General features: G+C 63.1%; 43 protein-coding genes and 2 pseudogenes (1 of these 45 running past the window's edge). 26 read left to right on the top strand and 19 right to left on the bottom strand.

All coding sequences use genetic code 11. The annotated features are described in order from the left end of the window. The 9 genes and pseudogenes from I5S59_RS21580 to I5S59_RS21540 form a co-directional block, all read right to left on the bottom strand. Positions 1-81, bottom strand: the beginning of a protein-coding gene (locus tag I5S59_RS21580; RefSeq protein ID WP_197878395.1) for a crotonase/enoyl-CoA hydratase family protein. The gene continues 708 nt to the left of window position 1, outside the view; the window shows 81 of its 789 coding nt (coding positions 1-81); it begins with the start codon at positions 79-81; the stop codon falls past the left edge of the window. 10 nt (positions 82-91) lie between these two features. Continuing rightward, positions 92-1,093 carry an acyl-CoA dehydrogenase family protein gene (locus tag I5S59_RS21575; RefSeq protein WP_197878394.1) on the bottom strand — a complete coding sequence of 334 codons (1,002 nt, stop codon included), beginning with the start codon at positions 1,091-1,093 and terminating at the stop codon, positions 92-94. Between the two features lie 21 nt (positions 1,094-1,114). Next, a complete protein-coding gene (locus tag I5S59_RS21570) occupies positions 1,115-2,272 on the bottom strand; it encodes an acyl-CoA dehydrogenase family protein (RefSeq protein WP_197878393.1) in 1,158 nt (385 codons plus the stop codon). Beyond that, positions 2,269-3,480 (bottom strand): lipid-transfer protein, encoded by a 1,212-nt coding sequence (locus I5S59_RS21565; RefSeq protein ID WP_197878392.1) that lies wholly within the window; start codon positions 3,478-3,480, stop codon positions 2,269-2,271. Before I5S59_RS21565 ends, I5S59_RS21570 begins: the two co-directional genes overlap by 4 nt. Positions 3,481-3,508: 28 nt before the next feature. Further along, positions 3,509-4,648 (bottom strand): acyl-CoA dehydrogenase family protein, encoded by a 1,140-nt coding sequence (locus I5S59_RS21560; RefSeq protein ID WP_128326581.1) that lies wholly within the window; start codon positions 4,646-4,648, stop codon positions 3,509-3,511. Between the two features lie 119 nt (positions 4,649-4,767). Beyond that, complete coding sequence (locus I5S59_RS21555) at positions 4,768-6,300, bottom strand: acyl-CoA synthetase (RefSeq protein WP_197878391.1); 1,533 nt, start codon at positions 6,298-6,300, stop codon at positions 4,768-4,770. A gap of 4 nt (positions 6,301-6,304) precedes the next feature. Then, entirely contained in the window at positions 6,305-7,861 is a 1,557-nt protein-coding gene (locus tag I5S59_RS21550) for an acyl-CoA synthetase (RefSeq protein ID WP_197878390.1), read from the bottom strand. A gap of 60 nt (positions 7,862-7,921) precedes the next feature. Continuing rightward, a complete protein-coding gene (locus I5S59_RS21545) occupies positions 7,922-8,725 on the bottom strand; it encodes an enoyl-CoA hydratase/isomerase family protein (protein WP_197878389.1) in 804 nt (267 codons plus the stop codon). 51 nt (positions 8,726-8,776) lie between these two features. Next, positions 8,777-9,931: pseudogene (locus tag I5S59_RS21540) on the bottom strand (CaiB/BaiF CoA transferase family protein). A 198-nt stretch (positions 9,932-10,129) separates the two neighbouring features. Here I5S59_RS21540 and I5S59_RS21535 point away from each other — a divergent pair. From I5S59_RS21535 to I5S59_RS21505, 7 genes are all read left to right on the top strand, one after another. Further along, positions 10,130-12,940, top strand: a complete 2,811-nt coding sequence (locus tag I5S59_RS21535) for a LuxR C-terminal-related transcriptional regulator (RefSeq protein WP_197878388.1) — start codon at positions 10,130-10,132, stop codon at positions 12,938-12,940. A gap of 238 nt (positions 12,941-13,178) precedes the next feature. Continuing rightward, positions 13,179-14,279: an acyl-CoA dehydrogenase family protein gene (locus I5S59_RS21530; protein ID WP_232239904.1), complete on the top strand. Its 1,101-nt coding sequence runs from the start codon at positions 13,179-13,181 to the stop codon at positions 14,277-14,279. A 27-nt stretch (positions 14,280-14,306) separates the two neighbouring features. Further along, the gene (locus I5S59_RS21525) at positions 14,307-15,491 is read left to right on the top strand and encodes a lipid-transfer protein (RefSeq protein WP_197878386.1); all 1,185 of its coding nucleotides are present in this window, start codon (positions 14,307-14,309) and stop codon (positions 15,489-15,491) included. A gap of 29 nt (positions 15,492-15,520) precedes the next feature. After that, positions 15,521-15,961 carry a MaoC family dehydratase N-terminal domain-containing protein gene (locus I5S59_RS21520; RefSeq protein ID WP_197878385.1) on the top strand — a complete coding sequence of 147 codons (441 nt, stop codon included), beginning with the start codon at positions 15,521-15,523 and terminating at the stop codon, positions 15,959-15,961. A gap of 14 nt (positions 15,962-15,975) precedes the next feature. After that, positions 15,976-16,392 (top strand): MaoC family dehydratase, encoded by a 417-nt coding sequence (locus I5S59_RS21515; RefSeq protein ID WP_197878384.1) that lies wholly within the window; start codon positions 15,976-15,978, stop codon positions 16,390-16,392. A gap of 30 nt (positions 16,393-16,422) precedes the next feature. Beyond that, positions 16,423-17,247 carry an SDR family NAD(P)-dependent oxidoreductase gene (locus I5S59_RS21510; protein WP_197878383.1) on the top strand — a complete coding sequence of 275 codons (825 nt, stop codon included), beginning with the start codon at positions 16,423-16,425 and terminating at the stop codon, positions 17,245-17,247. Between the two features lie 112 nt (positions 17,248-17,359). Next, positions 17,360-18,946 (top strand): arylsulfatase, encoded by a 1,587-nt coding sequence (locus tag I5S59_RS21505; protein ID WP_197878382.1) that lies wholly within the window; start codon positions 17,360-17,362, stop codon positions 18,944-18,946. 21 nt (positions 18,947-18,967) lie between these two features. On the opposite strand, the gene I5S59_RS21500 is transcribed toward I5S59_RS21505, so the two are convergent. Next, the gene (locus I5S59_RS21500) at positions 18,968-20,956 is read right to left on the bottom strand and encodes a cytochrome D1 (protein ID WP_232239899.1); all 1,989 of its coding nucleotides are present in this window, start codon (positions 20,954-20,956) and stop codon (positions 18,968-18,970) included. Between the two features lie 29 nt (positions 20,957-20,985). After that, on the bottom strand, positions 20,986-26,802 hold the full coding sequence (gene mnxG, locus I5S59_RS21495) for a manganese-oxidizing multicopper oxidase MnxG (protein WP_197878381.1): 5,817 nt from the start codon (positions 26,800-26,802) through the stop codon (positions 20,986-20,988). 268 nt (positions 26,803-27,070) lie between these two features. Here mnxG and I5S59_RS21490 point away from each other — a divergent pair, with 268 nt between their 5' ends. Beyond that, the gene (locus tag I5S59_RS21490; protein ID WP_197878380.1) at positions 27,071-27,646 is read left to right on the top strand and encodes a GNAT family N-acetyltransferase; all 576 of its coding nucleotides are present in this window, start codon (positions 27,071-27,073) and stop codon (positions 27,644-27,646) included. Positions 27,647-27,658: 12 nt separating this feature from the next. Here I5S59_RS21490 and betI read toward each other — a convergent pair whose 3' ends face one another. The 4 genes and pseudogenes from betI to I5S59_RS21470 all read right to left on the bottom strand — a co-directional run bounded on the left by betI (position 27,659) and on the right by I5S59_RS21470 (position 32,620). Next, positions 27,659-28,300 carry a transcriptional regulator BetI gene (betI, locus tag I5S59_RS21485; protein ID WP_197878379.1) on the bottom strand — a complete coding sequence of 214 codons (642 nt, stop codon included), beginning with the start codon at positions 28,298-28,300 and terminating at the stop codon, positions 27,659-27,661. Positions 28,301-28,417: 117 nt separating this feature from the next. Continuing rightward, positions 28,418-29,863 (bottom strand): annotated as a pseudogene (locus I5S59_RS21480) (purine-cytosine permease family protein). A 65-nt stretch (positions 29,864-29,928) separates the two neighbouring features. Continuing rightward, positions 29,929-31,113 (bottom strand): iron-containing alcohol dehydrogenase, encoded by a 1,185-nt coding sequence (locus I5S59_RS21475; RefSeq protein ID WP_197878378.1) that lies wholly within the window; start codon positions 31,111-31,113, stop codon positions 29,929-29,931. A 10-nt stretch (positions 31,114-31,123) separates the two neighbouring features. Then, the gene (locus I5S59_RS21470; protein WP_197878377.1) at positions 31,124-32,620 is read right to left on the bottom strand and encodes an aldehyde dehydrogenase family protein; all 1,497 of its coding nucleotides are present in this window, start codon (positions 32,618-32,620) and stop codon (positions 31,124-31,126) included. A gap of 227 nt (positions 32,621-32,847) precedes the next feature. Between I5S59_RS21470 and I5S59_RS21465 the strand changes: the two genes are divergently transcribed. Beyond that, on the top strand, positions 32,848-33,660 hold the full coding sequence (locus I5S59_RS21465) for a helix-turn-helix domain-containing protein (protein ID WP_197878376.1): 813 nt from the start codon (positions 32,848-32,850) through the stop codon (positions 33,658-33,660). Here I5S59_RS21465 and I5S59_RS21460 read toward each other — a convergent pair. Then, positions 33,657-34,130 (bottom strand): MarR family winged helix-turn-helix transcriptional regulator, encoded by a 474-nt coding sequence (locus I5S59_RS21460; protein ID WP_197878375.1) that lies wholly within the window; start codon positions 34,128-34,130, stop codon positions 33,657-33,659. The two genes, I5S59_RS21465 and I5S59_RS21460, sit on opposite strands and share 4 nt — an antisense overlap. Before the next feature lie 254 nt (positions 34,131-34,384). Between I5S59_RS21460 and I5S59_RS21455 the strand changes: the two genes are divergently transcribed. The 4 genes from I5S59_RS21455 (at position 34,385) to I5S59_RS21440 (ending at position 39,249) form a co-directional block, all read left to right on the top strand. Continuing rightward, entirely contained in the window at positions 34,385-35,338 is a 954-nt protein-coding gene (locus tag I5S59_RS21455; RefSeq protein ID WP_197878374.1) for a PDR/VanB family oxidoreductase, read from the top strand. A gap of 36 nt (positions 35,339-35,374) precedes the next feature. Beyond that, on the top strand, positions 35,375-36,451 hold the full coding sequence (locus I5S59_RS21450; RefSeq protein ID WP_197878373.1) for an aromatic ring-hydroxylating dioxygenase subunit alpha: 1,077 nt from the start codon (positions 35,375-35,377) through the stop codon (positions 36,449-36,451). Between the two features lie 149 nt (positions 36,452-36,600). Further along, complete coding sequence (locus tag I5S59_RS21445; protein WP_197878372.1) at positions 36,601-37,935, top strand: MFS transporter; 1,335 nt, start codon at positions 36,601-36,603, stop codon at positions 37,933-37,935. Between the two features lie 36 nt (positions 37,936-37,971). Continuing rightward, positions 37,972-39,249: an OprD family porin gene (locus I5S59_RS21440; RefSeq protein WP_197878371.1), complete on the top strand. Its 1,278-nt coding sequence runs from the start codon at positions 37,972-37,974 to the stop codon at positions 39,247-39,249. Between the two features lie 42 nt (positions 39,250-39,291). Here I5S59_RS21440 and I5S59_RS21435 read toward each other — a convergent pair whose 3' ends face one another. Further along, positions 39,292-40,449 carry an alpha/beta hydrolase family protein gene (locus I5S59_RS21435; protein ID WP_197878370.1) on the bottom strand — a complete coding sequence of 386 codons (1,158 nt, stop codon included), beginning with the start codon at positions 40,447-40,449 and terminating at the stop codon, positions 39,292-39,294. Between the two features lie 152 nt (positions 40,450-40,601). After that, positions 40,602-41,549, bottom strand: a complete 948-nt coding sequence (locus tag I5S59_RS21430) for a LysR family transcriptional regulator (protein ID WP_197878369.1) — start codon at positions 41,547-41,549, stop codon at positions 40,602-40,604. A 276-nt stretch (positions 41,550-41,825) separates the two neighbouring features. Between I5S59_RS21430 and I5S59_RS21425 the strand changes: the two genes are divergently transcribed. The 12 genes from I5S59_RS21425 to I5S59_RS21370 all read left to right on the top strand — a co-directional run bounded on the left by I5S59_RS21425 (position 41,826) and on the right by I5S59_RS21370 (position 55,250). Then, complete coding sequence (locus tag I5S59_RS21425) at positions 41,826-42,767, top strand: VOC family protein (RefSeq protein WP_197878368.1); 942 nt, start codon at positions 41,826-41,828, stop codon at positions 42,765-42,767. A 3-nt stretch (positions 42,768-42,770) separates the two neighbouring features. Then, positions 42,771-43,169, top strand: a complete 399-nt coding sequence (locus tag I5S59_RS21420; RefSeq protein ID WP_197878367.1) for a Rieske (2Fe-2S) protein — start codon at positions 42,771-42,773, stop codon at positions 43,167-43,169. A gap of 97 nt (positions 43,170-43,266) precedes the next feature. Next, positions 43,267-44,388, top strand: a complete 1,122-nt coding sequence (locus I5S59_RS21415) for an FAD-dependent oxidoreductase (RefSeq protein ID WP_197878366.1) — start codon at positions 43,267-43,269, stop codon at positions 44,386-44,388. 83 nt (positions 44,389-44,471) lie between these two features. Next, a complete protein-coding gene (locus tag I5S59_RS21410; RefSeq protein ID WP_197878365.1) occupies positions 44,472-46,154 on the top strand; it encodes a DUF1302 domain-containing protein in 1,683 nt (560 codons plus the stop codon). Between the two features lie 14 nt (positions 46,155-46,168). Beyond that, a complete protein-coding gene (locus I5S59_RS21405; RefSeq protein WP_197878364.1) occupies positions 46,169-47,536 on the top strand; it encodes a DUF1329 domain-containing protein in 1,368 nt (455 codons plus the stop codon). A 57-nt stretch (positions 47,537-47,593) separates the two neighbouring features. Then, positions 47,594-48,652 carry a WD40/YVTN/BNR-like repeat-containing protein gene (locus I5S59_RS21400; RefSeq protein ID WP_197878363.1) on the top strand — a complete coding sequence of 353 codons (1,059 nt, stop codon included), beginning with the start codon at positions 47,594-47,596 and terminating at the stop codon, positions 48,650-48,652. A gap of 3 nt (positions 48,653-48,655) precedes the next feature. Beyond that, positions 48,656-51,115 (top strand): efflux RND transporter permease subunit, encoded by a 2,460-nt coding sequence (locus I5S59_RS21395; protein ID WP_232239898.1) that lies wholly within the window; start codon positions 48,656-48,658, stop codon positions 51,113-51,115. Next, entirely contained in the window at positions 51,105-51,920 is an 816-nt protein-coding gene (locus tag I5S59_RS21390) for an SDR family NAD(P)-dependent oxidoreductase (RefSeq protein ID WP_232239897.1), read from the top strand. The genes I5S59_RS21395 and I5S59_RS21390 overlap by 11 nt, the downstream gene beginning before the upstream one ends. 10 nt (positions 51,921-51,930) lie before the next feature. After that, positions 51,931-52,503 carry a cupin domain-containing protein gene (locus tag I5S59_RS21385; RefSeq protein ID WP_197878362.1) on the top strand — a complete coding sequence of 191 codons (573 nt, stop codon included), beginning with the start codon at positions 51,931-51,933 and terminating at the stop codon, positions 52,501-52,503. After that, entirely contained in the window at positions 52,500-53,492 is a 993-nt protein-coding gene (locus I5S59_RS21380) for a fumarylacetoacetate hydrolase family protein (RefSeq protein WP_197878361.1), read from the top strand. The genes I5S59_RS21385 and I5S59_RS21380 overlap by 4 nt, the downstream gene beginning before the upstream one ends. Then, entirely contained in the window at positions 53,483-54,481 is a 999-nt protein-coding gene (locus I5S59_RS21375; protein WP_197878360.1) for an NAD-dependent epimerase/dehydratase family protein, read from the top strand. Before I5S59_RS21380 ends, I5S59_RS21375 begins: the two co-directional genes overlap by 10 nt. Beyond that, positions 54,468-55,250 (top strand): cyclase family protein, encoded by a 783-nt coding sequence (locus I5S59_RS21370; RefSeq protein WP_197878359.1) that lies wholly within the window; start codon positions 54,468-54,470, stop codon positions 55,248-55,250. Before I5S59_RS21375 ends, I5S59_RS21370 begins: the two co-directional genes overlap by 14 nt. 83 nt (positions 55,251-55,333) lie before the next feature. Here the strand turns inward: I5S59_RS21370 and I5S59_RS21365 are convergent, their stop codons facing one another. Further along, a complete protein-coding gene (locus I5S59_RS21365) occupies positions 55,334-56,260 on the bottom strand; it encodes a LysR substrate-binding domain-containing protein (protein WP_197878358.1) in 927 nt (308 codons plus the stop codon). A gap of 167 nt (positions 56,261-56,427) precedes the next feature. Here I5S59_RS21365 and I5S59_RS21360 point away from each other — a divergent pair, with 167 nt between their 5' ends. Then, on the top strand, positions 56,428-57,549 hold the full coding sequence (locus I5S59_RS21360) for an alkene reductase (protein ID WP_197878357.1): 1,122 nt from the start codon (positions 56,428-56,430) through the stop codon (positions 57,547-57,549). Positions 57,550-57,671 lie beyond the last annotated feature (122 nt).

Raw genomic sequence — 57,671 nt, 5'->3', positions numbered from 1 at the left:
CAATGGATTGCGCCGCTCCGGGTCATTCATCGTCAGGGTAACGACATGACCCGCTTGCTCGTACTTCAGAAAATTGCTCACGGATGCATCCTCAGGCGATGGTCGATTCGGTGATTTGGCGCACGAACTCACTGGCTGTCACGTTTGGTTGGGCCAGCAATGCCTGCCCTACCTGGCCGTTCCACCTGGTTTCCGACCCTTCGCTGACACGCCATTCGTGCAAGCGTCGGGTGTACAGCTGCAGGTCCAGTTCCTCGGTCACGCCGATAGCGCCAAACAGGGCATGGGCCGTGGCAGTCACCTGGGGCACGGCCATGCGGGTGCGCGCCTTGGCAATGGCTGCCGGGATCAGCGTCGGAACCGCTTGATCGCTGGCAAAGGCAAGTTCGGCCGCCATGCGTGAAGCCGCCACCTGTTCGGCCATCACGCTGAGCTGATGCTGAACGGCCTGGAACTTGCCAATGGCTTTGCCGAACTGGATCCGGTCGTTGCAATAGGCGAGCGTCATGTCCAGTACCCGCTCCATGGCACCGGCCATGCTCGCTGCGTGAATTGCCGCGGCGAACAGGCGCACCGCTTCGCCGTTGCTGCCCAGCGGCGTACCGACAGCGTCCTTGGGCCAATACAGCGTGGCGCACTGGCTGGCATGGACACCCACAGGCTCGCGCCGGGCCAGGCTGCAATCGAGCAGCAACAGGTCGCCGCCGCGGTTTACCAAGGCATGCCCGGCGAGCATGCCGTAGGCCAATCGCGGCACGCACACGCCACCCTCGGCATCGCTGTGACTGCTGCCGGCCAGGGTCAGCATGCCGGCCGGTGGCTGCTGCGCGCAGCCCTGCATCAACGCCCGTGCGGCGATGCTCTGGGCCGCAGGCACCGGCAATGCGTGGCGACCGAAGGCAAGCAACACGGGGAACAACGCAGCCAGCGATAACCCTGCACCGTCTTGCGACTCCGGCGTCAACAACTGAAGGAAACCGCCGTCCTCCAGGGCGCGCCACAGCGCCATTGCGCCGTCGCCGTTTTCCACCGCACGGACGCGTGTCGGCGTACATAGATCAGCAAGAATTTTTTCAATCGCTTCAGTGAACATGACGATCTTTCCTCTTCGATATCAGCGCAGGCCAAGGCCACGGGCGATCATGCCGCGCAAGATTTCCCGGGTGCCGCCACGCAACGAGAAGGTCGGCGCAACCTGGTTCAGGTAGGCGACGGTGCGGTACAGCTCGTCGTCAGTCGGTGCATCCGGCGTGGCGCTGATCGCCGCAGCAATCGCCGCCGGGATCGACTGCTCGAACTCGGTGCCGATGTCCTTGACCAGAGCCGCCTCCACCACCGGGCTTTCACACCGGGCCAGCAATGCCGTCAGCGCTACCGACAGGCTGCGCAAACTCGCCAGCTGGGTAAGGAAGCTGCCCAGCAAGGCGGTCTCGGCGGCACTGGCGCCGTGGCGGCGCAAGGTGTCGGCCCACAGGTCGAGCAGTACCACGCTGGAATAGAAGCGCTCCGGGCCGCTGCGCTCGAAAGCCAGTTCGGCGTTGACCTGCTTCCAGCCACTGCCCTCCTCGCCCACCAGCGCCTCGTGTGGTAGCAGTACGTCGTCAAAGGCCACTTCGGAGAAATGCGCATCGCCGGCAAGGTCAAGGATCGGCCGCACACTGATACCCGGCTGCTTGAGGTCGATGATGAACTGCGACAGCCCGTGGTGACGGTCCTCGGGGCCGCCGCTGGTGCGCACCAGGGCGATCATGTAGTCGGCATGGTGGGCATTGGTGGTCCAGATCTTGCGCCCGTTCAGGCGCCAACCGCCGTCGCAGGGCGTGGCGCGGCTACGCACGCTGGCAAGGTCGGAGCCGGCATTGGGCTCGCTCATGCCAATGCAGAAAAACGCTTGGCCGGCGCAGATGCGCGGCAAGTAGAAATCTTTCTGCGCCTCACTGCCGAACTTGAGGATCAGCGGCCCGCTCTGGCGGTCGGCGATCCAGTGTGCTGCGACCGGAGCGCCGGCAGCCAGCAGTTCTTCGACCAGCACGAAGCGGCTGAACGCATCCAGCCCCGCGCCGCCATAGGCGTCGGGCAGGGTCAAGCCCACCCAGCCGCGCTGTGCCAGTTTGCGACTGAAGGCTGCGTCGAACCCGGTCCAGCTGCGTGCCCGCACATCGGCCGGCACGGTAGGCAGGTGGCCGCGCAGAAAGTCTTTCACTTCAGCGCGAAAGGCTTCGGCATGGGCGGGTAACGCGGTCAGGCGGAAGGCATCGAGCAGGCTGCTCACAGGTCACCTCCGTTGACTTTGCCATACAGCGTTACCACACAGGCGCCACCCAGCCCGAGGTTGTGCGCCATCGCCAGGCGCGCACCGTCAACCTGGCGCCGGTCGGCGTTGCCACGCAGTTGCTGGGTAAGTTCATAGCACTGCGCAAGCCCGGTGGCGCCCAGTGGGTGGCCCTTGGAAAGCAGGCCACCGGAAGGGTTGATGACGATCTGCCCGCCGTAGGTGTTGTCGCCGTCCATCACGAACTTCTCTGCGCCACCCTCGGGGCAAAATCCCAGTGACTCGTAGCAAATCACTTCGTTCTGGGCGAAGCAGTCGTGCAGTTCGCAGACATCGATGTCCTGCGGGCCGACACCGGCCTTCTGATACACCTGTTCGACCGCCGCACGGGTCATGTGGGTGCCGACCCAGTCGAGCATCGACGGCTTTTCGAAATTGAAGGACTCAGGCGTATCGGTGGTCATTGCCTGGGCGACGATTTGCACGTCACGGCGCAGCCCATGCTTTTTCGCAAAGCGCTCCGACACCAGGATCGCGGCCGCGCCGCCACAGGTTGGCGGGCACGCCATCAAACGGGTCATCACCCCCGGCCACAGCACCGGGTCGGCCATCACCTCCTCGGTGCTCAAGACCTTGCGAAACAGGGCCAGCGGGTTGTTCGCGGCATGGCGGCTGGCCTTGGCACGCACGGCAGCGAAGGTCTCCATACGCGTACCGTACTTGTGCATGTACTCGCGCCCGGCACCGCCGAAGGTGCGCAAGGCCTGCGCCATGTCGGTGCCGACATCGGCGGTCAACCCGCGCAGGATCGGCAGGAAGCGTTCGCGGGTCGGCGGCCGGTCGTCCCAGTGGGACTTCAGCGCCCCGGCCTGCATCTGCTCGAAACCCACCGCCAGCACACAATCGGCCGAGCCGGATTCGATCGCCTTGCGCGCCAGGTACAACGCCGTGGAGCCGGTGGAACAGTTGTTGTTGACGTTGACCACCGGAATGCCGGTCATGCCGACTTCGTAGAGCACGGTCTGGCCGCAGGTGGAATCGCCATAGACGTAACCGGCGTATGCCTCCTGGACCAGGGTGTAATCGATACCCGCATCGGCCAGGGCACGCCGTACGGCTTCGGCCCCCATCTGCACGTAGGTCGGGCTGGCGCTCGGCTTGCTGAACGGGATCATGCCAACGCCGGCCACCTGTACTTTTTCGCTCATGCTGTCACCTGAAAATGAGGGGGAAGGATCACAACTGGCGCGCGATCAGCTCGCGCAGCACTTCGCTGGTACCGCCGAAAATGCGGGTCACGCGCATGTCGACAAAGGCGCGGGCAATCGGATACTCGAGCATGTAGCCGTAGCCGCCGTGCAGCTGGACCATGTCGTCGATGCACTTGCACAGGGTTTCGGTGGCCAGCAGCTTGGCGATTGCCGACTCCTGCACAGTAAGGCGCCGACGCATGTGCTCGCTGATGTAATGGTCGATGGTCAGGCGCACGGCGGTGGCCTGGGCCTTGATGTCGGCGAGCTTGAATTTGGTGTTCTGGAAGTCCCACACCGTCTGGTTGAAGGCCTTGCGGTCCTTGACGTACTCGATGGTCTGCTCCAGCAGGCGTTCAAGCTTCGCGGCGCTGTACAGCGCAATCACCAGACGCTCCTGTGGCAGTTCCTCCATCAGGTGCATAAAGCCCTTGTTTTCTTCACCGAGCAGGTTGCCTACCGGTACCCGTACGTTGTCGAAGAACAGTTCGGCGGTGTCGGCGGCCGCCTGGCCGACCTTCTCCAGCTTGTTGCCCCGGCGGAAGCCTTCGCGGTCGCACTCGACCATGATCAGGCTGCAGCCTTTGGCACCGGCGCTCGGGTCGGTCTTGCACACCACCACGACCATGTCGCAGGTCAGGCCGTTGCTGATGAAGGTCTTGCTGCCGTTGATGACCCACTCGTCACCGTCGCGCACTGCCGTGGTACGGATCGCCTTGAGGTCGGATCCGGTGCCCGGCTCGGTCATGGCCACCGCCAGCACGGTTTCACCGCTGCAGATTTTCGGCAGCCATTGCTGTTTCTGCGCTTCGGTGCCCAGGCGCACGATGTACGGCGCGACGATGTCCGAATGCACACCCAGGCTCCAGCCCGAGACACCGGCGCGGTACAGTTCTTCGATCAGCACTGCCGAGTGACCGAAGTCGCCACCACCGCCGCCGTATTCGACCGGCACGGTCAGGCACAACAGGTTATGGCGGCCGGCCTTGAGCCAGGTTTCCCGGTCGACCTGCCCGTCTTCGTCCCACTGTGCCTGTTTGGGCAGGCACTCGCGCTCGAAGAAGCGGCGCGCGGTTTCGCGCAGCATTTCATGGTCTTCACGGTAAACGGTACGGTTGATGTGCATCGGACTCTCCAGTGGCTGGCCAGGCGGCTGTCCGCCTGGTACGTGAGTCCAATGTATTGAGGGGGGGTGGGTCTTGAAGCCACCCGGATCGGGTAGCGATACCGGGTGGCGGGCAGCGGCTACAGCGTGGGTTTACGCAGCTCGCGCTTGAGTACCTTGCCGGCGGCGGAAAGCGGTAGCTGGTCGCGAAACGCTATGCTCTTGGGGCATTTGTAGCCGGCGATGTAAGCGCGGCAATGGGCCTTCAATTGCTCAGCGTCAGTTTCAGCATCCGGTTTGAGGACCACCACCGCATGCACGGCTTCGCCCCATTGCGCATGGGGGACACCGATGACAGCGCAGTGCGCCACCGCCGGGTGGTGCGCAAGGACGTTTTCCACCTCGGCGCAATACACGTTCTCGCCGCCGCTGACGATCATGTCCTTGAGGCGGTCGACAATGAACAGGTACCCCTGCTCGTCCATGTACGCCGCATCACCGGTGTACAGCCAGCCGTTGCGCAAGGCGCGGGCGGTTTCTTCGGGCCGGTTCCAGTAGCCGAGCATGATGTTCGGCCCGCGCACAATGATTTCGCCCACCGTGCCACGCGGCACCTCGTGGCCGTGAGGGTCGACGATCTTCACATTCACGCCCAGCCCGCCGCGTCCGACCGAACGCGACAAGCCGCGCTTGCGCGCTTGCGGCGTATGGTTCCAGGGCAGATTGCTCGAGACCACCGGGCAGGCTTCGGTCAGGCCGTAGGAATGCGACAGCTCGATGTCGGGAAAGCGTGCCAGCACCTGCTCGACCATCTCGCCGGCACTGGGTGAGGCACCGTAGGTCAGGCGTTTGAGGCTGCCGAGATCGTAGCGGTCAATGTCCGGATGGGCCAACAGTGCAAGGATCATGGTCGGCACCAACAGTGTCTCGGTGATGCGCTCGTGCTCGATCACCTGCAGCACCTGCCCGGCATCGAAACCCGACACCAGCACATGGCTTTCGCCCGCCAGAAACTGAATCAGCGCGCGGGCCATGCCGGCAACATGGAACAGCGGCGCCACGTGCAGCAGCCGTCCTCCGCGTATCGGCGGCATATCGACCATGCGTGGCATGCACGCCGACCACAGGTTCAAGTGCGATTGCATCACCCCTTTGGGCGAACCGGTGGTACCGCCGGTGTACATGATGCAGGCCAGGTCGTCACCACCGCGGCCGGCATCCTCAACTGCCGTCGCCTGCTCTATCAACTGCTCGAAACCGAGCATGCCCGCCGGTACCTCGTCGTCCCCCGCGTAGATGAACAGCGGCGCCTGACGGGCGCTCTGGCGGATGGCCTCGGCCATCGGCGCAAAGTGTGCGTCGACGATGAGGATGCCGGTGGCGCAATCGTCCAGCGAATAGACGATTTCCGCCACGCTCCAGCGGATGTTGACCGGGTTGAGTACCCCGCCGCCCCCCCACCCCCCCATGATGTACTCAAGGTAACGATCGGAATTGAACGCAAGCATGCCGACCCGGTCACCCGCCGCCATGCCCAGGTGCTGCAATGCACCGGCCAGGCGCGCCACGCGCTGGCCAAACTGGCGGTAGGTCTGCCGGCGCCCGGCAAACACCGTCGCGGTATGCTCCGGGTCCTGCTGCAGCATGCGCTGCAGGCATTGGGTCATGTACATGGGCTCAGCTCACCCCACGGTCCTTGCCGACCCAGTAAGGCTCGCGCAAATCTCGCTTGAGCACTTTGCCGGCACCCGACAGCGGCAAGGCCGCGCGAAACTCGACTGACTTCGGCGTCTTGTAACCGGCAATCTGCTGGCGGCAGTGTTCGATGATCTCGGCGCCCACCGCCTGCCGATCAGCCTTGAGGACAATCACCGCGTGCACCGCTTCGCCCCATTGCTGGCAGGGAATGCCGATCACCGCACAGGCAGCCACGGCTGGATGACTGGCAATGGCACTTTCGACTTCGCCGGAGTACACGTTTTCACCCCCGCTGACGATCATGTCCTTGAAGCGGTCGACGATGTACAGGTAACCGTCCTCGTCCATGTAGGCACCGTCCCCGGTGTGCATCCAGCCGCCACGCAGCACCTGGGCGGTTTCCTCGGGCTTGTTCCAGTAACCGAGCATGATGTTCGGGCCGCGCACCACCACCTCTCCGACCGTGCCCCGGGGCACTTCGTTGTCATGTTCGTCGACGATGCGCACCATCACCCCCAGCCCCGGGCGCCCGGCAGAACGCAGGCGGCCATTGGCGATGCCTTCAGGGCCATGGTTCTCCGGGCCGTTTGCGCTGATGGGCGGCGCCGCTTCGGTCATCCCGTAACCCTGGGTGAACCTCACGTTCGGCAAGGCCTTGAGGGCAAGTTCCAGCAGCGGCACGGCGATCGGCGAAGCGCCGTAGGTCAGGTCACGCAGGCAGCTGAGGTCGTAGCGGGCAAAGTCCGGGTGCATGATCAACGCCTGGATCATGGTCGGTACGATGAGAATGTCGGTAATGCGCTCGCGCTCGATGGTTTGCATCACGTCCAGCGGTTCGAACGCCGGCACAAAGACGGCGGGCAGCCCCAGCAACGAGATCAGGATCACCCGTGACAACGCCGCAAGGTGGAACATCGGCGCAATGTGCAGGGTCAAGGCATCGGCCGGCACCGGCACGTCGGCAGCCCGCGCCACAGCCGCCGACCACAGGTTCATGTGCGACTGCATCACGCCTTTGGGCCGCCCCGTGGTGCCGCCGGTGTACATGATGCTGGCAAGGTCGTCGCCACCGCGAAAGGCATCGCCGACCGGTGCCGTGTCGCGTATCAGCTGTTCGTACGAAAGCATGCCCTCAGGCGCAGGGCCGTCGCCGACATGAATCAGCAGCGGCCGCACCTTGGCACTGCCCGCAATGGCTTCAGCCATCGGCAGGAAACTGTCGTCGATCATCAGGATGCGGGTGTCGCAGTCGTCCAGCGAATAGACGATTTCTGCCACGCTCCAGCGAATGTTGACCGGGTTGACCACGCCGCCGCCCCACCAGGTGGCCAGGTAGTATTCAAGAAAACGGTCGGAGTTCAGTGCGAGCAGGCCGACCCGGTCGCCGCTGTGCATACCCAGCTGCTGCAGCGCACCTGCCAGGCGCGCCACCCGCTCGGCCAGCTGGGCGTAGGTGTGGCGTCGGCCGCGAAACACCGTTGCCAGGGAATGAGGGCGTTGCTGCAGCACATGGTGCAGGCCTTGAGTAAGGTACATGGAGTTCTCCTGAAAATTATTGTTGTCGGGCAAGGAAGAACACAACGGTGGGGCGCGCTATCAGGCACCGGTGTATTTGGGCGGGCGTTGCTCGGCAAGCGCTACGCGCCCTTCGGCAAGGTCGTTGCTGTCTCGCAGCAACCCCCAGTAAAGATGGGCCTGGGCGACGAACTCCCGGGCAGACAAGTGGGCCGTCTGCACCGCCAGGCGCTTGATCGATTGCACCGCCAACGGGCCGTTGGCGGCAATGCGCTCAGCCAGTTCCAGGGCGCTCGGCAGCAGTTGCTCACGGGTTACCAGGTCGCTGACCAGGCCAATGCGCAAGGCGTGCCCGGCGTCGATCGGCTCGCCGCTGAGGGCCATTTTCATCGCATGGGCCGCTGGCACCGCGCGCAGCAGGTATTGCACGCCACCGGCGGCCGGAATGCTTGCGTCTTGCACTTCCGGCAAGCCGAAGGTGGCGCTGGCCGTTGCGATGCGCACATCGCACTGCAGCGCCAGCTCCAGTCCGCCACCCAGGCAGGCACCATTGACCGCGGCAATCACCGGCTTCCAGATGTCCAGGTCGCTGAAGTCGAACAATCGGGCATAACCGCCCTCCTCAGCTTCGGTTTCGCGGCTTTTCATCGCGCCGGCGACGTAGCCTTGCGCCGCCAGCAGCGGTTCACGGTGAGCGGCACCGCAGCAGAACGCGCGTTCTCCGGCACCGGTGAGCACAATGATGCGTACCTGCTCGTCATCCTGGCAGGCCACCAGGGTCTTGCGCAGGTGCATCAGGTCGCTGACGGTGAGCGCGTTGTTCAACGGCTGCGCATCGAGCGTGATCAGCGCCACGTGGTTGATGATTTTGAACTGAATGGCCATGGCCTAACTCCTGCGCTGCGGGACTTCCAGAGGGTGTTCACGGCTACGCCATCAGGCTTTGAAACCCAGGCCTGACGCCTGCAGCCGCTCGATAGCAACACTGTCGAAGCCCCAGTCGCGCAATGCCGCATGACCCAGCTCGCCGCGTTGCGGGGCGGGTCGCGGCTGCGCCGAAGGGGTGCCAAGAAAACGCGGGGCCGGAACCGGCTGTACCACGCCATCGACCTCGATGAAGCTGCCGCGGGCCCGGCTCTGGGGATGATCGGCAGCTTCGGCAAGGCCGAGCACCGGCACGACGCAGGCATCGCTGCCGGCAAAGGCCTCGGCCCACTGCGCGCGGGTACGGGCAAGAAAGGCAGCGGTGAACGCCTCGCGCAAACGCGGCCAGCCGCGGCGGTCGTGCTGACTTGGCTGGTCGGCGTCCGCCAGCCCGAGTATCTCCAGCATCTGCACTTAAACCCGCGACTCTATCGGCCCGATCGACATGTACAGGCCATCCTCGGTTTCATAGGTGTCGTACCACGGTGCGCCGCCATCAAGCAGATTACTGCCGCGCTGTTCCTGCCAGTGACCGCCGGCCAGCAGGCCCCAGATCGCCGAGCCCAACTGTGCCGCGCCTTCGGTCATGGCCGCATCGACGACCTGTCCGGCGCCGCCACGCTGCACATTCAACAGCGCCGCCAGCACGCCCATGGCCAGCAGCATGCCGCCCCCGCCGTAATCGCCCACCAGATTCAGCGGCGGCACCGGACGGCCACCGGCCGGACCGATGGCCGACAGCACACCGGACAGGGCGATATAGTTCAGGTCATGGCCGGCACGCTCGGCCATCGGCCCGGTCTGGCCCCAACCGGTCATGCGTGCATACACCAGCCGCGGATTGCGCGCCAGGGCTACCTCGGGGCCAAGCCCCAGGCGTTCCAGGGTGCCCGGACGAAAGCCTTCGATGAGCACGTCGGCACGCTCGATCAGTTCCAGCGCCGCCGCGACACTTTGCGCGGACTTGAGGTCCAGCGTCAGCGAGCGGCGGTTGCGCCCGGTCACGTCGACACGCTTGCCTTCCAGCTTCGGACCCAGGTCGCTCGGTGCCTGCGGCCGGTCGATACGCACCACGTCGGCGCCCATGTCGGCCAGCAACATCGTGCCAAAAGGCGCCGGGCCGATTGCCGCGAACTCCACCACTCGAATGCCGCTCAATACACCCATTACCGCCGCTCCATTGATCTGACGGAGCGCCAGGCAGCACCCCTATTGTTGTGCCGTCCAGTTAATCAACCCCGACGCCGGCGTCGACCACCCGCATCGGGTGGCGAATGCCGAACACAGGGTTCTGTCTTGCCGACGGTGGGTTACACTCGTCTGGGTTCAGTGCACCTTCAAAATAAAAAAGATTCGGACAGCCCCATGGACAAACCCCGTAAGCCCACAGCCTCGGACACGCCCACACGCCCGGTCCTGAATCCGGCCCAGTCGCCGATCGTCAGCAGCAAACTGATCCCGCCGCGCAGTACCGGGCGCCTGATTTCCCGTGAACGCCTGCAGGAACAGATGCTCAAGGCACGCCGCCAGCGCTGTATCGTGCTCAAGGGGCCGGCAGGCTGCGGCAAAACCTCGACGCTGATTGCCTGGCGTCAGGCGCTGATGCCGCTGGGCTTTGATGTGGCCTGGCTGACGCTGTCTGCCGACGACAACGAGCTGACGCGCTTTATCGACTACCTGCTGGCCAGCCTCGGTCAGATCGACCCTGGCCTGGTCCACGAAGCCACCCAGCTTGAAGGTCGCGGCACAGACAGCGAGGCCGTCGAGCGCACCGTTATCACCCTGGTGCGCAGCATTGCCAGCCGTGGCCGGGAACTGGTGCTGGTGCTTGACGACCTCCATCACCTGACCGACGTCGGCATTCACCAGGCCTTGCAATGGCTGCTTGATTACGCGCCGGCCAACCTGCACCTGGCCCTGGTGTCTCGCAGCGCCGTGCCGCTGTCGTTGGCACGCCTGCGCAGTCAGGAACAGGTGCTGGAGCTGAACCTGCGCGACCTGCGCTTTACGCCCGCCGAGTCCGAGCAGTTTCTCAACGCCCAGCTGGGCCAGATCGACGCCCGCGACGCCAGGCAAATGCATGAGCTGACCGATGGCTGGGTGGCCGGCCTGCAACTGCTGGCTGTCAGCCGCAAGAAGAACCGCCCCGCCGCCGTCAGCCAGGCGCAGGTGCGCGACGACAAGGCGTTTGCCGACTTCTTTGAAGTCGAGGTGTTATCGCATCTGTCACCGACCGACCTCGACCTGATGCTGCTCATGGCGGTATGCAACCGCTTCTGTGCCTCGTTGTGCGCGGCCCTGAGCGGCAACCCGCAGGCCGTCCACGACGCCAATGCGCTGCTTGCCCACCTTGAACGCGACAACCTGTTCCTGATTCCGGTAGACAGCCCCGAGCGCGAGACCTGGTACCGCCTGCACCCACTGTTGCGGGAAACCCTGCTCAAGTATTTCGATTCGCGCAGCCAGGCCGAACAACAGGCCGTGCACGCTCGTGCCTGGGCCTGGTTTGGTCAGCACCAGCACCTGGATGAAGCAGTGCATCACGCGGTCATGTCCGGCGACCCCGACGCTGCCGCCGACCTTGTGGAGCAGCACACCGAATCGCTCTATGCCCATGGCGATTTGCGCATGCTCATCGAGCTGGTTCGCCTGTTGCCGGTCGAGCAAGTGCAGGCACGGGTAAAACTGCGCATCCTCAAGGCCCGGATGCAGCTCTATGCCCGGGATTTCACGGGCTGTATCCAGAGCCTCGATCAGCTGTTCAAGGACGTGCCCGAAAGCGATGTCCATGATCGTTTCATGATCGCCTTGCTGCGCGCCTCACTTGCCCTGCAGCGCGATGACACCGACGCGGCGATGACCGTGCTGCCACAGTTGCTCAACCCTCCCTCTGGCAGCAACGCCGTGGCGCTGGGTTCCTGTGCCAACATCCTCTCCTGGCTGTACATGCACCGGGGCGAATACGAACAGGCGCGTCAGGTGCAACTTGAGCGTCCGATGTTGCTGATCAATGGCGAGCCCCTGCTGGGCACCACCGCTGGTAGCCTTCAGGGCCGCTGCATGCTCGGCTTGAGCCACGCCCTGGAAGGCCAGATGAAGCTGGCGGAGCGGGTTTACCGGGATGTCATGCACGAAGCCACGCAGTGCGGCAAAGCCGGTGCCGACGCGACATACCTTTCTGCGGCGCTGCTGGGTGAAGTGCTCTACGAAACCAACGACGTCGATGGCGCGTTCAAACTGCTGTCGGGCTGGGTCGATATTCTTGAGCGGATCTCCATTCCCGACTCGGTGTTGCGCGTGATGCAGGTGTTGTGGCACGTGCAGTGGCTGGCGGGCAACCATCAAGAAGCCCTGGCCTATGTCGAACGCCTCGATGAGTACGCGATCAAGCTGGGGCTTGAGCGCCTGCAGGCCTACAGCCTGACCTGGCAGATCCGCTGGCTGATCATGCTCGGTCAGCCTGCGCAGGCACACGCCAAACTGCTGCGTCTGGAGGCCATCGACGCCCGCCACCCGGATGTCGGGCACACCGCGCTCAAGGAAATTCGCATCCTCACCGAAAATGCGCGGGCGCGCTGGCAGCTGCACGAAGGTGATCTGGATGGCGCGCTGGCGCGCATAGAACACTTGATTGAACTCTGCGAAGTGCACCGCCGCCAGCTCGGTACCGTGCGCCTGCTGGTGCTCAGCGGGGTGATCGAGGCCCAGCGGGGTAACGCCGAGGCAGCGCGAGACAAGGTGCTCGAAGCCTTGCGCCGCGGGCAACGCTTCGGTTTGCTGCGCAGCCTGCTTGATGCCCACCCCAAGGCCTTGGCGCTGATCAGCGAGATTGCCAGCCAGGAGGCACTCGACCCGGTGCTGGCGTTCTATGTCGAGCGGCTGCAGGAAGCCCAGGTGAAAACGCCAGCCGTTCCGACAACAAAAGCTGCCCCGGCAACGCCGAGCAAGCCGCTGGCCAGCGGCATGGAGCCATTGAGCGAGCGTGAAATCGAAGTGGTTCGGCTGCTTGCCCAGGCCCTGCCCAACAAGAAGATCGCCCGCGCGCTGGGGCTGTCGCCGGAAACCGTGAAATGGCATTTGAGCCATATTTACAGCAAGCTCGGCGTCAGCAGCCGCGATGAAGCCGTAGCGCGTGTGCGCGATCTGGAATCGCAAAGCGGTTCAGGGTCCGTTTAGGCGAATTTACCACCGCTTTGCGCTCGATCGCAGGCTTGCCCAGCTCCCACAAGGGCTGCGAAGACCGCTCAATTCCCTGCCCCGCCACCCACCTCGGGTGGCGTTCGTCCTGTGTACCCCAGCCTATCGTAACCCTCAGTTCAACGGCGCAACTCGCGCCTGGCCGCACAGCCGGCCCGTGATCACTGAGGAGTCTTGCGTGCATATCGCCCGAACCGTTTTCCGCGACGACCATGAGATGTTCCGCACCACTGCACGCCGCTTTTTCGAGCGCGAATGCCTGCCGCGCCAGGCCGCCTGGAACAAAGCCGGCCAGGTCGACCGCGAAACCTGGCTCAAAGCCGGGCGTGAAGGCTTGCTGGGCATCACCCTGCCGACCGAATACGGTGGTGGCGGCGGCGATTTCGGCCACTGTGCAGTGTTCAACGAGGAGTTTGCCCGGGCCGGTGTCAGTGGCGCCTACTTCGGCATGCACTCCGATGTGATTGCCCCGTACATCAACCGCTGCGGCAACGAAGCACAGAAGCAGAAGTGGTTGCCGGGCATCTGCTCCGGCGAAATCATCCTTGCCATCGCCATGACCGAACCCGGTACCGGCAGCGACCTGAAAGCCGTGCGCACCACCGCCGTGCGCGACGGCGACGAGTATGTGATCAACGGCAGCAAGACCTTCATCAGCAACGGCCTGACCGCTGACCTGGTGATCGTCGTGTGCAAGACCGATCCGGCAGCCGGTGCCAAGGGCATCAGCCTGATCGCCGTGGAAGCCAGCCGTGCCGGCTTCAAGCGCGGGCGCAAACTGGAGAAGGTCGGCCAGCACGCGGCCGATACCGCCGAGCTGTTCTTCGACAACGTCCGCGTACCGCTGGCCAACCGTCTCGGGGAAGAAGGCCAGGGCTTCACTTACCTGATGGGCGAACTGCCGCAAGAGCGATTCTCCATCGCCATCTCCGCCGCCGCCAAGCTTGAGCGTTTGCTGGAACAGACCCTCGATTACGTGAAGGAGCGCAAGGCCTTCAACCAGACCGTGTGGGACTTCCAGAACAGCAAATTCAAGCTTGCCGACATCAAGGCCCAGGCCTGCGCGCTGCGGGTGATGGTCGATTACTACCTGGGCGAACACATGCGCCGGCGCCTGACCCTTGAAGAAGCCGCAATCGCCAAGCTGCACACCACCGAAACCCTGTGGAAGTGCCTCGACGACATGGTCCAGTTGCACGGCGGCTACGGCTACATGCTCGAGTACCCGATTGCCCGCGCCTTCGTCGACATGCGCGTCAACCGTATCTACGGCGGCACCAGTGAAGTCATGCGCGAATTGATCGCGCGCAAGCTCTGAACCCTCACAACAACAAGGAAAACTACGATGAGCCAAAACGTGTTTGTGGCCGGCGTCGGCATGATCCAGTTCAAGAAACCGGGGACCAACGAGCCGTACGACGTCATGGGCGAGCAGGCGATCCGCCAGGCCCTGGCTGACTGCGGCCTGGATTTCAAAGACATCCAGCAGGCCTATGCCGGTTACGTCTACGGCGACTCCACCTGCGGCCAGAAGGCCCTGTACCGCGTGGGCATGACCGGCATACCGCTGGTCAACGTCAACAACAACTGCGCCACCGGCTCATCGGCACTGTTCCTGGCGCGCCAGGCCGTGGCCAGCGGTGCGGTGGACTGCGCCCTGGCGTTCGGTTTCGAGCAAATGAACCCTGGCGCCTTGAAGTCGGCCTGGAGCGACCGCGCCCCGGCTACCGAGCGTGCGCTGAAGCTGACCAACGAACTGGTGGGCATGCCTGACCTGCCGACCGCCATTCGCCAGTTTGCAGGTGCCGGCTATGCGCACATGCAAAAGTACGGCACCCGCCTCGACACCTTCGCCAAGATCCGCGCCAAAGCCAGCCGCCACGCGGCCAACAACCCGCTGGCGGTGTTTCGCAACGTAGTCAGCACTGAAGAAGTACTGGCCGCGCCGATGCTCTGGGAAGGCGTGCTGACCCGCCTGATGGCCTGTCCGCCTACGTGCGGTGCTGCCGCAGCCATTGTGGTCTCCGAAGCCTTCGCAAAAAAACACGGCCTGCGCACCGATGTCTTGATTGCAGGCCAGGCGCTGACCACCGACCTGCCCAGCACCTACGACGCCAAGGACATGATCCGCGTGGTCGGCTTCGACATGACGCGCATGGCCGCCGACATCGCCTATAACCAGGCCGGCATCGGCCCCAAAGACATCGATGTCATCGAATTGCACGACTGCTTCGCCCAGAACGAACTGCTGACCTACGAAGGCCTGGGCCTGTGCGCCGAAGGTGTTGGCGAACGACTGGTCTGCGACGGCGACAACACCTATGGCGGCGAATGGGTCACCAACCCGTCCGGCGGCCTGCTCTCCAAGGGCCATCCGCTGGGCGCCACCGGCCTTGCCCAGTGCTTTGAGCTGACCCACCAGTTGCGCGGCAGCGCCGAGCAACGCCAGGTGCACAACGCGCGCATCGCCGTGCAGCACAACCTCGGCCTGGGCGGCGCCTGCGTGGTGACCGTGTACCAGAAGAACTGACGCGCCAGGCCAGTAAAGGAGCCATCCAGATGATCGACAAGAAACACATCGGCAGGCAATTGCCTACCTTCCTCGCCACCGCCGAAGCCGGGCAGTTGCGCTTCTTCGCCAAGGCCACCGGGGAAACCAATCCTATTTACTTCGATGAACAAGCAGCGCGCGACGCCGGGTATCCGAGCCTGCCACTGCCACCGACTTTCCTGTTCTCGCTGGAATTCCAGATTCCGTCCAACGCCTGGCGCGATGAGCTGGGCATCGTCACCGCGCGCATTCTCCACGGCGAAGAGTCGTTCCGCTACCACCGCATGGCCTACGCCGGTGACACGCTGCGCTTCGATGTACGCATCGCCGACATCTACGACAAAAAAGGCGGCGCACTGGAATTCGTGGTCCGTGAAACCCGCGTCACCAACCAGCACGGTGAACACGTCGCGGACCTGCGCAGCGTGCTTGTGCAGCGCAACGGCTAAGACGGAGAAACCTGATGAACGCTACCTGCCTCGAAGCAATCAAGGTCGGCGAGAGCTTGCCGCCCCTCGCCCTGCCGGCGATCAACCGTACCACCCTGGCGTTGTTCGCCGGCGCCTCGGGCGATCACAACGCCATACATATCGATACCGATTACGCACGCAAGGCCGGCATGCCCGACGTGTTCGCCCACGGCATGCTGTCGATGGCCTACCTCGGCCGCCTGCTCACGCAATGGGTCGACCAGCGCCAGTTGCGCGAGTTCGGCGTGCGTTTTCTCGGCATTACCCACCTGGGCCACCAGATCACCTGCACTGGCGTCGTGGTCGAGCGCTTTGAAGCGCAAGGCGAGCAACGCATCAAGGTTGAAGTGCGCACCACCAATCAATACGGCGAGACCAAGATCGTTGGCGACGCCGTGATCGCTCTGTAAACAAAACCAATCATTGAGGAGCAACACCCCATGGCAAAACTCGACGGCAAAGTCGCACTGGTCACCGGTTCCGGTCGCGGCATCGGCCAGCAGATCGCCCTGAAACTGGCGAGCGAAGGCGCACGTATCGTGATCAACGACCTGGATGCCGACCCTGCGCACGAAACCGCAGAACTGATCCGCAAGCTCGGTGGCGAAGCCGCTGTGTGCCACGGCAACGTCAGCGCCCCGGACTTTGGCGAGCGCTACATCAAGACCGCCATGGATCATTTCGGTGCCATCGACATCATCGTCAACAACGCCGGCTACACCTGGGACGACGTGATCCAGAAAATGAGCGACGAGCAGTGGTACGCGATCCTCGACTGCCACATGACCGCACCGTTTCGCATCCTGCGCGCCGCCTACCCGATCATCAAGGCCCAGGCCCAGGCTGAAGCGGCGCAGGAGCGCGAGGTGTTCCGCAAAGTCGTGAACATTTCTTCGGTGTCCGCCCTTAACGGCAATGCCGGGCAAATGAACTACTCCTCGGCCAAGGCCGGGGTGATCGGCATGACCCGTGCGCTGGCCCGCGAATGGGGCCGTTTCAAGGTCAACGTCAACGCGGTGGCTTTCGGCTTCATTGAAACCCGCATGACCTGCGCCGACGCCCACGCCGGTGCGACAGTGAACATTGAAGGGCGTGACATCCGCGTCGGCATCAGCCCGGAAGCGGCCAAATCGTTCGCCCAACGCAACCCGTTGGGCCGTCCGGGCACCGCGCAGGAAGCGGCCGATGCGGTGTACCTGTTCTGCTCGCCCGAGTCCAACTACATCACCGCGCAAACCATTGCCGTCGCCGGCAACCTGCAATAAGCCGGGCGGCAAGCGTCGCGCCACCTGATCCGGGTGGCGCGATCCTGCTGACCACGCCTGAACATGGATGCTGATCGCTCACCGCGACGCCCAACAACAAGGAGCCCGTCAAATGGCGCGTATAACCCAGTGGCTACCGGATCTCGCGTTGATCGCGGCTTCGGTCATGGCAATTTCGGCCAGTGCTGCCGCCGCGGAAAAACCCAACATCCTGGTGATCTTCGGCGACGACATCGGCCAGACCAACATCAGTGCCTACAGCCATGGGGTGGTAGGCTACAAGACCCCCAGCATCGACCGCATCGCCAACGAAGGCATGCTGTTCACCGACTACTACGCGGAAAACAGCTGCACTGCCGGGCGTTCTTCGTTCATCACCGGCCAGTCGCCATTGCGCACCGGCCTGACCAAGGTTGGTGTACCGGGCGCGCCGATCGGCATCCAGAAACGCGACATCACCATTGCCCAGGCCCTCAAGTCCCAGGGCTATGCCACCGGCCAGTTCGGCAAGAACCACCTGGGCGACAAGGATGAATTCCTGCCGACCAACCATGGCTTCGACGAGTTCTTCGGCAACCTCTACCACCTCAATGCCGAAGAAGAACCCGAGCGCGCCTATTGGCCCAAGGATGACCCGGACTTCGTCAAGTCCAGAACGCCACGCGGCGTGATCCACAGCTATGCCGACGGCAAGATCGAAGACACCGGTGCGCTGACCGCCCGGCGCATGGAAACCATCGACGACGAGACCACCGCAGCCGCGCAAGCCTTCATCGAGAAGCAGGCCAAGGCCGACAAACCCTTCTTCGTCTGGATGAACACCACGCGCATGCACCTGTTCACCCATGTGCGCGAATCGATGAAGGGCCAGAGCGGCATGCCCGGCAACGACTACGCCGACGGCATGCTCGAGCATGACGGCGACGTCGGCAAACTGCTGAAAACCCTCGATGACCTGAAAATCGCCGACAACACCATCGTCGTCTACACCACCGACAACGGCCCGAACCAGTTCTCCTGGCCAGATGCAGCGACCACCCCGTTTCGCAACGAAAAGAACTCCAACTGGGAAGGCGCCTACCGGGTACCGGCCATCGTTCGTTGGCCGGGCAAGATCAAGGCCGGTGAAGTTTCCAACGAGATGTTCTCGGGCATGGACTGGTTCCCGACCCTGCTGGCGGCGGCCGGTGACACCAGCGTGAAGGAAAAGCTGCTCCAGGGCTGGTCACCGACGGGCGACGGCACACGCTTCAAGGTGCACCTGGACGGCTACAACCAGCTGCCCTACCTGACCGGTAAACAGGCAAAAGGCGAGCGTCGCGAGTTCTACTATTTCAACGACGACGGCATGCTGGTTTCCATGCGCTATGACAACTGGAAGGTAGTATTCGCCGAGCAACGCGAACCCGGCGGCTTTGCCGTGTGGAGCAGCCCGTTCGTGCCGTTGCGCGTGCCCAAGCTGTTCAACATGCGCATGGACCCGTACGAGCGCGCAGACGTCGTGTCTGACCAGTATTACGACTGGACCGTGAAGAACTCCTACCTGCTGGCCGCAGGGGTGGCAAAAGCAGCGAGGTTCCTGCAAACCTTCATCGCCTACCCGCCGAGCCAGAAGCCTGCCAGCTTCAGCATCGACCAGATCCGGGCAGCGGTGGATGCGAAAATCGAAGAAAACAGCAAGGCCCAGGCCAAGCCGTGAGCGATGCCGCCGCCCTCTTTTTCAGGGGGCGGCGGCTTCGGTTGAGGGCTGCGCCGGCAAGGCCCTCAAACTGGCAAAACTTTGCCCGTTCCCCCCAAGCTTGGCTGTGCTCGACTGCACTTGCAGGTAATAGGCCCCGGCGCGTTTTATCTGCAGCGGTGCTTCGTATACCCCCTCCTCGACTTCTCGCGCCAGAGCGGTGGCCTGCCAGGCAGACGGCGCCAGGTAGTAACGTACCTGCACGTCCTGCAGCCCCTGCCACGGTTTGCCCGTAGTGCCCTGGACTACACGGAACCGTGCCATCACGGGCTCATTGCCCGCGCGTACGGTTGCCTGTTCGAGCATGAACTGCACTTTGGCGGTCGCACGCAGCTTCTCCAGCCCGGGGTTTGCCTGCACCTCGACAGCGAAGCAATGGGTCATTTGCGGTTGGTTGAGCATGAACGCCATGTCGAGTTGCCCGGCCGCAGGCAGCTTTATCCGCCCGCCGTACACCCCGGGCTGCAGCTCGCGCAAACTGCGGTCGACCACCATCGCGGCACGCGCCGTATGGCCGCGGTTGAGGTAGCCGGACATCGGCGCATTCATCCCTTCCATGTAGTAATAGGCGGTGTTGTCGACCGGGTTGACCACAAATACCGCCGCGTCGTCCCGCGCCGGGGCCAGGCTGTCGGCCAACGGCAGGTTGCCGGCCAGCTTCGGCGCCGCCGGTCCCGCCTCGAAATCCTGAATGATCGGCTGCTTGCCCTGCCCCAGCGAGGCCAGGTTGATCATGCTCACTCGTGAAGAGCCCAGGCCGCGTACGTAGGCAAAAGCGCGGGTAAAGGTCAGTTGATAAGGCTCCGCCGTGACGTCCAGCGCGTGCACCTGCTGATCGTTGGCCGCATCAATCACCTGCAAGCGGTTTTCCAGGGTGTTGAGAACCAGGCCAAAGCGTCCGTCAGGGGTAAAGCGCATCGGCCCCACGCCTTGGCCAGTCTCGATCACCGCACGTGTCTTGAAGCTGCGGGCATCGATCACACTGATGGTACCGGCCTTGCCATCGGAGACATACACCGCCTGGGCCAGCGCCGAATAGGCCGCCGACAATGGCTGAGGGCCGGTGGCAACATCACTGATGTGGCGCAGGTTGGTGATGTCGAACACACTCAGGGTGCCGCTGTCGCGGTTGCTGACAAAGGCGTGACGCGAATCGTCGCTGAAGCTGATCTCATGAAAGCCCTGCCCCGACGGGTAGCTGAAGACCTTCTGCAGGGTTTGCGTATCAATGACGGTTACTCCGCTCCCGGCGCTATCCGGTGTATTGTTGCCGACCCACAGGTAGCGCCCGTCCGGCTGCAGCGCCACCCTCACCGGCTCGCTGCCGGCCGCGACATAGCTCAGTACCTGGAAGCTTTCGGTGTCGATTACGGCAATCTCGCCGGCATCGGGCATCGACACGTACAGACGCTTGTCGGCGTTGCTGACCACCCAGTCCATGGGCGCGCGCTTGAGCGGTATACGGCTTAGGGTGCTGGTGATGCCGCCGACGGAAATGGACGGGTCTATCACCGAGATGCTCGGGTCCTTGTTCATCAGCAACAGGTAATAGCTGTTGAGGTCCAGCAAGGCGCGCGCGCCCATCACGCCCTTGAGGTACAGCCCGATGCGCGCCTTGCAGCCCAGTTTGCGGCCATCGCGGCTGACCGTGGTGGATGCCGGGTCCAGCCAGGCCCCGGGCGCCACCCCGCTGAGCGGTTGGCCACTGGCAGCATCGCGAATATGGAAGCGGATGTCGGCGAGCTGGCCTTCCATCAACGGCTCGCCTGCAGTGGCCGGCAGCGCTTCGAACTCGATGGAGACACCGTCGCGGGTTACCCGCTGGCGCTCACTGGCCCCCGCCTTTGTGACAACAAGGGCGGGCGCAGTACCTTGCTGCACGTTGGCGCGGTGAAGGTACAGGCCGGCACTGACCAGCAGTGCCAGCACCCCGGTTGCCATCGCCGTTTGCATCATCCGTCTGCGTTCCATCCTGGCACCCTCCTGATCATTCCATCCCTTTATTGCGCGGTAGCCGGTAGCGGCTCCTCGCTCACCCGCAACAGCCCCCAGATACCGCCCAGGTTGCCGAAGGCGGCATAGTCCCGGTACAGGTAGTCGCCTGGAACCGCATTGGCACCGCCGGCGCTGGGGAACATGAAACTGAAATGAGCGGCCGGCAGCACGCTTTCCTGGGCACCGATGTACATGGCCAAGGGGTTGTAGCCAAAGCGTACCGAGCCGATACCGGCGTCTTTCAGCGGATAACCCCAGAGATCGACGCGCTCGGCCTGGAACGGGTTGAACGCCCAGACATGGCCATCGAGCTGGAAGGTCGCGCCGCGGCTGCCCCCGGAAGGCATCAGCACATGGGTGCGAAATGGCTGCCCCGGCTTGACCCGCAGTATCGGGGTTACCGGGTCGCCGCCGACCAGCGCGTTGCTGTAGGCCATATGGGCATTGGGCACTGCCCCCAGGCCATTGCCGCCCGCCTGGCCGAAAGGTGCATTCGGCGCGCGCGCGAAGCGGTACCACAGTGGCTCGCTCTTGTAGTTGATGGCCATGTCCGAGTTGTCTTTAGGGTCGTTGGGAATACCCGGCCCTTCGGACGACATGTTCTCGACCGGCAAGCCGTTGGCCCAGCGCATGTTCAGCGACTTTTGCCAGACCAGGGAGAAGTCGCGGTAGCGGTTGCCGTCAAGCGTCTGCACGGTTGCCGAGGCCCTTGAAGCGGCATCCTCCTGCCAGGTGGCACCGGCCGGTGCCACCGACATCGCCGCCACCAGGCCTTTTTGCGGTTGTTTGATCGGGTCTGCCGGCATCAGGTTCAGCCCGCCAAACTCGATGGGCGTGGCCTCGATGACATCGACGTTGCGCCCCAGTTGTGAAGCCGTGGGCTGGCCGGCACGCTCCAGGTGCCCGGCGTAGTACTGATAGGTGCGACTTGGCCAGGCGCCCGTGTTGCCCGCCCGCGGCGCTACGGTCTGCACCGGGTTGCTGCCGACGTTGAAGCCATCCGACTTGCTCACATCGTACGTCAGCAATTGGGCGTGCAGACCGACATGGCTGGACGGCCGCATCAGGTTGTTGTTGAAGGTGGTCGAGCCTTGCGCGCCGGCGCGGTCTCGCTTCACCGTTCCCTGCATCACCGCGAAGTTCGGCAGGTCGGGCATGACCAGTGGCAGGCGGTTCTCCAGGGTGATGTTGATGCAGTCACCGGCTGCTGCGCGCAACACCAGCGGCTCTACCGGAACCCCGGCCTTGAGCTTGCCGGTGACAGGGTCGAGGTCGGCCTTGCGCACATAGAGGATCGCAGTCGGGTCGTGCAGCGGTCCGGATTGCCCGCCGATGGTGAAGGTCTCGCCGTCTTCAGGGTCGAAGATGGTCACCTGCGGCACCGTCACCGGCCGCGGGTTGTAGACCAGCGTGCCACCTTGCGGTTTGAGCGGGCCGCCCACATGCTGGCCGACAGCGGTCGGATCAACGACGCTCAGGCCCAACGGGTTGGCAAGGATGTCGTTGGCCAGCGCCGCGACCACGTCGTAGTTGCGCTGCACGGTCGGCCGTATGCCGATGCCATTGGGGTTGGGGGCGGTGCGCGGGCACACGCCATTGAAGTTGACCGTGTTGCGTGCGGTTACCGGTTTAGGGTTGTTAGGCAGCGGGAACAGGTCGCTGCGGCTTTGCGAATAGTTGCGCATGATGCCCCACAGGCCGCTCCAATAGCCTTCCAGGGACGCGTCCATGGCATACAGGTAGTCACCCGTTTCGCTGGCCGCGCTGGACATCATCGCCACCGGCGCCATGAAGCCGAACTGCTCGGAAATCGCGACCATTTGCGAGGCCTTCCAGCCGGTGTTGGAACTGTTGCCGAAGCCGCTGCCCGAATGCAGCCATTTCACCCCGTGCATGGTCACGTTGTGCTCTTCCTCGTGCCCACCGGCATTCACCCGCAGGCGCACGTTGTCGCCGGTGTAGGTGCGCAATGTCGGCGTGAACGGGTCACCCGGCAAGTCACCGCGGTTGATGTGTCTGGGCAGCAGCGTGACACCACCGGTTGGGCCGGTTGCGGCGTTGACCGCGCTGGGCGCCAGGTTGAGTGCCGGGATTGCCCGGTCGGTACGGCTTTGCAGGGCGTAGGCAAGGTCACCGGCCAGACCGTCAGCCTGCATGCCGGGCTTGCCGTCCGGGGCAACTTTGTTCGGGTCATAGATGCGCAAGCCCAGCGGCTCATGACGGTAATTGACCACGAAAATACCCGGGTCCGACGCCGAAATGGCTTGCGGGCACGGCCGCGACGGGCAGGTCAGCAGCTGGCCACCGGCAACTTCCAGCACCGACTCCAACAGGTTCACCGCCTGCTTGCGTGCTGGTGGGTTGATGGCATAGCGGAAACTGTCCGGCGTTGCCGGGAAGGCCCCCGCATTCGGAATGCCATCCGGACCGGCGCCGACATACACGCCGGCCTCGTAGGCATGCTGGAAGTCGCTGAACTCGAGGAAAAACTCACGGAAGCTGTCGTCCTTGTTGTCACCGTTCATGTCACCGGTGGCGATGACCGCCTGCCAGGAGGTCGGGCCGCCATCCTGGCGCCCGCCGCCGTTGTACAGCGGCTCGCCGGTTTCGGCATGAAACCAGCTGGAACCGGCGGGCTCGGCCAGCACGGTGGCATACAGGCCGATCTGCTGGTGCGTCGAAGGGCCGAGGTGGTCATGGGTAAAGATATTGCCCAGGCCACGGTCGACGTTGTGCACGTTCAACACCGGGTCGGCGAACCAGCGCTGCAGCGTAGTGCGCGCGCCCAGCCAGTCCGCGCGGTTGAACTGGCCGAAGTACGGGTGCTGCCTGGCCACCGGGCAATCCTTGCTGCCTTCACGCGGGTCGCCTGCCTGACAGTCATTGAAGCGGCGGATGGCGTGGATGCGCTCGACCACGGTGGACGGTGAAAGCACGCCATCCTCATAGTTCCAGCCGTTGGCCGAGCCATCGGCGGCGGTCAGGTCCCACTTGGGCAGGTGAATGTGCTGGCCGATGACGTCGGTGGGCGTGCGGACCTGGAAGTCGTCCAGTTCATACACCGACGGCACCAGGTTGGTGTGCTGGTACATGGTGCAGTCGAAGGTGTTCATGCGCATCACCAGCGGTTCCGGTGGGCGCTGCTTGTTGATCACCGGCCAGGCATCCTCCCACAAGGTAAGGATGCGGGTTTGCGGGAAGTGATAGCCGACTTTGTTGAATACGGCGTCGAACTGGATATTGGCGCCTTTGTAAACACGCGGGGAATCGGCACTGAACAGCGACGCACCGCTGAACGACTGGGCGTCCAGACGCTCGCCACTGTTGTAGTAGCCAAGGCCTGCGTTGCGGGTCAGGCGTTTTTGCCGATCGTCCATGCACGGCTCGAAAAACGGCGCGCCGGCCACCGGCGGCGCGCCATTGGTCAGGAAGCTGCGCGACTGCAGCTGACCACTGGGCAGCACGGCGAAGCTGGCGTGCGCAGGCTTGGCGTGGAAGGCCATGGCCGACTGTTCGACCTCGGTACCCTCCTCCGGGTAATACACCGGCTTGGCCCGCTCCAGGGTCTTGCTCATGTCCAGGGCACTGGTGGTGACCTGGGCTTCGCCTCCGGCCACCCAGCCATCGAGGTTGTGGCGTGGCAAGCCACCGTCGAAGCCGCCGGCCTGGGCAGGGTCGAGCGCCGCCCACAGGGCATTGCCGCTGTCGCGCAGGGTCTTGGCCGTTTGTGCATCGAGCATGTCCAGCGGTGGCGTCGGCGGCCGTTGGCCGACGGTGCTTTCCACGCCGCCGATCCAGAACGGATACCCCGGGTTTTTCAGCGTGCCATCGGCGTTACGGTTGGCTTCGCTGCGATCGACCAGCGCCAGGGAGCCGACGACCTTCTGCCCGGTCTCTCCTTCGCCAGCATCATCCTCGCTAGCCACCGCTTCACCACTCAGCTTCGGCACCACCACAACTTTGCCCGGCATCGGCGGCAAGGCCTTGCCCGGCAGGGGCACGATGGCCGGGATCGGAGTGCCAGCGACGATCTCGCCATCGGGCAAGGCCCGCGCGCCCTGGGCCGGCAAGCCGCTGCGCAAGGCAAACGGCTCGTCATGATAGGCATTGTTGCCGGTTTGACTGACCGCCAGGCGTGTGCCTTCTTCGAACACATCATGGATGCGCCACATCGCCCACATGCCCTGGGCAAAATGCGGGTAGAAGTGGCAGTGATAGATGGCATCACCGACCACCCGGTTGCGGTTGCCGGAACCGCCATTGGCGATCTCGTAGGTGTAACCGGAGCCGGGACCGACGCCTTGGGCGTCCATGTAATCGGAGTTGTCGTCGTTGGGGTTGAACAGCCACTGATGACCATGCAGGTGGAACACGTGCTGCTCGTAGCCAACGCTGATGTTGCGGAACTTCACCGCATCCCCCAGGTAGCTGTGGGCGACGTTGGCAGGCTCGGCGGGATACAGGGCCATGCTGGCCTTGATCCCGACGTTCTCCGCCGCGGGTACCTGGCCGGGGGCAAGCAGCTCAAGGCCGGTGTTGGCCGGCACATCGACCTGCATGGCGATGTCGCCGGTGGTGTGGGCGCTGAGGAAGAATTCCTCATAGGCGCACGACAGGCAATCGTGCATGGGGCCCACCCCCACGCGGTTGGCGATGACCTCTGCGCCCATGCCGCCAGAACCGTAGTTGACCATGAAGGCGTCGCGGGTCGGGTCCAGCACCTGACCGAACACCGGGTCGCCCCAGAACCCGGGGAACGCCTGAATGACCGCGGACTGGTCGTGGAACACTGCGGCGAAATCACGGAACGGCTCCAGCCGGTTGGGCAGGCTCGGATTACGCTTGCCCTGGCTTTCCAGTGGGTAGGTGGTCGGCGGGAAGCTGCCGTCGGCGTTGGGGCCCATGACCAGGGCGTCGGCATTGCTGGCAATGATCTCGCTGCCATCGACCATGTTGAGGATCGGCTTGCCTGCTTTGCCCTCGGTGATCCAGGGTTCGCTCACCGGGTAGCGCGCTTCGTAATCGATGACCGGCTGCCCGGCCGGTGTCCGGCCACGGGTTGCCAGGCGCATGTCTTCTTCGGTGACCGTGTTGTGGTAGGCGCGCCCGCCTTTGGGCAGCACCACCACCTGGGCGAACAGGCCGTTGCCGACGTTGCCGGAAGAGCCTTCACTACCAAAGGTGGCGCCGTAACTGGTGGCCGCGAAGGTACCTTCGCGCTCCGCGTAAAGGGTGTAAGTGCGGCTTTGGCCGGGCGCCAGCAAGGCGTTGTCGTTGCGCCCGCTGTTGGCCGCGATGTCGTTGATCGAACCAAACGCCTGCATGCCGTTGACCTGAAAGCCGACATGGCGGTCGGCGACCTGGGCGTCGACATGCAGTTCGCCATTGGCGGCGTTTTCATGATCGTTGCCCTGGCCATTGGGGTTGGCCTGGAACGCCAGCAGGTTGTGCAGCTTGACTGTCAGGCAGTCCCCGCTCGCCACCCGCAGCACCAATGGACGCGGGCGCTTGTCCGGGCGCAAGGTGACCTGGCCAGGCACGGCACTCCCTCCTTGGCTAATCAACACGCCGTTGGTGTCGACCACATCGCTGCGCAGCGCAAACATCATGCCGTTGGGGTTGTGCGCACCCAGGCGGTTGAACATCAGCGGCTGGTCCATGGCCACCACGTCGGCCACCAGGGTGCGCTGACACTGCACCGCGGCCTCTACCTCCTCCCCGCCAAGCCACACGCCCGCGAGTAGTGCCAGTCGGGCCGGCGTTTTCAACCAGCCAGGAAGACCATTGGGGTCGGGTCGAGTGTGCTCCAGGGCGCAGATCATGTTGGCGGGCCTCCAAGTCAGATGAACCGTGGTTGACCTTCAGCCGAGCAAATTCCGCGCCATAAAAAAATTCAAGCCTTATCAAAAGGTTAAGAGTTCACCCCCAAAAATTGGATCCACGCTTTCCCCAATTCCCCACCCATTTTCCCCACTCGTTACCATCAACGCTGCGTGGCCTAGGGTTGACATGCATCAAGCCGGAGCGCGTGGACAGGTGTAGATATGAAGCATGCTTGATGACTCTCTCCAACCTTTCGGAGTACATCTCATGACATCTGTTCATTCCAACGCACCCACCGCCGTTTCGCCTGCCTTCGCGCCTGTAACGGGCGAACACTGGATCGAACCGCTCGACGATGGCGGGCATGTGCTGATCAGGCCGCTGCGCGCCGAGGACCGTGAACGCGAGAAGGCCTTCATCATGCGCCTCTCGCCCGAATCGCGGCATTTTCGCTTTCTGTGCCAGATCAAGGAGCCCAGCGAGGCCATGCTTGATCAGTTGATGGACATTGATCACCACGACAACATGGCCTATGTAGCGCTGGTGCATGTCGATGGTGAGCTACGGGAGGTCGGCATCAGCCGTTATGCGGCCTGTGACCAGCCCGGTGAATGTGAATGCGCGGTGACGGTCGACGATCAATGGAAGCGTCGCGGTCTGGGCGCGCTGCTGCTCGGTCACCTGATCGACAAGGCGCGTGCCAATGGCTTCAAGGCGATGCACTCGATCGACTCGGCGGCCAATGCCGAGATGCAGGACCTGGCGCGTGACTTCGGTTTTTCGACCGTGCGTGATCCCAACGATGCCTGCCAGGTGATCCATCGCCTGCCACTGACGGATTGAGATCGTTGCCGGTCAGACAGGTGCTGCGCAGTTCACAAACATGTGCGCCGTGGTGATGCAGCACTTCTCGGCTTTCTTGGCACTGAAGGCTTTATGGTCGAGGGCCCACTCGAGCCAGAATCCGTCGAGCAACGCGGTAATGGTCAGCGCGGCGCTTTTGGCGTCTATCTGCGTGCCGTTTTGCTTGCCGATGGCCTTGAACACCGCCTCGAGCTCCTTGCGGTAGTCGGCATAGAGCTTTTTGTTCAGCGCGCGCAGCTCATCCGACGACACCGCCGCGCCCCAGAAGCCCAGCCAGGTGGTGAGGATGAATTCGTTGAAGATCTGCCCGCGAAACGACGAGCGAATGATCGCCAGCAGTCGGTCGTCGGGCGAGCCGCCCTGCACTTCCAGGTACTTGCGGGTTTCTTCGCGCAGCTGGTCGGTGAGTTCCTGGTAGGTCGACAGCATCAACTCTTCCTTGCTGGAAAAGTGATGACCGATCAGGCCGATGGACACCCCGGCTTGCGCGCAAATACGCTCCAGGGTGCTGCCGCTGTGGCCGTAGCGGGTGATGCACTGCATCGTTGCTTCGATAATGGCCTTGCGTCGCATCGAAGGGTCGATACGTGTCCGGCGCTTCTTCGGTTCGACCACTCCAGATTCACTGCTCATCCATCAACAACCTTGTAGGTACGCGAAACGAGGCGCCAATCTAGCAATTTTTAGCGGCCAAGCAACAGCAAATAAACTCACCGCCCGTTACAGGCGGTGAGTTGTTTGCAATGCCGATCAACCGGCTTGCAGGCCGCTTTCCAGGTGCTTGTCCAGTTCATCGATGCGCGACAGTTCAGCCTGGATGTTCTGTGAACGGCACAACCAGCCGTACACCACTGCCGAGACCACCAGCCCCACCAGCATGCTGATGTCTGCGCCATCGAGCAAGGTGGTCACATACCCGGTGTAAAGCCCGGTGCTGGAGAATGGCAGCATGGCCACGAAGCCTGCCACGTAGGCACCGATCCCGCGCCAGTTCCAGCGGCCGTAGATGCCGTTGGGCTTGAAGATCTCGGTGATCGAGAACTTGCCGTGACGCACTTTGTAGAAGTCCACGAGGTTGATCGCCGTCCACGGCGTGAACAAATACAGCAGGATCGCGAGGAAGTCGCCGAAGTCCTTCACGAAGTTATCGGAGGCGGTCATGGCGATGCCGATTGCCGTACCGCCCACCAACAGCATCGAGACAATGCGCTTGAGCAAGGTGGAGGTCTGGCTTTTGATCGTATCGGCAATGCTCAGCAAGGTGATGGACGCACCGTAAAAGTTCTGCGCGGCGCTGGTCACCAGGCTGAGCACGGCGAGAATCAACAGGAACTCACCGAAACCGCTGAACAGCGTGTTGCCGAGCATCACCAGGCCTTTGGCCAGGTTCTGCCCCGGGCTCAGCGCGGCGGCCAGGGCCCCGATCAGCATCATCCATACCCCGCCGATCATGGCGCCCAGGTAGGTCCACCAGAACGACGAGCGCACACTGACGTTGGCGGGCAGGTAGCGGGAATAGTCGGACACGTAGATCGCCCAGCTCAGCTGATACGCCGCCGCCACAAAGAACTGCGCCAGGAACGGCGTGGCCTTGAAACCGGAAACACTCAGTTGCTCTGGCGGCAGCTGGACAAAGAAGAACAGGCCGACGGTGAACACCAGCATCACTGCAATCAACACGAAGGCCAGCAAACGTTGCACCTTGTGGAAGGTGTTGTAACCGGCAATCGCCATGATGATCGCCAGCAACGAGAAGGCAATCGCCGAGCCGTTTTCCGGCACGTCGAACAATTCATGCAGGGTTTACCCGACCAGCAACTGGTTGAAGGCGTTGTAGCCGACATAAGTGGCGATCGCCACCACATACACCAGCAGCGCGCCCAGGTAACCGAACTGCGGGCGCGACTGGATCAGCTGTGGCAGCCCCATCTGCGGGCCCTGGGTCGAGTGGCCGGCCATGAACAGCGTGCCGAAGGCGCAGCCCAGAAAGATCGCCAGCGCCGACCAGAACAGGTTGGCACCCATGCCGACACCGATGATCCCCACCGCCAGGGTGGTCAGGTGCACTTCCCCGCAAAACCAGATCGGCCACAAATGCCAGGCCTTGCCATGACGTTCTGCAAGCGGGACGTAATCGATGGAGCGTGTTTCAAGATTCAGACGTCCCTTGGACGCCGTTTGGCTAGACGCAGACATGGCGGTTGCACCTTTTTTTATTGGTTTGGTTGCACGGCGAAAAACGTGAAGCGTGGTTCAGGCCATCAGTCGCGAGCGCGCTCGATGGCCTGGGCCAACAGCGCCTCCAATTGCTCCAGCGAGCTGTCCCGCGGGTTGGTCAGACGCGCGGGGTCGCCCATGGACTTGCGGGCAATTTCGCCGATATCGGCATGTTTGACCCCCAGGGCAGCCAGGGACTTGGGAATGTCGAGACGGTCGAGCAAGGCGCACACGGCGTTGTAAAAGGTCTCGAAGCGCGCATCGGGCAAGTCCATTGCCTGTGCCACGGGCTTTAGACGTGGGGTGATGTCCGCCTGGTTGAAACGCAGCACCACCGGCAGGATCACCGCGTTGGTCAGGCCGTGGTGAGTGTTGTAGGTCGCCCCGACCATGTGGCTGAGCGCATGCACCAGGCCCAGGCCCTTGAGGAAGGCCACCCCGGCCAGGCACGAACCGATGAGCATCTTGCCCCGCGCCTCCAGGTCCCGGCCGTGAACCACGGCCGTGTCGATCGAGCCCCACAGCAGGCTCAGGGCCTGCAGCGCGGCGCCATCGCTGAGCGGGTTGAAGCTCGGTACGAAGTACGCCTCCAGGGCATGAATGATCGCATCGCAACCGGTCCAGGCGGTGAGGTTGGCCGGCAGGCTTTGCGTCAACTCGGGATCAAGGATCACCGCGGATGGCCGGGCATGGGGATGCCAGACACAGCCTTTGATACCGCGCCCGATGTCGGTGAGCATCGCCGTGCTTTCGGTCTCGGCGCCGGTACCGGCGGTGGTAGGAATGGCAATGACCGGCGGGAAGTCTGCGGCGCTGAAACCGGCAGGCACCGGCTTGTCGAAATCGAATGCCCACAGCTCGCAACGCTGCTGGCGGGCAATCAGGGCAACCGCCTTGCCGCCATCCAGGCCACTGCCACCGCCCAGGGCGATGATGCCGTCGGCTTCCCACGCCTGGTACGCCGCCGCACCGGCCATCACCGACAAATCGGTCGGGTTGGGCTCGATACCACCGTACAGGCCACAGGCAAGACCCGCCTCGGTCAGGCTGCGCTGGATATCGCCAACGAAAGACAGGTTCAACGAACCCTGGTCGGTGATGATCATCGGCCGGCAAATGTTGAATTCCCGGCACAGGGCGGCGAGCTGGTTGCGCACGCCCGGGCCATATTCCATCGGCACCGGCACGGTCCACTTCTGCGGGTTCAATGCTGAAAGCGTGTTTTCCACGGGGTTCACCTTAAGCGCAACGCATGATGGTTGATTTCAGTTCGGTGTATTTGCTCAAGGCATGTGCCGAATTGTCCCGGCCATTGCCGGACTCTTTGAAACCGCCGAACGGGAAGTTCATGTCCACCAGCTCGTCATAGCAATTGACCCAGACGGTGCCGGCCTTGAGCTGGCGGGTAGCGGTATGGATCGTCTTGAGATCGGAGGACCACACCGCCGCGGCCAGGCCGAACTCGGTCTGGTTGGCAATGGCGATGGCGTCTTCAAGGGTGTCGAACGGAATCACCACCAGCACCGGGCCGAAGATTTCTTCGTTGGCGATACGTGCCGATGCATGCTCGGCGAGAAATATCGTCGGTTCCAGGTAGGCACCGGACGCGGCCAGCGCCAACGGCTGCCCGCCCTTGAGCAGTTGCGCCTCCTGCTTGCCGATGTCGATGTAATGCAAAACGCGCTCGAACTGCAGACCATCGATGATGGCGCCGGTGACGCTGTCAGGATCCAGCGGGTGCCCCGGCTGGTAAGCGTCAGCGGCCGCAAGCAACTCGCGCAGCAAGGGTTCGACAACAGAGCGCTGCACCAACAGCCGCGACCCGGCACTGCAGACCTGGCCCATGTTGGCAAAAATCGCCGCGGCGGCCGAGCGCGCTGCCTGGACGATGTCCGGGCAATCGGCCATGACGATATTGGCTGATTTGCCCCCCAGCTCCAGCCAGACCCGTTTGAGGTTGGAGGCGGCGGCATTTTTTGCGATTTCGCGCCCGACTTTTCCCGAGCCGGTGAAGGCGATGCAGTCGACGTCGCCATGCAGGCTCAGGTCGCGGCCGACGGCGCCATCGCCGGTGACCACGTTGAACACCCCTGCAGGTAGGCCCGCCTCCACCGCCAGGGCGGCAACGCGCAAGGCGCTGAGCGGGGTTTTTTCCGACGGTTTGAGGACCACGCTGTTGCCGGCGGCCAGGGCCGGGGCAAACTTCCAGGCGGCCATCAACAGCGGGTAATTCCACGGCACCACCGCAGCCACCACGCCCATCGGCTGCGAAGTGACAGTGCCAAAGAACTGAGGATCGGTCGCCGGTACTTCGCCGTGCACTTTGTCGATCAGCTCAGCGAACCAGCGCGGGCAGTAAATCGTGCCCGGCAGGTCGCCGCCCGTGGTGTCAGCGATGGGTTTGCCGCTGTCCAGCGACTCCAGCAGCGCCAGTTCATCACTATGGGCTTCGAGTAACGCCGCCCACTTCAGCAACACCGCCTTGCGTTCGCGGGCCGCCAGGTCCGACCAGATGCCGGCCTCGAAGCTACGCCGCGCGGCGGCCACCGCCAGGTCAACGTCGGCGCTGGCACACAGGGCGACCGGCGCCAGCAGCGAACCGTCAATCGGGCTGTAGGCATTAAAGGTTGCGGCGCTTTGCGCATCGACATGGCGACCCTCAATAAACGCCCGCCCTTCAATGCGCAGCGACTGCGCTTTTTCGAGCCAGTAGGCCCTGTCTTTCAATTCTGGCACTGCACACCTCGTTTTGTTCTTGTCAGGCTGCGGCCGATCTTAGGCATTACTGAAAACATCTTCAATAGCAAAACGTCGCTTATTGAATTTAATTTCAATAAAGACTCTGCTCTGGCGGACTGGCCACGGCTTGTTTCAGACCACGGCAGTGCAGTGATAGAGTGGCTCGCCACTCAATGACCTGAGAGGTCATGGACGCTTCACACAGGGACAGTCAGGATTTGCGCATGAGCCAACACGCCTTCCACGCCACCCGCCCGGGCGCCAGCGCCGGGGAGCAACTTCGCCGTCTGCGCCACCAGGCCGGTTTGAGCCAGCTCGCGCTGTCGCTTGTCGCCGGCGTATCGCAACGCCATCTGAGCTGCATCGAGACCGGGCGTGCCAAGCCGAGCCCCAGCACATTGCACGCACTGTTAGCGGCGCTAGACGTACCGTTGGAACGTTGCAATGCGGTATTTCTCGCGGCGGGGTATGCGCCCCGTTACCTGGCGTCTGCACCTGATGCACCGGCCATGGCGATGGTGCATGGCGCCATCGGGCACATTCTGCAAGCCAACAATCCGGCACCGGCGATCGTCATTGCCAGCAACTGGGACATCACTGCCGCCAATGCCAGTGCCGGTTTGCTCTTCGACATGGCCGGGGTACCGGCTGGCAGCGAGTCCGGCCTCAACCTGCTCGACACCCTGCTACGCCCTGGCGGCCTGGGTGATCATCTGGTCAACGCCGATGAGATCCGCGCGATTGCCTGGCAGCGCGCTACCCGCGAGGCAGCCAGCAGTCCCGACCTGGCTCGCCTGCTAGGCGAACTGCCCTGCCCGTCGCATCTGCCGCTGGAGGCGACGCCAACACCGGTGGTGCTGACCCGGGTGCGCGTCCGACAAGGGGAATTGTGTTTTCTGTCCACGTTTACGACATTCGGCATGCCGCTGGACATCAGCGTGGCGTCGCTGCGCATCGAACACCTGATTCCCGCCGATGCGCACACCTGGCAGGTGATGACGGCGGCCTATGCGCAGTACACGGCGGCTCAGGGCTAGCCGCGCGGCTCCGGCTCCACGGCGTTGACCGCGTCCAGCTGACCGCTCATGCGGTGCAGGAAGCCGATCAGCGTATCGACTTCATCTTCGCTCAAGGCTGCCAGCAGCAACTGCTCGCGTTTGAGGGCTATTTCCAGCACCTGGTCATGCAACGTGCGCCCTGAAGACGTCAGGGTAACGGTGTAGCGGCGCGCATCCTTGGCATCCACCTGCGTCGAAACATGCCCATCGCGCTCAAGCAGTTGCAGCGCCCGGCTAACCGCACTTTTGTCCAGGCCGATCACCTGCACCATGCGGTTGGCATTGATGTGGTCTTCAACCGCAAGCAACGCCAGTACCCGCCACTCAACGATGCCGATCCCGAAATGCTTGCGATAGCACGCCGACGCACCGCTCGACATCTTGTTGGTGAGAAAGGTCAGCAACGCAGGAACGTAGCGGTCCAGATTGAGGGGTGTTGATGGGGTCATGACGAGCGGTTCCTGAACGTCGATTGAATTAGTTGACACCGCAACTAAAATGCTTAGGATAAGAATCACGCAACGACTGCGCGCCTGCATCATAAGCGCGCCGTACAACAATAAAAACTCAGAGGTGCCGTGCCATGACTCGCCTGCTCCTGCCCCCGCCTTCCTGATCGTCTCCGTTCGCCCACCTGGCCGCTGCTAGCGGCCCAACGTCCACTCGATTTCAAACACTGCACATCCGCGGTGGGGTTACGCTCATGCTCGAAGTTTATGTTTCCCGAAAATCCGTTGAAGCCGTAGGTGTCTGCAGCTTCGAACTGATGGCTGCCAATGCCGCTGAACTGCCTGCTTTTACCGCAGGCGCACATGTCGACGTGCAGGTTGCGCCCGGCCTCACCCGCCAGTACTCACTGTGCAACGCCCCTGACGAACGCGGGCGTTACCTGATAGCGGTACTCGAAGAACCGGCGTCACGCGGCGGCTCGCGGCGCATGCATGCCGATATTGCCGAGGGTTCGACACTGACCATCGGCAACCCGCGCAACCTCTTCGACCTGGACCTGTCAGGCGAGCGCTATGTTCTGTTTGCCGGCGGCATCGGCATCACGCCGATTCTGGCCATGGCCCACACCCTGATCGCAGCGAACAAGCCGTTCGAGTTGCACTACTGCGGCCGGGCTACGGAACGGCTGGCATTTCTCGGCGTGCTCAACCAGGCCCCCTTCGCCGCCCATGTTCACGTTCACGTTGACAACGGCCCGGCTGAACAACGCCTGGATGCCGCGCAGGCCCTCGCCCGCCCAGCACCTGGCGACCAGCTGTACGTCTGCGGCCCGTCCGGCTTCATGTCGCACATTCTTGCCACCGCCAAGGCGTGCGGCTGGGGTGACCCGCAACTGCACCGCGAAGACTTTGCAGCCCCGTCGCAGGTGCTGGAGGGCGATCAGCCATTCGAAATCGAGCTGTCGCGCTCGGGCCGAGTGATCCAGGTGCCGGCGCAAAAGTCTGCCCTGGAGGTGCTGCTTGAGCACGACGTGGCCATCGAGAGCTCCTGTGAGCAAGGCATCTGCGGGGCCTGCATCACCCCGGTGCTGGCGGGTGAGCCCGATCACCGCGATCAGTTCATGACCGCTGCGGAGCATGCCCGTAACGACCGATTCACCCCGTGCTGCTCCCGCGCGCGCAGTGCGCGCCTGGTACTGGACCTGTAACCCCGATAACAACACACCTGACAGATGGAGATCACCATGAGTACATCGCACGGCCAGGCGCTGGCCTATGAGGTGGGAGCGCCTGAAGCGCTGCCACTGTTTCCACTCAATCAATGGTACGTCGCAGGCTTTGCCTGGGAGCTGAAAGACAAACCGTTGGGTAGGACCTTGCTCGGTAAGCCCGTCGTACTGTTCCGCACCGCCGATGGCCAGCCGGCGGCCCTTGAAGATCGCTGCTGCCACCGCGCCCTGCCGTTGTCTCACGGTACGCTTGAGGCCCACGGCGTGCGCTGTGGCTATCACGGCCTGTTGTTCAATGCCGCCGGGCACTGCATGGAAGTGCCCGGCCAGGCCAGGATTCCTTCAAAGGCCAAGGTGCCTGCGTACCACGTTCGTGAGCGCGACCAGATCATCTGGATCTGGTTCGGCAGTGCGGATCAGCAGACGCCCACTGGCGAACCGCCCGCCTATGCCTTCCACAGCGATGCCGACTACCTGTTCGAAGGTGACGTCTACCACTACGACGCCCCCTACCAGCTCATCCATGACAACCTCCTGGACCTGAGTCACCTGGGCTATGTGCACCTGCGCACCATCGGCGGCAATGCCAGCATTCACATGAACGCCCACATGCAGGTCGACAGCGATGACACCACGGTGAAGGTCACGCGTCACATGCCGGACTCCGTGCCGCCGCCCACCTACACGGCAGCCTACCCCTTCCAGGGAAAGGTCGATCGCTGGCAGGAAATCGAGTTCCACGTCACCCACCTGCGCATCTGGACCGGTGCCGCAGACGCCAACACCGTGTCGCTCGATGATCCGCAACGGGACGGTTTTCACATGCGCGGCTTCCATGGCGTCACGCCGGAAACCGAAACCACCTGCCACTACTTCTGGAGCATGGCGACCAACCCGAAGAGCAATCCGCAAGAAACCAAGGCCAAGGTCGTTGAGCAGACGGTGATGACCTTCGATGAAGACAAGGTCGTTATCGAAGCCCAGTACAGGAACATGCTCGCGTTCGGCAGCAAGCCGATGGTGGACATCCATGTCGACGTGGGCGCAAACCGCGCCCGCAAAATCATCGAGCAGCTGCGCCAGTCCTCTTAAGCACCGCCCTGCCGATCCACCTTCGGCGGATCGGCACGCCTAACAATAACAAGAAGGTGTTCAATGAATTTCTCACGTTTCCTCCCCTGCAGGATGACCACGCTCGCCCGCAAAAACCCTCCGGTCTTGTCGACAGGGGGTACCGTGCGATGAGTCTTTCGATCAATAACGCGCTGGAAGAGAAAGACATGGGGGCGTTCCAGTGGGTGGTCGTCGCCCTCTGCTTCCTGATCAACATGTTGGATGGCTTTGATGTACTGGTAATGGCCTTTACGGCGGCATCGGTTTCCAGCGAGTGGGGGCTGAGCGGCATCGAGCTTGGCTACCTGCTCAGTGCCGGGCTGGTGGGCATGGCCCTCGGCTCGCTGTTCATCGCGCCCTGGGCCGACCGGTTTGGCCGTCGGCCGCTGATCCTGCTGTGTATCTCGATCGCCGGGGTGGGCATGCTGCTGTCCTCCCAGGCCAGCTCGGTGACCATGCTCGGCGCGCTTCGGCTGCTGACCGGCCTGGGTATCGGCGGCGTTCTGGCGAGCAGCTATGTGATTGCCGGGGAATACGCCAACAAAAAGTGGCGAAGCCTGGCGATCAGCCTGCAATCAACCGCGTACGCCCTGGGTGCGACGGTAGGCGGTGTGATCGCTGCGCAGATCATTCCGCATCTGGGCTGGCGTTCGGTGTTCCTCTATGGCGGTGTGGTCACCCTGCTGGTACTGCCGGTCCTGTATGCCCTGCTGCCTGAGTCCATCGCCTACCTGGTGGCTCGACAGCCGCGCAATGCCGTGAGTCGTCTCAACCACCTGCTGCACCGGGTAGGCGTGGAGCCGGTCAGCCATCTGCCAACACCCGAGCGCGGTGCCCAGGCTTCATTCCGAGAAACGCTCGCCGGCCTGTTTTCCAAGGCCTTGCGGCGCACCACGCTGCTGGTCTGGGCCGGCTTTTTCCTGGTCATGTTCGGCTTTTACTTCGTCATGAGCTGGACGCCGAGGCTGCTGGTCAGCGCCGGCCTTTCCAACCAGCAGGGCATCACGGGCGGGGTGTTGCTCAATGTCGGCGGCATTGTCGGGACGTCGCTGATTGGCTTGCTCGCGGCCCGCTACTGCTTACCCCGGGTGTTGATCAGCTACCTGTGCCTGAATGCGCTGTTTCTCGCCCTCTTCGTTCACTTCACCGCCAACCTTGACCTGGCATTCGCGCTGGTCCTGATGATCGGGGTGCTGGTCAACGGCTGCGTGGCCGGCCTGTATGCGCTGACACCCGGCATCTATGCGCCGGAGCAACGCGTCACCGCGCTGGGCTGGGGGATCGGCATGGGCAGGATGGGCGCCATCCTCTCACCGCTGGTCGCAGGCCGGTTGATCGATGCCCACTGGCAACCTGCTGACCTTTACCTGCTGTTTGCCTGCGCGTTCGTTGTCGCTGCGATTGCCGTCTGGCGCCTGAACAGCCGTGCCGTCCTGCAGGTTGCACTGAAACCCGCCGCCTGAGCGTCACCCCTGACAATAACAATAAGGTGATAGTGCATGTACACACACGCTTTAAGTTTCAGCCTGGCCAGCCTGGCGATACTCGCAGCACTGTTGTCGCAAAGTGCCGCTGCAGACTTCATCAAAGACAGCAGCGTTACGCTCACCGCGCGAAACTTTTACCTGGACCGCGACTACAAGGGCCAGACACCCTACGCCGCTGCCCGTGAGTGGGCGCAAGGCTTTATCGTCAGAGCCAACTCCGGGTTCACCGACGGCCCGGTGGGCTTCGGCCTGGATGTAACCGGTTTGTTGGGGCTCAAGCTCGACTCGTCGCCTGATCGCACCGGTACCCAGTTGCTCGCCTACAACCCGGTCAGCCGTGAGGCAAGAGACGAGTATTCCGAGCTCGGACTGGCCCTCAAAGGCAAAGTGTCGAAAACCCGGGTGTCGCTGGGCACGCAGTTCCCGGCGCTACCGGTGATCAATGCAAGCCCGGCGCGCCTTCTACCGCAGTCGTTTCGCGGCGCTTACCTGATCTCGGACGACATAGACCGCCTTACTGTCCATGCCGGACGCATGGACCGGGTGAACCTGCGCGACTCCACCGACTATCAGCCGATGGCCGTGGCGTCGCCCAATGGCCGCTTCAGACCCGGTGCAACGTCTGAACGCTTCGACTTCTATGGCGGTGACTATCGCTGGACCGACAGCCTGACCGTACGCCTGATCCATGCCGAGTTGCAGGACATCTACCGCCAGGACTTTCTCGGCGTCCTGCACACGCTACCGTTCGGGGTTGGCAAGTTTCGATCAGACATCCGCGTGTTCAACAGCCAGGAGGACGGCCAGGCCAAGGCTGGCAACGTCGATAACCTCAACATTGGCGGGATGTTCAGCTACCTCTGGGGTGGCCATAGCGTGGGGATCGGCTACATGCGCCAGTCTGGCGACACTGCCTTCCCCTACATCGCCGGTGGCGAGCCTGTGGTGTTGAGCGACGGCACGATGAGTGCCGACTTCGTCAACCCCAAGGAGCGGACATGGGCACTGCGGTATGACTATGATTTTGCTGCTTCGGGGCTTCCGGGGTTGACCGGGATGGTGCGTTACCTGCACGGCGACAACATTGACCTGCCCGCTTTAGGGGGCAGCAACCTCAGCGAATCGTCCAAAGACCTGGAGCTGGCTTATGTAATCCAGTCTGGCCCGGCAAAAGGCCTGGCGTTTCGCGTCAGGGAAGCGTTCTACCGCAATCAGCAGGGTGCGGCCTCGACGTTTCGCAGCGACAACGAAACGCGGATAAACGTCGACTACACCCTCAAGGTCTGGTGAGCCGGTTGGCGCTGCCTGTGCATGGCACAGGCAGCGCCCGTTTCACGCCGTACGCCCACCCAGGGTTTCGGCGATCCAGTCGGCAATGTAGTGACCCGCATTGATGCTGTTGTCGAAACTTGAGTGCTGCACCCCGCCCTCCCGCTCGGTGAACACCTTCAACTCGCGTTTCGGGCTGTTGACCAGCTGCTCGAAGGTGCGCTGAGCCCATTTGAGCGGGATCTGCGAGTCCTGCTCACCGTGGGTAACCAGAAATGGCACCTTGATGCGGTCGAGAATGCCGTCCAGGTGCACGCTCTCTGAAATGCGCATGAAGTCATCGATGTCTTTCGCGCCCCACACCCAACAGACATGGCTCCAGTAATGTGGCACCGGGAAGCTGCCTTCTTTTTCAAGACGACGTTTCTGCACATCCCGCCAGTCGTGGTTGGCGCCCCATACCACGCCACAGGCGAAACGCGGCTCGAACGCCACCGCGCGCGGACAGTAGTAGCCGCCCAGCGACACGCCTTCCATGCCGATGCGCCTGGCGTCAACGTCACTGCGCGTTTCCAGCCAATCGACCACGCGGCTGGCCCAGTGCTCGCTGTCAAAGCGTGCGGTGAGGCCCTGCAGACGCAATGCCTCGCCGGTTCCCGGCTGGTCGATGATCAACGAAGACACGCCGCGCCGGGCCAGCCAGGCCGGCAGGCCGACGCGGTATTTCATCTCCTTGGTCGAATCCAGGCCGTTGACCTGAACCAACAGCGGCGCCGGGCCTTCGACCCCCTCGGCGCGCACATACAGACCACTGATGTGCTTGCCCTCATACGGAATTTCGACGCGTTCGCAGTTTTCCCTGGACAGGTCAATGCCGCGGGCGAACGTCTGCAGAAAACGCTGGTACAGCGTCACGCGACCGGGTGCACCATGGGCCTGCAGGCGTTCGCAGGTAAGGTAGTAAGTGGCGGCGCGGTTGTACTTTTCGCCTGCCGACAACAGGCGGCCAGCTGCTTCGTCTTCTTCGGCAAGGCCACAGAGTTTGTCGGCCATCGATGACCAGGTCTGGCGAAATGCCGCAGAACCGGCCGCATCGGGTTGTTTGGCGGCTTCTTGCAGCGGCGCGCACATCGCTTCGATCTCGCCCAGGCGAGCGCCCATTTCGATGGCGAGATCCACCGAGAGGTTCCAGACATAATTCGTGGGGAAGTAGCGGAACATGTTCTTGTTGTCCTTTTGCGGTCTGAAGGCGAGCCCGGCAGCATCAGCCGTACCGGGCACGATCAGAGCAGGACGTTATGCAGCGCGCCGCGCTTTGGCCAATCGCGAGTGGGGATGCGAGGTATCGGCAAACGCGATGCCACAGCCGGGCACTAGCTGAGTACCAGCGCTTGGCTGACCTGTCCGCCGGCCTGGTCGAGCGTTTGAATGAACTCGCGGACGGTCTCTCTGAGCCACCGGTGCATGGGGTCACCGTCCATGCTGCGATGCCACTGCATGATTTCCCGCATCACCGGGATTTTCACCGGCGGTGGCAGGATGCGCAGCGGCAGGTAATGCGAATACAACTCGGCCAGCCTGCGGTGCATGGTTGCCACGCGATGGGTACCCACCAGCAGCTGCGGCAGTGTATTGAAGTCATTGGTGATGACCTCGAGCCGGCGCTTGAAGCCGTATTGGCTCATGAACCAGTCTTCAATGCTCAGTTGTCGCGAACGGCCAAACCCCACGGAGATGTGCCCCATGTCCATGTACTGCTCCAGCGTCAACGACTCCCCGACCGCCGTGTTACCACTCCAGACCACGCAAACATGCTCTTCCTCGAACAGCAGTTGCGAAGGATGCCCCTCGATAAGGTAGCGCTCAGGCACGATCATCAGGTCGATTTCCCCGCGCAGGGTCATCTCCACGCCTTGCTCGCCAGGTGGGTGCATTTCGAAGGTGATCCCCGGCGCGGCCTGGTAGATACGTTGAATCACCTGGGCAAACAGCACGCTGATCAGGTAATCGGAGGTGATCAGGCGAAAATGTCGCTTGCTGGAGGCAGGATCAAACACCGGCTTGGCGGTGATCGAGGAGCGGATCGTCAACAACACCTCGCGCACCGGCTTCGCCAGCTCCAGTGCATAGGGCGTGGGTTGCATGGTCCGGCCGACCTGCACCAGCAGGTCATCCTCGAAGTACTTTCTGAGCCTGCCAAGCACGCCGCTGGTGGCGGACTGGGTCATGTGCAGGCGTTCGGCAGCACGGGTGATGTTCTGCTCATCCAGCAGCACATCGAGTGCCACGAGAAGGTTCAGATCCAAATGATGAAATCGCATGGCGATGCATCTCCGTTTTTGTAGTTATTTTCGCGATACCTTCGTCCGCCCTTCTCGATACGTCAAGCCATCGGCGCGCTGCCTACCCGGGCAGCCCTTTGCCTGCGGGTTTCGCAGGCATGTATGGAGTTTGCCGATAGCAGGCATCCCCCATTGCGATTGGTCAGCCACCGGCGCTGACAGCACCCTGCTCGCCAGTCGTGCGGCCTGCCTGTTGCCGCAGCGACACCACCACCGGCCCCGCTGCCGGATCATAATTTCAATGGAGTGGTAGCCATGAACATTCTTGGCCTTGACGCCTTGGTATTTGGCGTCGACGACCTGCAAGCCTGCGCGGATTGCCTGCGTGATTACGGACTGAGTGCAGTCCACCTGGATGCCGACGGGGGCCACTTCGAGGCCCGGGACGGCTCGGCCATCATCATTCGCCCTGCCGACGCCGCGGACCTGCCGCCCTCACTGGGCCCCGCACCGTCGTTGCGTGAAACCATCTACGGCGTGGAAAGCAGCGCCGACCTTGCCGCCATCGAAGATGAACTGAGCTGCGACCGCGAGGTGCGTCGCGACGCCAATGGCGCCCTGCACACCGTCGATGACCTTGGCTTTGCGATTGCCTTCCAGGTCTCCTGGCGCCGCCCCTTCTCGGCGCCTGCCGACCTCACCAACGCCCCTGGCAGCGCACCGCAACGCCCGCTGAATCAACCGGGTATCACGCCAGAGATGGACGCCCGGCCGCGTTCGCTGTCGCATGTGGTGTATTTCGTCCCCGATGCGGCCAAAGGTGAAGCCTTCTACCGTGATCGCCTGGGCTTCGTCACCACCGACAGTTTTGTCGGTGTCGGCCCGTTCATGCGTGCACGCGGCATGGATGACCATCACTGCCTGTTCATGATCCAGACCCCGCCGCACATGCAGGGCTGCGAGCACTTTACCTTTCATATGGGCAGCGGCACCGAAGTGCTGCTCGCGGGCACCCGCTTCCAGGAAAAAGGCTGGACAAGCTTCTGGGGGCCCGGCCGTCACCTCTTCGGTTCCAACTGGTTCTGGTACTTCAACAGCCCGCTTGGCTGCCACATCGAATACGACGCCGACATGGACAAACACGATGACGCCTGGGCCGCTCGCCAGGCGCCCATGTCCGCCGACAACTCGCAGCTGTTCCTGTTTACCTCCCGCGACAAATGGGCCCCGGGTGGTCCGCCACCCAAGCAGGGTTGAACCGTGGACCGCAGCGTTGCGCTGTGCCCGCTCGCGCACCTCAAGGAAGGCCAGGCGATCGGCTTTGATCCGTTCAGCTCAGGGCGCGACAGCGTGTTTGCACTCATGCATCGAGGCGCGCTGCGGGTGTACCGCAACAGCTGCCCGCATCTCGATGTGCGCCTTGAGTACCGCAAGGACCGATTCCTGTCCGCCAACGGCCAGCGGGTCATTTGTTACGCGCACGGCGCGCAGTTCATGCCCGACAGCGGCGAATGCGTCTTTGGCCCGTGCCTGGGGCAATCGTTGACCGGGCTCGCGTTTCGCTGTGAGGACGGCTGGTTGCGCCTGTGTATCGACCCCATGGGACAGCCCGTTGAGGTATCGCGCAGCGCGATAGGTCGCATCCGGGGACTCGATTAGTCAAATCCTGTGGCACTCGGGAAACTCGGGCCACACACGAAAAACAACCGCATCCAGTGATGGCTGCGCAGAACAAGAACAACACGTGAGTAACGTCATGACTATTGCAAACGTACTGATCGTCGGTGGTGGTATTGGTGGCCTGTGCGCCGCCATTGCCTTGCGCCGCAAAGGGATCGAGGTTGACCTGGTCGAGCTGAAAACCGAGTGGACGGTCTACGGGGTCGGCATCATCCAGCAAAGCAACGTCGTGCGCGAAATGGCCAAGCTGGGCCTGCTCGACGCCTACCTTGACGCAGCCTACGCCTTCGAAGACGTCGGCATCTACAACACCGACGGTGTGCCGCTGGTGCGCATTCCCGGTCAACGCCTGGCCGGGCCGGAGTACCCCGCCAACGTCGGCATCTCGCGCCGCGCGCTGCATAAAGTACTCAGCGAAACCGCTATCGAACTGGGCACTCACGTACGCCTGGGCACCTCGATCGAGCAGTTCGAGCAGGATACCGATGGCGTCGAGGTGCTGCTCAGCGATGGCAGCCGTCGGCGCTATGCCTTGGTGGTTGGCGCTGACGGCCTGTTTTCCAGGGTGCGCAGCTTGCTGTTCGGCGACACGTACCAACCGCAGTTCACCGGTCAGTCGGTGTGGCGCTACAACTTCCCTCGCGTCGCCGAAATCGACCACCTGGCCAACTACCAGGGCCCATTCGGCAACGCCGGCCTGGTGCCACTGGCCGATGACCTGATGTACCTGTTCACCACCTCCCACGAGCCGGGCAACCCGTGGATGGACGAGCACACCCTGGCCGAGGAACTGCGCAAACGCCTGACCGGCTTTGGCGGCCTGATCGAGCAACTGCGCGAGCAGATCACCGACAACGCGCAAGTCGTCTACAAGCCGCTTGAGGCGGTGTTTGTCGATGAGCCCTGGTACTGCGACCGCGTGCTGCTTATCGGCGACGCGGCGCACGCCACCACGCCACACCTTGGCCAGGGTGCGGGCATGGCGATTGAAGACGCCGTGGTCCTGAGTGAAGAGCTCACCGCCGGCGGCAGCCTGGCAGACCAGCTGCAGCGCTTCATGGCGCGCAGGTTCGAGCGCTGCAAGTTCATCAGCGAGAAGTCGCTGCTCGCGGGCGAAAAAGAAATGCAGAAAGACCCGGACTTCGACCGCATCGCACTGGTCAGGCAAATGCTCGAAGTCACGGCACGCCCGGTCTGACAGCGCAGCGGGGCGGCCACGCCTGTGCTGCCCCCGTCCGCACGCCAACACTGACCTACAAAAACAAGAATGAGGTGACTTAAATGCTGTCTCGCAAGCGCGCACCTACGCGGCCGTTGCCGCCGCTCAAACCTTTGGCACTGGCTGTCTCCGTACTGGCCATCAGCGCCGGCCTGCCGGACGCCCGTGCCTTTGAATTCGATACGGGAAACCCCGACCTTCGGGCACGCTGGGATAACACCCTCAAATACAGCGCAGCCTGGCGCACCAAGGATCAGAGCGACAAACTGATCGAGGGCCAGACCGCGCAGAACCTCGACGACGGTGACCGCAACTTCGACAAGGGCCTGATCTCCAATCGCCTCGATCTGCTTTCGGAGATGGACATCACCTACCGCAACGTCGGTGCCCGCCTGAGTGGCGCCGCCTGGTACGACGATGTCTACAACCGTGGTACCGACAACAACGATCCGTCGCGGGCCAACAGTTATTCGGTGGACTACGACGAATTTACCGATGACACCCGCACCCTGCATGGCCGCAAGGGTGAGCTGCTGGATGCGTTCATTTTCGGCAAGGCCGAAATCGGCGACATGCAAGCGTCCGGACGTGTCGGTCAGTACGCCATGCAGTGGGGTGAAAGCCTGTTCTACGGCATGAACGGAATCGCCGGCGGCATGGCACCGATCGATGTCGTCAAAGGCCTGTCGGTACCCAACACCCAGTTCAAGGAGCTGATCCGCCCTGTCCAGCAACTGTCCGGTCAGCTGCAACTGACCCCGGATGTCTCTATTGGCGCCTACTACCAGTTCGAATGGGAGGCTAACCGCCTGCCTGCCGCCGGCAGCTATTTTTCTTCAAGCGACACCTTCGGTGACGGTAACGAGCGCATGTTCATTGGTGCTCCGTTGTTTCCGGGGGCCCAGCCACTGGCCTTCTATCACGGCAATGACAAAGAGGCGAAAGACTCGGGGCAAGGCGGCGTGCAACTGCGCTGGCGCACCGAGACGGTGGACTGGGGCATCTACGCCATCCGCTTCCACGACAAGAACCCGCAGCTGAACGTGCGCCCGGACTTCGCCAACCTCAACCCGCTGTCGGGCAAGGCCGGCGAGTACTACTGGGTGTATCCGGAAGGCATCGAGGCCCTGGGGGCGAGCTTCTCCACCACGGTCGGCAACTACAACATCGCCGGCGAACTCTCCACACGCTGGAATCAACCCCTGGCCTCCACCAGCCAGCACGCGCTGGCACCGGGCGAGTCGATCAACAACGACGATGAACCGTTGTACGCAACGGGGCGCACGCTGCACGCCAACCTGTCCTGGCTGTCGAGCCTTGAGCCGAACTTCATTGCTCCGGAAGCGAGCTTCCTCGGTGAAATTGCCTGGAACAGGGTCATGAGTGTCAGCAAGAACAGCGACGCCCTCGACCCCAATGCCGACCGCGACGCCACCAGCCTGCGCCTGGTCTACGAGCCCATGTACCGCCAGCTCCTGCCGGGCCTGGATGTGTCTGTACCGATCGGTGCCAGCTACACCAACGGAGCCTCCGAGGCGCTGGGCACAGGTTTTGGTGCCGACAACGGTGGCGACATCAACATCGGTCTCAAAGGCAACTACCTCAACACCTGGAACCTTGGCCTTACCTACACGCACTACTACGGCCCGGAAAACACCTTCCTGGATGCCGACAACCACTACACCTTCGAACAGTCGCTCAAAGACCGCGACTTCATCGCCTTCACCGTCAGCCGCACGTTCTGACCGAGGATTCTTCGATGAAACACACCAATAAATGGGTACACCTGCTCACTGCCCTGAGCGCTTCGCTGATGATTGCTCAGGGTGCCATGGCGGCTGTCTCCGCCGATGAAGCGGCCAAACTCAAGTCGACCCTGACGCCGTTTGGCGCGCAACGCGCCGGCAATGCCGACGGCAGCATCCCTGAATGGCAAGGGGGCCTGACCCAGGCCGACCCTGCCTATAAGCCAGGTGGCAAGCGCAGTGATCCGTACGCGGCCGACCAGCCGCTGCTCACCATCACCGCACAGAACATGGCGCAGTACGCCGACAAGCTCTCGGCCGGGACCCAGGCCATGCTGAAAAAGTACCCGGACAGCTATCAGGTCGTGGTGTACCCCACCCACCGCAGCGCCGCTGCTCCGCAGTCGGTCTACGAGGCAACCTTCGCCAACGCCACCCGCGGCAAACTGGTCGACGGCCCGGCCGGCCCCATGCCGGTAGGCGCTGCCGGCGGCATTCCGTTCCCGATCCCCGAGGACGGCGCGCAAGCCATCTGGAACCATCTGCTGCGCTGGCGCGGGGCCTCCTGGCACGCCAGCTTCACCCAGTACCTGACCACGGCGGACGGCAAGCATGTATTGACCAACGATTCGCGGGCCGATCTGCAAATGCCGTGGTACCTCCCCGGTTTCAGCAGCGACAAGGGCGTGTACTGGTCGATCCGCATGACCAACGATGGCCCGCCCCTGCGTGCCGGGGAAGCCATTACCGGCCTTGAGAACCTCAACGCCGAAAGCTCCGCAGCCTGGACCTACCTGCCCGGCCAGCGCCGAGTTCGTCGCCTGCCAAACGCCTGTTGCGACACCCCGACACCGGCCACCGCGGGGGTGATGAGCTTCGACGAGCTGTATGTGTTCAATGGCCGCATCGACCGCTTCGACTGGAAGCTGGTCGGCAAGAAAGAACTGTACATCCCCTATAACGCCAACCGCGTACTCACCGCTTCCAGCCCCGAAGCCCTGTTCGACAAGCACCACATGAAAGCCGATGCCGTGCGCTGGGAACTGCACCGTGTCTGGGTGGTTGAAGCCACGCTGAAAAAAGGTGCGCGGCACGTCATGCCAAAAAGCACCTACTACCTCGATGAGGACACCTGGACGGCTGTGCTTGGCGATCGCTACGACGCCCAGGGGCAACTGGCGAAAGTGCTGTGGACCTCGCCTGTCGTGCTGCCCGACCTTCCGGGCACCGCCTCGCTCACGACCGGGTTCTACGACCTGCTCTCCGGTGCCTGGTTCGTCGGTGATGTGTTTGCCGGGAAGAACGAGCAGTACCGCATCGTGCCGCCCTACAAGGATGCGGTGTTTACCGCCGATGCCATGGCTGGAGAAGGCGTCCGCTGATGTTGGCGGGGCGCAAGCCCCGCCTGCTGCAAACAAGAACAACAAAGGTTGCGTGCGATGAAGAAGATAGTCTGTGGCTTGCTGATGGCAGCCAGCTGCGCCCTGCTGCCCGTTTGGGCAGCAGAAACGGTGGATGTCCTTTCGCAGAAGGCGGTTGCCGGCACTCAGGCACTGGGCGCGGTGCTGCTGGACGTCACGCCAGCCGGCGCCCGCCTGGTCGCGGTGGGTGAACGTGGCGTGGTGCTGCTGTCGGATGACAACGGCCAGCATTGGCGACAGGCTGTCAGCCCCGTCAGCACTACCTTGACCTGCGTGCAATTTGTCGACGCCAGCAATGGCTGGGCCGTCGGCCACTCAGGTGTGGTACTGCACAGCAATGATGGCGGCGAACGCTGGCAGCTGCAGCTCGATGGCAAGCAGGCGGCTGCGCTTGAGCTACAAGCGGCCGAACGTACCGACGACTCGCGGCGCTTCGCGGCCGCGCAACGGTTGCTGGCCGATGGCGCCGACAAACCGCTGTTGGCCATGAGCTTTGCTGATGCCCGGCACGGCCTTGTCCTGGGTGCCTACGGCCTTGCCCTGATCACCGAGGATGGCGGCACTACCTGGCAGTCCTTGATGGGCTCGCTGCCCAACCCCCGTGGCCTGCACCTTTATGCCGTCGCGCGGCAGGGTGACGAGATCGTCATTGCCGGGGAGCAAGGCTTGCTGCTGCGCTCCATCAATGGCGGTCGCACGTTTGACGCCCTCAAGGGCCCCTACGAGGGCAGTTACTTCGCAACCACCCTGCTGCCCAACGGCCGGATGCTGGTCGGTGGCCTGCGCGGCAAGCTGTTCACCTCCGATGATGGCGGCCAAAGCTTCCAGCCGGTCAACACCCCTGTTCCGGCCTCGCTGAACGCCCTGCACATTGCTGGCAAGCAACTGCTGGCGGTGAACCAGGCCGGGATGCTCATGCGCAGCGAGCTGAGCACCCTGGACTTGCAGCCCATGGGCGTTTCCGACGGGCTGCCACTGACCGCCGTTACCGAGGCGGCCGATGGCGCCCTGGTCACTGTCGGCATGGGCGAGCCACGACGCCTGGCGCCCTTCTCCCCTAACACCATCGCGGACTGAGCCATGCACGTACCTACCTCCCCTGCGCCATCTTCAGGCGACCTCGATCAGTTCGACAGCACCTCAGGCTCCCTGCTGGAACGTGCGCTGTTCAACCATCGCACCCTGGTGTTGTTGCTGTGCCTGGCCGCGACACTGCTGCTGGGCTGGCAGGCGACACGCCTGACGCTCAACGCCAGCTTCGAAAAGATGATCCCCCGCGAGCACCCGTTTATCGTCAATTACCTGGAGCATCGCCAGGAACTGGCCGGTTTGGGCAATGCCGTGCGCATTGCCGTGGTCAACCCGCAGGGCACCCTCTACGACAGTCATTACCTGAACACGCTGCAGCAACTCAACGATGAGGTCTACCTGCTGCCCGGGGTTGACCGGGCAGCGATGAAATCGCTCTGGACGCCCTCGACACGCTGGACAGGTGTCACCGAAGAGGGGCTTGAAGGCGGCCCGGTCATCCCTGATGGCTATGACGGCAGCAGTGCCAGCCTGGAGGCGCTGAAGCGCAATGTCGAACGTTCCAACGAAATCGGCCAACTGGTGGCCTTCAACCAGCGCTCCAGTATCGTCTACGTGCCGCTGCTGGAGCGCACGCCGGACGGTCAGCCACTGAACTACACCGACTTCGCGCATGCGCTTGAAACGCTACGCAGCAAGTATCAGGCGCAAGGTGTCGAGATCCACATTACCGGGTTTGCCAAAGTCGTCGGCGACCTGATCGATGGGCTCAAGCAGATTGTGCTGTTCTTCGCTGCCGCGATACTGATTACCGCCGCCGTGCTCTATTGGTACACCCGTTGTGTGCGCAGCACGGTGCTGGTGGTGACCTGTTCGCTGGTCGCGGTGATCTGGCAACTGGGCTTGCTGCCAATGCTGGGCTACCAGCTTGATCCGTACTCGGTATTGGTGCCCTTTCTGGTGTTTGCCATCGGCATGAGCCATGGCGCGCAAAAAATGAACGGCATCATGCAGGACATCGGCCGCGGCATGCACCGCCTGGTGGCCGCGCGCTTCACTTTCCGCCGGTTGTTTCTGGCCGGCCTGACGGCGTTGCTGTGCGACGCGGTCGGGTTCGCAGTGCTGATGATCATCAAGATCCAGGTCATCCAGGACCTGGCGGTGATCGCCAGCCTTGGTGTCGCGGTGCTGATCTTCACCAACCTGATCCTGCTGCCGGTGCTGCTGTCCTATATCGGCGTCAGCCCCACCGCTGCGCGACGCAGCCTGCGCGCCGAAGAAGCCGAAGCGGGTGGCGCAGAAAAGCACGTTGTCTGGCGCTTTCTCGACCTTTTTACCCGCAAACGCTGGGCTACGGGGTGCGTGATCGTCGCGGCGCTCATGGCCTGTGGCGGTTATGCAGTCAGCCTCAAGCTCAAGGTGGGCGACCTGGATGCCGGAGCGCCCGAGCTGCGCCCGGACTCGCGCTACAACCGTGACAATGCCTTTATCACCCAGCACTACGGTGCCAGTAGCGATGTCTTCGCGGTGATGGTCAAGACCCCGGCCGGCGCCTGCTCGGCGTACAGCACACTCAAGCGCGTTGACGACCTGGACTGGCAGCTGCGCGGGCTGGAGGGCGTCGACTCGACCAACTCGCTGGCGTTGCTCAATCGCCGCGTGCTGGTCGGCCTCTCCGAGGGCAACCCCAAGTGGTACGAGCTGGTGAACAACCAGGCCACCTTGAACATGGTCACCGCCGGTGCGCCACGTGGCCTGTACAACGACGACTGCAGCCTGCTGACAGTCTATGCCTACCTCAAGGACCACAAGGCCGACACGCTCACCAACGTGGTCGATCACGTCGAAGCCTTTGCCCGCGACAACAGCGATGAAGAGGCCGCATTCCTCCTGGCTGCCGGTAGTGCCGGCATTGAAGCGGCGACCAACATCGTCGTCAAACAAGCCAACCACGACATGCTCTGGTGGGTGTATGGCGCCGTTGTCCTGCTGTGCCTGGTGACCTTCCGGTCGTGGCGAGCGGTGCTCTGCGCGGTGCTGCCGCTGGTGCTGACCTCCATTCTGTGCGAGGCCTTGATGGTTGCGCTGGGGATGGGCGTCAAGGTCGCCACCCTGCCGGTGATCGCCCTCGGTGTCGGCATTGGTGTCGACTACGCCCTGTACGTCATGAGTATCGTGCTGGCCCAGCTGCGCCGGGGCGCCAGCCTGTCCAGGGCGTATTACCAGGCCCTGCTGTTCACCGGCAAGGTGGTCATGCTGACCGGTGTAACCCTCGCCATCGGCGTGGGCACCTGGATCTTCTCGCCGATCAAGTTCCAGGCCGACATGGGTGTGCTGCTGGCGTTCATGTTCGTCTGGAATATGGTCGGTGCCCTGATGCTGCTACCAGCCCTCGCCTACTTCCTGTTGCCACGTCGCGTTACCGCGTCAGCAACGGTTCCGACGGCTGACTCGCCAGGTACGGCGTCGGCCGACATCCGTTTGAACAAGGCGGTGCACCATGTCGCGTGAGCAAAAAGCCGGGACAGCTCAATCGCTTTTGCACAATGACCTGTTCTCACTCGCCGGCAAAACAGCGCTTGTTACCGGAGCAACGCGGGGCATCGGCCTGGCAGTTGCCTGGCAACTGGGGCGCGCCGGCGCCAGGCTGGTTGTCAGCAGCGAAGACCTTCAGGCCACCCGGGATACCGCCGCCGTGTTGCGTGCCGCCGGTATAGAGGCCCATGCCGTGCCTGCTGACCTGTCTTGCCAGCCGGATGTCGTTGAACTGGCAACTCAGGCGCTGGCGCAGTTGGGCCGGATCGACGTGCTGGTCTGCAACGCTGGCGTCGCACCGCACCTGGGACCGACCGCCAGCGCCAGCAACGCTGAATGGGACCTGACCCTCACCGTGAACCTGCGCAGCAGCGTCTGGCTTACCAGCCTCCTGCTCCCTGCCATGGCCGAACAGGGTGGCGGCAGCGTCATGCTCATGTCGAGCATTGCCGGCGTGCGCGGCAACAAGGCGCTTGGGCTTTACGGAATATCCAAGGCAGGCCTGGCACAACTGGCGCGCAATCTCGCCGTCGAGTGGGGGCCCAGCAACATTCGCGTCAATGCGATCAGCCCCGGGGTCATCGAAACCGAATTCGCCCGCCCCCTTACGGATAACCCCGAGGTGATGCAGCGCCGCCTGGCGCTCACACCCTTGCGCCGTGTCGGGCGCCCTGAAGAAATTGCCGCCCTGGCGCTGTTACTGGCCGCACCCGGCGGCGCCTTCATCAGCGGTCAGAACATCATTGTCGACGGTGGCACCACCATCGGCGATGGCAACTAAAGGAGAAGTCATGCAACAACTTCCTGGTTTCAAACGCATCGTGACCGGCCACAACGCCGAGGGCCTTGCCGTGGTCGCAAGCGCCGGCGCCACACCGAACAATTTCCCGCTCAAGGCGGTCCCTGGCACGGTGTTCTACGAGGTGTGGAACAGCGCCACTTCGCCGGCTCCGCTGGACAATGCACCGGACCCGACAGCCCAGCCCCTGCAATTGAGCCCCGGGCCGCTGGGCAGTGTCATCCGCGTAGTGGATATCCCGCCGGACAGCGTGCAGAACCAGGTCAGCGCCGAGGATGCCGCGGCGGCGTTTGCCGAAATTGGCCAGTTCCACGCCGGTACCGGTAATGCCCAGTCCCGGCACAAACTCATGCACCGTACCGAAACGCTGGACTACGGTGTCATCACCGAAGGTGAAGTCTGGCTGGTGCTCGACGACGAAGAGGTGCACCTAAAACGCGGCGACATCGTGGTGCAGCGCGGCACCAACCACGCCTGGAGCAACCGCACCGAACAGATGGCGAGGATGGTGTTCATCCTGCTCGACGGTCGATACACCGCCCACCTGCAGGAGCTGCTGCCATGAAACTGGCCACGCTCAATGACGGCACCCGCGACGGATGCCTGATCGTGGTGTCCCGCGATCTGCTGCGCGCGGTAAATGCCGGCGCCATTGCCCCGACCCTGCAGGCCGCGCTGGATAACTGGGAGCACGTGCACACGGCGCTGGAGCAGTTGTATCGCCGTCTGAATGACAATGATGCCGAAGGCAGCTTTGCGCTGGCTGTCGAGCAGATGCTGGCGCCATTGCCACGGGCGTGGCAATGGCTGGACGGCTCTTGCTTCCTCAGCCATGGCGAGTTGATGCAGAAAGCCTTCAACCTCGACCCCATTGAGGGTGTCGAACGCATTCCGCTGATCTACCAGGGTGCCGGCGACGACTTCCTTGGCCCGCGTGCAGACATCCCTTTGCCCAGCGAAGCGCACGGCATCGATTTCGAAGGCGAGTTTGCAGTTTTACTCGACAAGGTCCCCATGGGCTGCCCGGCCGACCAGGCTCTGCGCCATGTACGCCTGGTGTTGCAGTTGAACGATGTCAGCCTGCGTGCCCTGGCGCCACGCGAGATGAAAACCGGTTTCGGTTTCCTCCAGGCCAAACCGTCGAGCAGCTTTGCCCCTGTGGCCGTGACCCCTGATGAACTGGGCGACGCCTGGCGCGATGGCCGCGTACACCTGCCATTGCAGGTCGAGTGGAACGGCGAGTGGTTCGGTCATCCGCATGGCGGGGCCATGCACTTTGGCTTTCACCAGCTGATTACCCACGCCGCGCTGACCCGCCCCTTGAGCGCGGGCACGCTGATCGGCTCCGGCACCGTGTCCAACAGTGATCGCAGTGTCGGCTCGGCCTGCATTGCCGAGCGCCGTGCCATCGAAACCATTGCCGAGGGTGCGCCGCGCACTGCGTTCATGCGCTTTGGCGACCGGGTACGCATGGAAGCCAGGGGCCTGGACGGCGAGGTACTGTTTGGTGCCATTGACCAGCGCGTGGTGCAAGGAGGTTTGCCATGCGCGTGATGGTCAGTGGCGCCAATGGCTTCGTCGGCCGTGAACTGGTTGCCCGGCTGCTTGAACAGGGTGAACTGCGCGGGCAAAAAATCGACGCGCTGCTGTTGCTCGACCAAATGCTGGAGAGCTTCCCGGAAGACCGCCGGCTACGTCGCCACAGCGGCAGCATCACTGACCCTGCGCTGCTGCGCAGAGTGCTGGCCGACGGCATTGACGTGGTGTTTCACCTCGTCAGCGTCCCCGGCGGCGCTGCCGAGGCGCACTACGAACTCGGCTACCAGGTCAACCTGCAAGCCAGCCTTGAACTCTTGAATCAGTTGCGCAATCACCACCGCCCGCCGGTCCTGGTCTACGCCAGCAGCGTTGCCGTTTACGGCGGTGACCTGCCGGCACGGATGGACGAATCGCAGGTCGCGCAGCCTCAGCTGTCCTATGCGGCCCACAAGCGCATGATCGAGATTGCCATCGAAGACCTGGCACGCCGGGGTGAGGTCGATGGTCGCGTGCTGCGCCTGCCCGGCATCGTCGCGCGCCCGCGTGAATCGAACGGCCTTAAATCTGCATTCATGAGCGACCTGTTGCACGCCTTTGCGGACGGTGATGCCTATGACTGTCCGGTTTCACCCCAGGCCACAGCCTGGTGGATGTCGGCGCGATGCTGCGTGGACAACCTGCTGCACGCGGCGCAGCTCAACAATCTGACGCAAGAACGCCTCTGGCAGCTACCGGTACTGCAGTTGTCCATTGCCCAGGTACTCGATGCGCTGGGTGCTCGCTTTGGCCAGAACAACGGCGCGAACATTCGCTTCAAACCTGACCCACAGCTGGAACGCCTGTTTGGGCGCCTGCCTCCCCTTCGCGCCCCTCGCGCCCGCACAGCCGGCTTTCGCCACGACGGCTCCGCCGCGGCATTGCTGCGCAACGCATTGAATCTCAAACCGCGTTCCACCCCATCGACAACAGCCAACACCGGAGTCGCTGTCCATGAACCTGAATAAGTGCCGCATGCTCGACCTGTCGGTCTGTCTCGACAACAACCCGTATACCGATCCACCCCCCTTGCTCCCGCGCATCGACTACATGGACCACCAGCAAGGCTGGCCGGAAATGGCGGCCATGTTCCCCGGGCTGCGCAAAGAAGACCTGCCCGGCAATGAGTCGTGGGCGGCTGAGCGGCTCTCCATCACCACACACAGTGGCACCCACATGGATGCCCCGTGGCACTACGCATCGACGACAGACGGAGGCAAGCCGGCATTTGGTATCGATGAACTGCCGTTGCACTGGTGTTTGCAGCCAGGTGTAAAACTCGACTTCCGGCACTTGCCCGATGGTCACGTGGTCACCGTAGCGGACCTGGAAACGGAGTTAATGCGCATCGAGCACAGCTTGAGTCCATTGGAAATCGTGCTGATCAACACCCGCGCCGGTGAGTTGTTCGGTCAGCCGGGCTACCTGGATGCGGGCGTGGGAATGGGCCGTGAGGCCACCCTGTATCTACTGGAGCGCGGAGTACGCGTGGTCGGCACGGATGCCTGGAGTTGGGACGCCCCGTTCAAGTACACCCGCGAGCGCTTCGCCGAGTCGGGCGACGCTTCGATCATCTGGGAGGGGCATAAAGCCGGACGCGACATCGGTTACGGGCAAATGGAGAAGCTGGCCAACCTGGATCAGCTGCCTGCATCCGGTTTCTGGGTTTCGTGTTTTCCCTACAAGATTCGCCATGCCTCGGCGGGTTTTGTTCGCGCTGTAGCGTTGTTTGAATAGAGAGGGATACACGTCAATTCCAATGCAGTCGGGAGTCGGTGAGACGCCCCCATTCAGGGTTCAGCAAACCTCAAGATCAGCACTCAGCGTTTATGCGTACCATGCGCTGCCAGCCGCTCGCCGAGGTAGTCGATCAGCGCCTTGACCTTGGGCAGGTTCTCCCGGCTCTTGAGCCAAATCAGGTTCATCGGCAAGCCATCGGTGGCGAGGTCCGGCAGCACTTCGACGATCGCGCCTGACTCCAGGTGCTGGTGCACCAGCCAGGTCGGTAGCTGGCCGATGCCATGCCCGGCCAGCACGGCGTCCACCTCCGCCTGACCATCGCCCACTGCCATCCGCGTGTGCACCACGCGGCGCTCCATTTCACCCGGCAGCTCGCCCTTGAAGAACCAAGGCCCGACCAGCCCGTCGCTTTGCAGGTAGCCAATGCACTGATGCTGTTCAAGGTCACGCTCCGTGGTGGGAGCGCCGTGCGCTTTCAAATAGTCGGCAGACGCACAGAAGGTCAGGCGCTGGGCGCCAAAGTACTGATGGCCCAGTGCGGCCGGCCATGCGTCTGTGCCGCCGATCCTGACGACAATGTCGATGCCGTCGTGCAGCGGATCGACGAAGCGGTCGGAGAACGATATGTGCGGCTGCAGTAACGGGTGCTTCTCGACGAATTCGAGGATCAGCGGCAGCACATGCAGGCGCCCGTACGACGCCGGAAGATCGATGCGGATGCGCCCATGGGGCTCGCTGCACTCGCTGGCGATGGCCAGCTCGGCCTCTTCCAGGTCTGCCAGCACGGCGGTGCAGGTGCGGTAAAAGGTGGTGCCCGCTTCGGTGAGGGCCAGGCGGCGCGTGGTGCGGTTGAACAGCCGCGTACCGATGCGCTGTTCCAGGCGGGCGATGCCCTTGCTGATGGCCGAGCTGGTCAGGCCAAGGCGCTCGGACGCTGCGGTAAAGCTGCCCAGATCGGCCACCATGACGAACACGTCGATGCCTTTGAGGCGCTCGGATGAATACACGTCAGACTCCGCGATTGATGAATTTAATTCCTGACACTTGGTAATTTTCTCCTCGGATCAATTACAGATTCTTCAATATCCTAGTGGAAATGCTTTCTGGAGCAAAGAGGCCCTCTGATGAGGCCCTTGCTCACTTTCCGATAGGTCCAATTGATGGAATCTCACGCATGAGCTTGTTCGACACGTTCAAACTGGGTAACGACGTACTCAGCAACCGTTTTGTCATGGCGCCGATGACCCGCTCGCGGTCCCCTGACGACATCGCTACCGTCGAAACCGCCCTCTACTACGCGCAGCGCGCCACCACCGGCCTGATCGTCTCGGAAGGCACGCCGATCTCCCGTGAGGGCCAGGGCTACCTGTTCAACCCGGGGATCTACACCCCGGCGCAGATCGCCGGCTGGAAACTGGTCACTGATTCCGTGCACAGCGTGGGCGGCAAGATCTACGCACAGCTCTGGCATGTCGGCCGGGTGTCGCACACCTCGATTCAGGAAGGCGGCAAGGCCCCTGTCAGCGCCAGCAGCAAAGTCGCCCAAGGCGCAGTTGCCTTTGGCTACGATGAACAGGGCAACCCTGGTTTTGTTGCCACCTCGGTTCCGCAACCTTTGAGCACCGAGGGCGTTGCCCGCGTGGTCAGGGACTTTGCCCAGGCGGCAGCCAATGCGATTGAAGCCGGCTTTGACGGCGTCGAGATCCATGGCGCCAATGGCTACATCGTCGAGCAGTTCCTCAACCCGCTGGTCAATGACCGCACCGACCAGTACGCCGCCGACACCCTGGAGAACCGCCTGCGCTTCGCCTTCGAAGTGGTCGACGCCGTGTGCGCCCGTATCGGCAAAGAACGCGTAGGCATCCGCATCTCGCCTTACGGCCAGTTGATGGACATGCCGCTGTACCCCGAGATCGACGAAACCTATGCGGCGCTGTGCGCGGGGCTGGGCCAGCGCGGTATTGCCTATGTCCATGTCATGGACCAGACCAACTTCTTCCTCGCTGCTGAAAGCGCCCAGGTTCGCGACGAAGCAATCAAGAAGCTGCTGCAAAATTGCCGCAAGGTCCTGGGCAACACTGCGCTGATTCTGGCCGGCGACCTGACCCTGGAACGTGCGCAAGCGCTGGTCGACAGCGGTCTGATCGACCTGCCAGGGTTCGGCCAGCCGTTCATTTCCAACCCGGACCTGGTCGCACGCCTGAAAAATGGCTGGCCGCTGACCCCGGCCGATCGCGACACCTATTACGGTGGCGGTATTAGCGGTTACGTGGACTACGCGCCGTACGTCGGTTGATGTACCAGCCCAGGGGCGCTACGCGCCCCCACGCCGGCGAGCGCCCGCTCCCCCACGTTAGCAGGGGGGGCGACAAATCAGGCCCTGGCAGGTGCACACGCGTACATTGAGCGGGGCCCCCC

This window comes from Pseudomonas alkylphenolica (assembly GCF_016009175.1).
In the GTDB taxonomy this organism is placed as follows: Bacteria; Pseudomonadota; Gammaproteobacteria; order Pseudomonadales; family Pseudomonadaceae; genus Aquipseudomonas; species Aquipseudomonas alkylphenolica_B.
The sequence above is the reverse complement of the archived record's forward strand: the minus strand, read 5'-3'. Positions and strand labels throughout refer to the sequence as shown.

Excerpts from the sequence above, each read along its gene's own strand:
- I5S59_RS21575 (WP_197878394.1), bottom strand. The coding sequence starts at position 1,093 with ATGTTCACTGAAGCGATTGAAAAAATTCTTGCTGATCTATGTACGCCG.
- I5S59_RS21565 (WP_197878392.1), bottom strand. The coding sequence starts at position 3,480 with ATGAGCGAAAAAGTACAGGTGGCCGGCGTTGGCATGATCCCGTTCAGC.
- I5S59_RS21560 (WP_128326581.1), bottom strand. The coding sequence starts at position 4,648 with ATGCACATCAACCGTACCGTTTACCGTGAAGACCATGAAATGCTGCGC.
- I5S59_RS21555 (WP_197878391.1), bottom strand. The coding sequence starts at position 6,300 with ATGTACATGACCCAATGCCTGCAGCGCATGCTGCAGCAGGACCCGGAG.
- I5S59_RS21550 (WP_197878390.1), bottom strand. The coding sequence starts at position 7,861 with ATGTACCTTACTCAAGGCCTGCACCATGTGCTGCAGCAACGCCCTCAT.
- I5S59_RS21545 (WP_197878389.1), bottom strand. The coding sequence starts at position 8,725 with ATGGCCATTCAGTTCAAAATCATCAACCACGTGGCGCTGATCACGCTC.
- I5S59_RS21535 (WP_197878388.1), top strand. The coding sequence starts at position 10,130 with ATGGACAAACCCCGTAAGCCCACAGCCTCGGACACGCCCACACGCCCG.
- I5S59_RS21530 (WP_232239904.1), top strand. The coding sequence starts at position 13,179 with ATGTTCCGCACCACTGCACGCCGCTTTTTCGAGCGCGAATGCCTGCCG.
- I5S59_RS21525 (WP_197878386.1), top strand. The coding sequence starts at position 14,307 with ATGAGCCAAAACGTGTTTGTGGCCGGCGTCGGCATGATCCAGTTCAAG.
- I5S59_RS21520 (WP_197878385.1), top strand. The coding sequence starts at position 15,521 with ATGATCGACAAGAAACACATCGGCAGGCAATTGCCTACCTTCCTCGCC.
- I5S59_RS21515 (WP_197878384.1), top strand. The coding sequence starts at position 15,976 with ATGAACGCTACCTGCCTCGAAGCAATCAAGGTCGGCGAGAGCTTGCCG.
- I5S59_RS21510 (WP_197878383.1), top strand. The coding sequence starts at position 16,423 with ATGGCAAAACTCGACGGCAAAGTCGCACTGGTCACCGGTTCCGGTCGC.
- I5S59_RS21505 (WP_197878382.1), top strand. The coding sequence starts at position 17,360 with ATGGCGCGTATAACCCAGTGGCTACCGGATCTCGCGTTGATCGCGGCT.
- I5S59_RS21500 (WP_232239899.1), bottom strand. The coding sequence starts at position 20,956 with ATGGAACGCAGACGGATGATGCAAACGGCGATGGCAACCGGGGTGCTG.
- mnxG (WP_197878381.1), bottom strand. The coding sequence starts at position 26,802 with ATGATCTGCGCCCTGGAGCACACTCGACCCGACCCCAATGGTCTTCCT.
- I5S59_RS21490 (WP_197878380.1), top strand. The coding sequence starts at position 27,071 with ATGACATCTGTTCATTCCAACGCACCCACCGCCGTTTCGCCTGCCTTC.
- betI (WP_197878379.1), bottom strand. The coding sequence starts at position 28,300 with ATGAGCAGTGAATCTGGAGTGGTCGAACCGAAGAAGCGCCGGACACGT.
- I5S59_RS21465 (WP_197878376.1), top strand. The coding sequence starts at position 32,848 with ATGAGCCAACACGCCTTCCACGCCACCCGCCCGGGCGCCAGCGCCGGG.
- I5S59_RS21460 (WP_197878375.1), bottom strand. The coding sequence starts at position 34,130 with ATGACCCCATCAACACCCCTCAATCTGGACCGCTACGTTCCTGCGTTG.
- I5S59_RS21455 (WP_197878374.1), top strand. The coding sequence starts at position 34,385 with ATGCTCGAAGTTTATGTTTCCCGAAAATCCGTTGAAGCCGTAGGTGTC.
- I5S59_RS21450 (WP_197878373.1), top strand. The coding sequence starts at position 35,375 with ATGAGTACATCGCACGGCCAGGCGCTGGCCTATGAGGTGGGAGCGCCT.
- I5S59_RS21445 (WP_197878372.1), top strand. The coding sequence starts at position 36,601 with ATGAGTCTTTCGATCAATAACGCGCTGGAAGAGAAAGACATGGGGGCG.
- I5S59_RS21440 (WP_197878371.1), top strand. The coding sequence starts at position 37,972 with ATGTACACACACGCTTTAAGTTTCAGCCTGGCCAGCCTGGCGATACTC.
- I5S59_RS21435 (WP_197878370.1), bottom strand. The coding sequence starts at position 40,449 with ATGTTCCGCTACTTCCCCACGAATTATGTCTGGAACCTCTCGGTGGAT.
- I5S59_RS21430 (WP_197878369.1), bottom strand. The coding sequence starts at position 41,549 with ATGCGATTTCATCATTTGGATCTGAACCTTCTCGTGGCACTCGATGTG.
- I5S59_RS21425 (WP_197878368.1), top strand. The coding sequence starts at position 41,826 with ATGAACATTCTTGGCCTTGACGCCTTGGTATTTGGCGTCGACGACCTG.
- I5S59_RS21415 (WP_197878366.1), top strand. The coding sequence starts at position 43,267 with ATGACTATTGCAAACGTACTGATCGTCGGTGGTGGTATTGGTGGCCTG.
- I5S59_RS21410 (WP_197878365.1), top strand. The coding sequence starts at position 44,472 with ATGCTGTCTCGCAAGCGCGCACCTACGCGGCCGTTGCCGCCGCTCAAA.
- I5S59_RS21405 (WP_197878364.1), top strand. The coding sequence starts at position 46,169 with ATGAAACACACCAATAAATGGGTACACCTGCTCACTGCCCTGAGCGCT.
- I5S59_RS21400 (WP_197878363.1), top strand. The coding sequence starts at position 47,594 with ATGAAGAAGATAGTCTGTGGCTTGCTGATGGCAGCCAGCTGCGCCCTG.
- I5S59_RS21395 (WP_232239898.1), top strand. The coding sequence starts at position 48,656 with ATGCACGTACCTACCTCCCCTGCGCCATCTTCAGGCGACCTCGATCAG.
- I5S59_RS21390 (WP_232239897.1), top strand. The coding sequence starts at position 51,105 with ATGTCGCGTGAGCAAAAAGCCGGGACAGCTCAATCGCTTTTGCACAAT.
- I5S59_RS21385 (WP_197878362.1), top strand. The coding sequence starts at position 51,931 with ATGCAACAACTTCCTGGTTTCAAACGCATCGTGACCGGCCACAACGCC.
- I5S59_RS21380 (WP_197878361.1), top strand. The coding sequence starts at position 52,500 with ATGAAACTGGCCACGCTCAATGACGGCACCCGCGACGGATGCCTGATC.
- I5S59_RS21375 (WP_197878360.1), top strand. The coding sequence starts at position 53,483 with ATGCGCGTGATGGTCAGTGGCGCCAATGGCTTCGTCGGCCGTGAACTG.
- I5S59_RS21370 (WP_197878359.1), top strand. The coding sequence starts at position 54,468 with ATGAACCTGAATAAGTGCCGCATGCTCGACCTGTCGGTCTGTCTCGAC.
- I5S59_RS21360 (WP_197878357.1), top strand. The coding sequence starts at position 56,428 with ATGAGCTTGTTCGACACGTTCAAACTGGGTAACGACGTACTCAGCAAC.